The following is a 55917-nucleotide window of genomic DNA, read 5'->3' as shown; positions in this document are numbered from 1 at the left end:
CGGCGTTCTGTTCATGAATCATCAAGGGGCGTCTCGATAACCACGCCGCCAAGCCACCCGGGCCACTCGCAAAGCCGCCCAGGCCCACTACCAACTGGGGATCAAACCGGCGAAGAATGCGCCAGGCCTGCCATACCGCCCGCGTCAGATTGAGCGGTGCCAGCAGCCAGCCCGCCAGGCCGTTGCCGCGCAGACCTGCCACGGCAATCCGATGCAGCGCAATGCCCGCCTCGGGCACCAGGCGATTCTCGATACCACGCGGACTGCCCAGCCACTCGACTTCGACGCCTTGGGCTTCCAACCCTCGGGCGAGCGACAGCGCCGGGATCACATGTCCCCCGGTGCCGCCGGCCATGATCAGCACACGCCGCTGCGTTTGCTTGCTCACTGCGTCATTCCTTCTTGCAGGGCGCGTTTTTGCCGGGGGCGCGGCGGCGTAACATCGCCAACGGCTTGCCTGGGCGCCGCGGAACGCTTGCGCCGCAGTGCCCGACGCGTCTCGATATCCGCCCGCAGCACCAGCGCCATCATAAGCGCACTGACCACCAGGCTCGAGCCGCCGTAGCTGAGCAGTGGCAGCGTCAGCCCCTTGGTCGGCAACATGCCGGTGCTGACGGCGATATTGATGAAGGCCTGGGCGCCGATGATCAGCGCAATGCCGTAGCTCAAGAAGGCGGCGAAAGGCAGGCGCGCCAGTTCGGCACGCCGCCCTACTGCCATTGCCCGCCAGATCAACAACGCAAACAGTCCGATCACCGCAATGGCGCCGAACAGGCCCAATTCTTCGGCGAGCACGGCGAATACGAAATCCGTATGTGCTTCGGGCAGATAGAACAACTTCTGCACACTATTACCGAGCCCCATGCCCAGCCAGTGTCCGCGCCCGTAGGCAATCAATGCCTGGGTCAGTTGATAACCACTGGCGAACTGATCGGCCCACGGATCGGCAAAACTGGTCAATCGTGCCATCCGGTAAGGCTCGGCGATGGCAAGCAGCACGGCCCCCCCGGCGACCAGAACCAGCAGCAGCACGAAGCGCCCCCAGGGCGCGCCGGCCATCAGCAGCATACCCATCACGCAGCCGGTCATGACTACCACGGCGCCATAGTCCGGCTCGAGAATCAACAGCACGGCGATCACGGCCATCACCATCAGCGGCCGCAGGAATGCCCCCCACTGCTGACGCACCTGAGGCAGGAAACGCTCCAGATAGCCGGCCAAGTACGCGATCAGACAGAGCTTGGCCACCTCAGAAGCCTGGAGGTTGAAGGGGATACCGGGAATCGACAGCCAACGCCGGCTACCGTTGACTTCCCGACCGACCAGCAGAACCAGGACCAGCAAGCCGATTCCTACCAGCAGCAGCAAGGGGCCATTGGCCTTCCACCAGGCCAGCGGCACGCGCAGCGCCAGACCCGCCAGGACCACGGCACCGACAAGGAAGATGCCGTGACGAATCGAGAAATAATAGGGATTGCCGGTGAGGCTCGATGCCACCTCGGTAGAGGCCGAGGTGACCATGACCCAGCCGACCAGCATCAGCGACAGGGTCGCCACCAGCAACCAGCCATCGAAGGGCTGATCGGCGGTGGAAAGACGACGGCGCCAGCGTTCCAGTCGGTTCATGGTTGACTCTCTGATGCTAGACGGTGGGCGAAGCGGCGAAACGCCTCGCCCCGCGCCTGATAATTGGCGAACTGGTCGAGACTGGCGCAGGCAGGCGACAGCAGCACGCAGTCTCCCGGCCTGGCGACCTCGACGGCCCGTGCCATGGCCGCTTCCAGATGGTCGACCCGGCTCAGCGGCACTTGCCCGTCGAGAGCCGAGGCAAGCTTCCCGGCGTCTTCGCCGAAGAGTATCGCCTCGCGGCCGAAGCGGGCCAGTGGCTCTGCCAGCGGAGCGAAATCGGCTCCCTTGCCCACTCCCCCAGCGAGCAGGACCAGCCGCCCCTCGAGCGTGGGGCCCAGCCCCTCGATGGCGGCAAGCGTGGCGCCGACATTGGTGCCCTTGGAATCATTGATCCAGCGCACACCATTCACCTCCGCAATCAGCTCTCCCCGATGGGGCAGCCCGGCAAAGCGTCGCAACACCGCGCACATGGCGGCCATCGGCAAACGCAGTCGATGGCCGACGGCCAGCGCCGCCAGGGCGTTGGCCTGGTTGTGGCGTCCGGGCAGGCGTACGTCGGCCGCCGGCATCAGCGGCTTGTCGCCATGCAGCAGCCAATCTCTGTCCTGGTGGCGGCCGATACCCCATTCGTCGCCCTGCGGCGTGCGAGTCGTGAATGCGTCCTGATCGGCAAGGCGCGCGGATGGCCAGGTCATCGGGTCCTCGGCATTGACGACGGCATGGCGAGCTCCGCGGAAGATGGGCAGCTTGGCGGCCCGGTAGCCGGCCATGTTGCCATGGCGATCCAGATGGTCGGCACTTAGGTTGAGAAAGACCGCACTCTCGGCACCCAGCCACGGCGTCATCTCGAGTTGGAAGCTGGAAAGTTCGATCACGTAGAGTTCGGCATCGGGCTCATCGACCAGCAGATCCAGGGCCGGCGTGCCCAGATTTCCGCCCACGGCAACCCGGTGCCCGGCCTCACGGGCCATGTCGCCGATCAGTGTGGTCACGGTCGACTTGGCATTGGAACCGGTAATCGCAACGATGGGCGCCCGGCAGGCACGCACGAAGAGTGCCATCTCGCCCACCAGCCGAGGCTGCCCTGTCGCGGCTCGCGTATCGCCGGCAAGCGGCGCCAGCCCGGCACTTCTAGGGTCTACGCCGGGGCTTAGGATCACTTCCTCAGCCTCGGAAAGGTCCAGCGTCGTCAGTGGGCCGATGTGGATCTCGATATCCGGATGGGCAATGCGAAAGTCCTCCAGGCCGGGAGGGGCAGTTCGGGTGTCCGCGACCATATAGCGGGCACCCTGCCGGCTCAGGTGGCGACAGATCGCGCGACCCGATACTCCCAGCCCGACCACCAGGCTGACGCCCTTGGGCACCTTGGGCATGATGTGCTCCTTGCCGATGGCATGACAGCGTCGCCGCTTTTCAGCGAACCTTCAGGGTGGCCAGGCCGACCAGCACCAACACCACGGTGATGATCCAGAACCGCACGATAACGCGCGGCTCCGGCCAGCCCTTGAGCTCGTAATGATGGTGCAAGGGAGCCATGCGAAAGATGCGGCGCCCGGTGAGCTTGTAGGAGCCAACCTGCAGGATCACCGAGACGGTCTCCATGACGAAGATACCGCCCATGATGAACAGCACGATCTCCTGACGCACGATCACCGCTACCACGCCCAGCGCGGCGCCCAGGGCCAGGGCCCCGACGTCGCCCATGAACACCTGGGCGGGATAGGTATTGAACCAGAGAAAGCCCAGCCCGGCGCCGGCGATGGTGGCGCAGAAGACCGCCAACTCGCCGGCGCCGGGAATCATGGGAATCTGCAGGTAGTCGGCAAACACGACGTTGCCGCTGGCATAAGCGAAGATCGCCAGGCCCATCGCCACCAGCACGGTGGGCATGATCGCCAGACCATCGAGTCCATCGGTGAGATTGACCGCGTTGGAGCTGCCGACGATCACCAGGTACGTCAGCACGATATAGAAGACGCCCAGCGGCATGACGAAATCCTTGAACAACGGCACGATCAGGCTGGTTTCCACCGGGGAAGCGGCGGTGACATAGAGCACGATCGCCGCCGACAGGCCAATGACCGATTGCCAGAAGTATTTCCAGCGTGCCGGCAGGCCCCGCGGGTTCTTCTCCACCACCTTGCGATAGTCATCCACCCAGCCGATGGCCCCGAACCCCAGGGTGACCGCCAAGACGATCCATACATAATGGTTGTCGAGGTCCCCCCACAGCAGGGTACTTACGGCGATCGCCATCAGGATCATCGCACCGCCCATGGTCGGCGTCCCCGCTTTCGAGAGGTGTGACTGGGGTCCATCGTCACGCACGGCCTGGCCGATCTGTCGCTCGACCAGTCGGCGAATCATGACCGGACCGAGCCACAGGCAGAGCACCAGGGCCGTGAGCGTGCCCAGGATCATGCGCAGGGTCAGATAGTTGAACACATTAAAGGCGCTGAAAAATTGCGCCAGAAAATCAGCCAGATAAAGCAGCATGTATCGCGTTCACCTTGGTGCATCCGGGCGCAGGGCGGCAATCACATGTTCCATGCCGGCACTGCGTGATCCCTTGACCAGCACGCTGGCCCCGAATGGCAGATGGTTGAGGACGTGGCGCATCAGCGTCACCCGGTCGTCGAAATGGCACCCGCCTTCACCGAAGGCCTGGCTTGCCGGTCGTGCCGACTCACCCAGCGTGCCTAGGAACTCGACGCCCCGCTCCCGTGCATGTCGCCCGATGTCGGCATGCAGCCGCTCGGACGCCTCCCCCAGTTCGCCCATGGCGCCGAGCAGGCACCAGTGGGGCCCGGGCAGCGTGACCAACAGGTCGAGCGCCGCCTTGACCGCGCCGGGGTTGGCATTATAGGTATCGTCCAAGAGCCGCGTGCCCTTCACGCCCTCGGCAACACTGAGACGCCCCGCCATGGGCGAAACATCTCCCAGTCCAACGAGCACGTCCGCCGGGGCCAGGCCCAGCGCCAGCGCCGCCGCTGTCGCCGCCAGGGCGTTGGACACGTTATGACGCCCCAACAGGCCAAGCTGCACACGGCCCACTTCCTGGCCATCCACGACAAGCGTGAAAGCATAGCGCCCGAAAACATCACAGACCAGCGCCCGTGCATGAACGCGGGCCTGCGGGAGGTCGATGGCGAAGTCGAGCACCTCGCGGGGTGCGGCAAGCGCCGCCCAGGTGGCGAAGTAGTCATCGTCGCGGTTAAGCACCGCGATTCCCTCGGCGGACAAGCCGGCCAGGATCTCCGCCTTGGCCTGGGCGATACGGCCCATGCCGCCGAACTCGCCCACGTGCGCCCCGGTGACATTGGTGATGACGGCGACTTGTGGCTCGGCCAGCGAAGTGGTCCAGGCGATCTCGCCGAGATGGTTGGCCCCCAGTTCGACGACGGCCTGCCGGTGGTGGGGTTCCAGGCCGAGCAGCGTCAACGGCGCGCCAATATCGTTGTTGAGATTGCCCTGGGTGGCAAGCGTCGAGCCGTGGCGGCCCAGCAAGGCGGCGAGCAACTCCTTGACCGTGGTCTTGCCACTGTTGCCGGTCACGGCGACCAAGGGCCCGTCCCAGGCCCGACGCCGCGCCCGCCCCAGCAGCCCGAGCGCCAATCGAGTGTCCGCCACCTGAATCTGCGCTAGCGGATCGGCCACCGGACGTTCGACCAGCGCCGCCACGGCCCCGGCGTCTCGCGCCTTGTCGAGAAAGTCATGGGCATCGAAGCGCTCGCCGCGCAAGGCCACGAACAGGCTACCCGGGACCAGTTGCCGGGAGTCGGTGACGATCGCCGTGACCGCCGCGTCGATGTCCGGGCTCGCTACGCCAAGCGCCGAGGCGATGTCACCGAGGGTCTGCAGCCCCATTGCACTCATCGCCCTGGTCTCCCGCTGCGTGCCGACAGAGCGTTTACAGCCTCGACACGATCCGAGAAGTCGTGACGCACCCCCGCGATCTCCTGACAGGTCTCATGGCCCTTGCCGGCGATGAGCACGACATCCTCGGCCGAGGCATCACCCAGCACGCGGGCAAGCGCATGGCCACGGTCGCCCAGGTTCCAGGCGGCTTCTCGTGCCTCACGCGAAAGCCCCGTGAGAATCTGCTCGCGGATGCTTGCCGGAGCTTCGCTGCGCGGGTTGTCGTCGGTCACCACGATGATATCGGCCTGACGCTCGGCGGCCGCGCCCATCAACGCTCGCTTGCCGGTATCGCGATCGCCGCCGCAGCCGAACACGCACCACAACTGCCCCTCGCCCGGCAGATGCGCGCGCAGCGCCGCCAAGGCGTTGTCCAGCGCGTCCGGCGTATGGGCGTAGTCAATGACCACCGTCGGACACCCAGGCGTTACCAGCGCCTCCATACGACCGGGCACGGACGCAAGGCCGGACGCGGCGGTGAACAGCGCCTCGAGCGGATGGCCGAGACCATAGAGGACGGCGATCGCCAGCAGCACATTGTCGAGCGTGAAGCGGCCCATCAGCGCGAGTTCGATCACCCGCTCGCCCTCGGGCGTCGCGACCAGGGCGCGCTGTCCCTGTGCGTGAGGTACCCAGTCGACCACCCGCAGTGTCGTGGCCTCCTGTTCACCGACCGCCAGCACCCTGACGCCAGGCGCCAGGCCGGCCAGCATCAGCCTCGCCAGAGGGTCGTCACCATTGACCACGGCGAGCTCAAGCTCGGGGCGCCGGAACAATCGTGCCTTGGCCGCGGCGTAGCCTGCCATGCTGCCATGGTAGTCCAGGTGGTCACGGCTGAGATTGGTGAACACGGCGGCACGGATTCGGCAGCCGTCGAGCCGCGCCTGTTCGAGCGCATGCGACGAGACTTCCATCGCGACCCGCGTCATCTTCGCTGCTGCCAGTTCGCCCAGGGCCGCCTGAAGCGACAGCGGCCCGGGCGTGGTCAGGCCGGTATCGTGTAAACTGCCGGCACGCCCCTGTCCCAGGGTGCCGATCAGGCCGGTCGGGACGCCAAGGGCCTCGCTCAACGCCGCCAGATAATGCGTTACCGAGCTCTTGCCATTGGTGCCGGTGACGCCAATGACCTCCAGGTCGTCGGGCACGGCGAAGCATTCTTGACCCAGCGGCCCCAGCGTCTCCTTGAGGCCTGTCAGCCACAGCACCCGCGGGTCAGCATGACGCTGCTGCCCGTCCTGATGGGCCAGCACCAGCGAGGCACCGGAGGCCAGCGCGTCATCGATGAAATGGCGACCGTCGGCCGCGACGCCTGGCACTGCTACGAACACATCGCCACGGGCCAGCCGCCGGCTGTCCACTTGCAGCCGGCATACCTCCGGCAGCGACAATGCCGCCAGCGCCGGGCGACTTTCGGGCCAATGCCTGAACAGGCTGGCTTCAAGCCGAGCGTAGGCTAGCTCCATCCCGTCACCTCGGTCTGACTGACGTTCATGATTCATTCCTCTCGCGCATCGGGCGGCGCGTCGGGTGGCACATCGAGCAGTCGCAAGGCATTGCCGACGATACGCGAGAATGCGGGGGCGGCAACGGCGCCGCCGTAATAATCACCTGCCTGGGGGTGGTCGATCATCACCACGGTGACGATACTCGGGTCCGAGACAGGGGCAACGCCTACGAACAGGCTGCGATACGCATCTTCGGTATAACCGGTTGCCGAGTTCTTGCGCACCGTACCGGTCTTGCCGGCGACGCGATAGCCGGGAACCCCTGCTCGCCGCCCCCCCGTTCCTGGCTGTACTGACTCTTCCATGATGCGCAAAAGATCATGAGCCACGTCGGCATCGATGGCCGGGGTGCCGACGGCCGGCTCAGACAACCTGAGCAGTGAAGGTGGCATCCTGACACCATCGTTGGCGAGAGCGGTAAAGGCGCTGGCCAGCTGAAGCGCCGAGACAGATAGGCCGTAACCGTAGGAAAGCGCCGCCCATTGACTGCTCGACCAGCGCAGCGGAGCGGGCAGACTGCCGTTGGCCTCGCCAGGAAACCCCGTCCCGGGGCTCTCCCCGAAGCCCAGCAGGCGGTATTTCTCGGGCACCAGCGGGTCATCAAGCTCCAGCACCAGCTTCGACATGCCGATATTCGAAGATTTCTCAAGAATACCGGCCATGTCCAGCTCGCCGTAATTGCGCACGTCCTTGATGGTGAAGCGATCGATGCGCATCCAGCCCGGCGAGGTATCAACCACGGTATCGCGGTCGAATTTGCCGCTTTCCATCACCGCCGCCATGGCCAGGGGCTTGACCACCGAGCCCGGCTCGAAGACATCGACAATGGCCTGATTACGCAACCCTCGAGGATCCAGGCCAGCACGATTGTTGGGGTTGTAGGAAGGCTGATTGGCCATGGCCAGCACTTCGCCAGTATCGGCGTCCATCATCACCACCACGCCACCATCGGCCTGATGCTCCTCGACCGCCGTCTTGAGTTCGCGATACGCCATGTACTGTAGACGCTGGTCGATGGAAAGGGTCAGATCACCCCCTGGCCGCGCCTCGCGCAATACAGCCAGGTCGCGGACCAGGCGGCCACGCCGATCCTTCAAGACTCGCCGCTGCCCCGGCGCTCCCGCCAAATGAGACTGATAAGCGAGTTCCAGGCCCTCCTGGCCGGCATCATCGATATTGGTAACCCCGAGGAGCTGGGCCGTTACCTCTCCCGAGGGGTAGTAGCGCTTGTATTCCTGCCGGGAATACACACCCGGTACGCGCAGGTCGAGTACCCGCTGCGCCGCTTTCGGCGTCAGGCGTCGCTGCAGATACATGAATTCGCGCTCACCGTAGCGATCGATGCGCTCATTGAGGGCATCGAGCTCCATCCCCAAACCACGGGCCAGCATCAGCCGCTGGATATCGTCGACAGGCAAATCCTGGGGGTTGGCCCACAGCGATACCACAGGCGTCGAGATTGCCAGCGGCTCGCCGTGACGGTCGCTGATCATGCCCCGGTGGGCCGGAATGGTATCGGTGCGCAGGGTACGCGCATCGCCTTGTCCCTGCAGGAAAGGCCGGTCGATGACATGTAGCGTCACCACGCGTCCGGCGAGCAGTCCCAGACCGATCGCGACCAATACCAACAGCAGGCCATACCTTACGCCGCCCATCGGCTCCATCGGCGGCGGTCGCCGCGGCGTTACCCCGCTTCGGGCATCAAGACTCACGGACGAATCACCTCGACGTCCACCACTTCAGGCAGGCGCATGTCCAATCGCTCCTCGGCCAGGCCCTCGACGCGGGCTGGTGAAGACCAGGCACTGTCCTCGAGAAGCAGCTGCCCCCACTCGGTCTGCAATTGCTGATGTTCGCTCTCCAGGCGTTGAAGGTTTGCATATTGCTCGCGGGTGAGGTGGCTGGCGGTGATCACCGCCAGAGCGCTCCCCAGACAGGCCAGCACAAGCAACACGACAATTAGCAGCCGCAGCCCGGAGAACCGAGCCAGCGGCCAGCCGACATCATTGGGGCCTGTGCGTCCCTTGACCATAGCGTCTCCTCAGCTGCGTTTGCGCGCCACACGCATCACGGCGCTGCGCGCGCGGGGATTGACCGCAAGCTCCGGTGCGCCGGCATGTTGCGCCTTGCCCACCGCGTCCAGACGTTTGGCCAGCTGATCGTCGCGAACCGGCACTCCGCGCGGCAGGTCGGTATCGCCACGCACGTGCCGGCGGATGAAGCGCTTGACGCGGCGATCTTCCAGGGAATGAAAGCTGATCACCACCATATGCCCCCCCGGTGCCAGCGCCTCGAGCGCCGCGTCCAACGCCGCGTCGAGTTGCTCGAGCTCGCCATTGACCTGGATACGCAGCGCCTGGAAGACACGGGTGGCTGGATGCTTGCCCTTCTCCCAGGCGGGATGAGCCGTCTTGACCACCTCGGCAAGATCCGCGGTGCGTTCGAAGGGCCGATCGGCCCGTCGAGAGATGATGGCCCTGACCAGGCGTCGGGCGAAGCGCTCTTCTCCATACTGTTTGAACACCCTGACGATCTCGGCTTCGTCGGCGCGTGCAAGAAACTCGGCGGCACTCTCGCCGCGGGTAGGGTCCATGCGCATGTCCAGGGGGCCATCGCGCAGGAAGCTGAATCCCCGCTCGGGATCGTCAAGCTGGGGGGAAGACACCCCGACATCCAGCAGGATGCCATCGAGGCGGCCGTGCAGACCGCGAGCCGCGGCGATCTCGCCGAGATGGGCAAACTCGCCACGCTCGACGCTGAAGCGGGCATCCTCGATGCTGGCGGCGGCCGCGATCGCCTGGGGGTCGCGGTCAATGGCCAGCAATCGCCCTTCGGGGGCCAGGCGCTCGAGAATCGCGCGGGAATGCCCTCCACGCCCGAAGGTACCGTCCAGATAACTCCCTTGTGGATCATGAATCAAGGCATCGACGGCCCCATCCAGCAGCACGCTGACATGGCGAAAGCCGCTGGCGGCGTGTTCAGAGGCGGATGGTGTCATGCACTTCTCGTTCGAAGGGATGGGAAGAGAATGGACAAGCAAGTGACAGGGGGGAGTCAGCCGATAAGCCGGGTTCTGTCGTGGACAGCCATTCCTCTAGGAGCCGCGTCACCACGGCCCTCAAGCAACCTACCCGAACCCGACGCGGGCCACGTCAATGGGTTCCTATTTGGTCTTGCTCCGAGTGGGGTTTACCTTGCCACGCACTGTTACCAGGCGCGCGGTGCGCTCTTACCGCACCCTTTCACCCTTGCCGGCCTCCCTGAGGAGACGTAGGCGGTCTGCTCTCTGCTGCACTTTCCGTCGGCTCACGCCGCCCAGGCATTACCTGGCACTCTGCCCTGCGGAGCCCGGACTTTCCTCCCCTGCGCCCGATCCGAAAACCCGGCGCAGCGGCGACTGTCTGGCCAACTCCCGCGGCAAGCATACCAGCGCCTCCGATGCCCCTCAATCCCCATCCTTGAGAGTCTGGGTCCGGGCATACCAGCCTTTCTTCGCCCCACCCAGTACCCGAGACGCCACAGCAGCTGCCTGCTTCACGCCGACACCCTCCTCGAGCAGCGCCGACAGCAGGGCATCGGCCTCGAAGGAGACGGCATCCTCCCCGGTGCGCGGTTTAGCGCCAGCCACCATGATCACGAACTCACCACGCGTCTGATCGGGATCGGCGTCCATGCGAGCCAGGAGTCCGGCGGCCGTGCCGTCAAGAAAGGTTTCGAAGGTCTTGGTCAGCTCACGGGCTAACACCAACTGGCGCTCCTGATGAGTACAGGCCAGATCGGCGAGGGTGTCGCGGATACGGTGCGGCGACTCGTAGAACACCAAGGTTTCCTCGCGGTCAACCAAGGCCTCGAGTCGAGCGCGTCGGCCTGCGCTTCTGGCTGGCAGAAAACCCTGGAACAGGAACCGATCCGTCGGCAACCCCGCCGCCGACAATGCCGCAACCAGCGCGCAGGGGCCCGGGATCGGGATGATCCGCCGTCCTCTGGCGCGCAATTCACGCACCAGCACGAACCCCGGGTCGCTGATCAGCGGGGTTCCCGCATCGCTGATCAGGGCGATCGACTCGCCGCCCAGCAGTCGTGCATCGAGCTGCTCGATCCGCGCCGGCTCATTGTGCTCATGGAGCGACAACATCGGCACCGTAAGGCCCAGGTGTCGCAGCAGGCGTGCGCTATGCCGGGTATCTTCCGCGGCGATCAGCGCCACCTCGCCAAGCACTCGGATCGCACGGAAGCTCAGGTCGTCCAGATTCCCAATCGGTGTAGCGACCACGTACAATGCACCGGCAATCGCATCTGACATCTCGGCTCCCTGGGTTGCTCGCGGCTAATGGGGACAAGGAAGGATTCATGAACATCTCGATTCGTGGCCTGTTGGCCGCCGCGCTGATGGCGCTAATACTGGCGGGCTGCGGCTTGCAACCTGGCATCATGGAACGCCGTGCCGCGGATGACCCACAGCGGCTACTTCAGCAGGCCGAGCAGCAGGCACCCGCCCAGGCGGCGCTCACCCGACTGGAAGCGGCTGATATCCTAGCACGTCAGGGCAGCCGCCCCCAGGCACTCGAGGTTGCCAAGGAGATCGATGACCGTCAGCTCGAGGCGTCGGCACGACTGCGCTGGGCACTGTTGCTGTCGGACCTGGGCGAGGCGCTGAACGACCCCTGGGCGGCGATCCAGGCAGGACAGGACATCGAGGCGCTGCAACCGGCCCAGGATCAGTCGGTGCTGCTTCGTGAACGCCTGGGGATAGCGCTCCTCGAGGTCGATGAACCCCTCGCGGCCGCCGAAACCCTGCTCGACGTTCAAGCCGATACCGATCGGGAAGCCTTCAATGACCCCATCTGGCAGGCCCTGACGCGATTGGAGACTCGTCAACTGAACTCGCTCGAGGCCGGGGCAGATTCCCTCACTCGCGGATGGCTCGACCTGACCAAGCTGTTTCGTAGCAGTGGGGGCGATATCCAGCGTCTGTTCGACCGGCTGGATGACTGGCGCAGCCGCCATGCCAATCACCCGGCGGCACGCCGCCTACCTTCCGAGCTATTGGCATTGCGCGAATTACGGGGCCTGGAGGTCAATCACATTGCCGTTTTTCTCCCCGAATCCGGCCCGCTTTCCGAAGTTGCCGCGGCGATTCGCGACGGCATGCGCACTCACCATCTCAACGAAGCCAACCAGGGCAACAGTGCGCAACTGAGCTTCATCGATTCGAGTCATGGCGATCTCGATGCGCTTTACCGCGAAGCCGAGAACCGCGGCGCCCAGGTCGTGGTCGGCCCCTTGGAGAAGCAACTCGTCAGCGAACTGGAACGTCGCGACGAAGTGCCTCTGCCCACGCTCGCCTTGAACTACGGAACGGCCGAGCGCAACCAGACCGATAATCTTTTTCAGTATGGCCTGTCCGCCGAAGATGAAGCTCGCCAGACGGCCCGTCGCGCCTGGCAGGATGGTCATCGTCGTGCCGCGGTGCTGGTGCCCGATAATGACTGGGGCGGCCGGGTCGGCGAAGCCTTCTGGAATGAATGGAGCGACCGCGGCGGCGAAGTGACCAAAGCGGTTCGCTATGACCCCGAGGGCTCGGTGGCCAATGCCGTGAAACCCGCGCTCAACGTGAGCAACGAGCGCGCCCGGCTGGGCAACGTCGATATGCTGTTCCTGCTGGCACTGCCCGAGTTCGCCCGTCAGGTTCCGCCGACCCTGGATTATTTCTATGCCGGCGAACTGCCGGTCTATGCCACTTCACACCTTTACGAAGGACGCCTGCAACCGCGCCTGGACCACGATCTGGATGATGTGAGGTTCATCGATATACCCTGGCAGATTCCCGATGCCGCCGTCGGCGGCGAAGAGGCCCTGCCCTTCTATAACAGCTACCGTGAGCTGCGCGAAGAATCCGACCCGGCGATGTTTCGACTCCTGGCCATGGGAGTGGACGCCTACGAACTGGCCCGACGCCTGCCCCAGTTGCAGGCGTTACCGAACAGCGAAGTCTTCGGCGCCACCGGGACGCTGCGACCCGGAGAGGATGGCCGCATCCTGCGCCAACTGCCCTGGGCGCGATTCGTCAATGGCGTGCCGCAACCGATCTTGATTCCTGGCCTCTTCGACCGTTCGACGAACGATGCCAGGAGCGATCGGCGCGATGACGACGCCTCATGATGCCCGCGCTCGCGGCGAGGCCATCGAGCGAATCGCCGCGAGCTGGCTCACCGAACGCGGCCTGCGGCTGCTGGCCAGCAACCAGCATGCCAAGGGGGGCGAACTCGACCTGGTGATGCAGGACGGTGACACCCTGGTATTTGTCGAGGTCAAGCATCGCACCACGGCGCGCCATGGCCACCCCCTGGAAACGGTGACCGCCGCCAAGCAACGCCGGCTGGTCAAGGCGGCGCTTTTTTATCTCCAGCGCAACCGGCTATCATGTCCCTGTCGCTTCGACGTGTTGGCCGTGACCGGGCAGTCCTCAGCCTTCGAATTTCATTGGGTGCAGGGTGCCTTCGAGGCCTTCTGACTGGCCGCACCCATCCGCCATACGACCAGGAACCCCGCATGGATTTTCAGCAGCGTATTCTCGGCCACTTCAATGCCAGCATCGACACCAAGACTTATGCCAGCGAAGTCCTGCCGCCCTTCATCGAGGTCGCCAGCCAGATGATGGTGCAATGCCTGGTCAGCGAGGGCAAGATACTCGCCTGCGGCAATGGGGGCAGTGCTGGTGATAGTCAGCACTTCTCATCTGAGCTGCTCAACCGTTTCGAACGCGAGCGTCCGAGCCTGCCTGCACTGGCATTAACCACCGACACCTCTACATTGACTTCCATCGCCAATGATTACAGTTACAATGAGGTGTTTTCCAAACAGATTCGTGCCCTAGGCCAGCCTGGGGACGTTCTTCTGGCCATTTCGACCAGTGGCAACTCAGCCAATGTCATTCAGGCGATCCAGGCGGCCCACGACCGCGACATGACAGTAGTCGCCCTGACCGGGCGGGATGGTGGCAACATGGCCTCGTTGCTCAGCCAGGATGACTGCGAGATACGCGTCCCGGCCACCTCAACAGCCCGCATTCAGGAGGTCCACCTACTGGTGATACACTGCTTGTGCGACTTGATCGATGAACAACTCTTTGGTGCCAGCGAATGACTTCCATGACGTACAAGACACTACTTACTGCCCTGCTCCTCGGCCTGACGCTGACCGTTTCCGGTTGTGCAGCTGTCAACTCGGCGGCCACACCCGGCACTCTGGAAGAGAACTATGGAGAGCGCACCGAAGGTGCCAGGGTCGAGGACAACAGCATCGAGACCAAGATCAACCATAATCTCTCCCGTACCGATGCGCGGCTTGGCGATGCCCGCATCAATGTTGATGCCTACAATGGTGTGGTATTGCTGACGGGCCAGGTGCCGAGCGAAGAACTCAAGGAAATGGCAAACGAGATCGCCAACAGTGTCCGCAATGTCCGGGTGGTGCATAATGAGCTTTCGGTTGCCGCCAACCTGCCGGCGAGCCAGCGTGTCGCTGATACCTGGCTCAACACCCGTATCCGCACCAGCCTTGCGGCAAACGAGCAGATCGATACCGGACGCATCCGAGTGGTCACTGAGAATGCCAGTGTCTACCTGATGGGAATCGTGACACGTGGTGAGGCCGAGCGCATCGTCGAGGCGGTGTCTCGGTTAGGCGGCATGGAGCGTATCGTCAAGGTATTCGATTACCTGGACTGACCTGAACTGATGGTCCCATCCCTCAGCGAAACGGCCCTCCCTCCAGCAAACCGGCGGTGCCAACGCAAAACGGCAGACCAGGAGTCTGCCGTTTTGCGTAGTGTCACCCATACTGGCTGACATACCGTGGGGCCTGGCTATCAGGCCGATTCAACGACTCACTTGATGACTCGCAACGAAGGCTTTCCCTTGCGGGGCGCCGCATCCTCATCGGCCTTGCCTTCATCCTTGTCGCTTGCACCATTTTCACTGTTGTCGTCGTTTCCTACACTGCTCAGTGTCGGAGCCTGCTCATCGGTGGACGACGGCTCTTCCCCACCAGCAACCGGCAACTCCGGCTCGTGACCAAACACCATCCCGACGCCATTCTCACGGGCATAAATGGCCACTAGCGCTGCCATTGGCACCATGATCCGCATGGGCTGACCACCGAAGCGAGCGCTGAAGCCGAGCGCCTCGTTCTCCATGAAAAGTTCTCGCACCGCCGTCGGCGCCATATTCAGCACGATCTGGCCGTTCTGCACGAACTGACGAGGCACCTCGACGCCTGGGTATTCGGCATCCACCACGATGTAAGGCGTTAAGTCATTGTCCAGCAGCCATTGGTTAAGGGCTCTGACTAGATAGGGGCGACTCGATTGCATCCGTTGGCCCTCCTGCTTGGGTATAAGTCCGACAGTCCGGCTAAGGGCCGGAATCACAAAATTACTGGCGCATCTCACGCTCGCTTTCACTCAACGCGGCCTTGAAGCCCTCGCGCTCGAAAACACGCTCCATATAGCTGACTAACGGCTTTACTTGCTTGTCGGGAAGTTCAATCCCCAGCACCGGCAAGCGCCAGAGAATAGGTGCCAGGCAACAGTCAACCAAGGTGAAATCTTCGCTCATGAAGTAGGGCATGTCTTCGAAGATCGGCGAGATACCAATCAGGCTTTCGCGAAGCTCCTTGCGAGCCTTATCGGCTTCCTTCTTGCTGCTATCGAGAATCTGCTCGACCAGCGGGCACCACTCGCGTTCGATGCGATGCATCCACAACCGGCTCTGGGCCCGCGCGACGGGATAGACCGGTAACAACGGCGGATGCGGAAAGCGCTCATCGAGATATTCCATCATCACCTTGGATTCATAGAGCACCAGGTCACGATCGAGAAGCGTCGGTACGCTGTTGTAGGGGTTGAGATCGGCGAGTTCCTCAGGGGGATGTTCGTCGGCCACCTCGACAATATCCACGGCCACGCCCTTCTCGGCGAGCACGATGCGCACACGGTGACTGAAGTGATCACTCCCTCCAGAATAGAAGATCATCGACGACCGCTTGGCCACTACACCCATGAAACAATCCTCGCATCAGTTCGGACAGCAATAGTAACACGGCAGCCACCTGCTTGAGGGGCCTTGGCCGGCTGATCATGCTCGTCCAGGTTGAACCATAAAGGGGCGCATGGCCTGCATGACCACGCGCCCCGAGTCTCTCCGCTGAAGACGGATCAGTGAATGTCGCGCCAGTACTCGCGCTTGAGCAGGTAAGCGATAACACCAAAAATAAAGATGAATATCAATACTTTAGGCGCAAGCGCTTGTGCCTGTAGCTTTGAAGGCTCTCCCACATAGGCCAGGAAGTTGGTCAGATCATAGACGGCTTCCTCGAACTCCTCTGGCTCCATCTGGCCGGGCTGTGTCACCTGCAAGGTCTCACAGGACTGATACTTGCCGGAAAGCGTATCGGGCTCGGTACCTTCCACGGGTCGATCCGTCTCGGCGCACACTTTCTCCTGTACACCCTGTAGCGGTTCGAGAACGTTGGGCATCGCTACCAGATCAAACACCGCGTTGTTCACGCCGGTCACCGTATCCGGATCCTTGTAGAAGGTCAGCAGATAGGAATAGACCCAGTCGTTGCCCCTCAAGCGACTCACCAGAGAAAGATCCGGCGGCGCGGCGCCAAACCAGTTGGCCCCATCGTCGCTGCCCATCGCGATATGCATCTGGTCATTGAAGGCCAGATCCGAGGAAAAAATGAGATTTTCCTCTACCAGTTCCTGGGGGATCTCGAGATCCTCCGCGGCACGTGAGAAGCGTTGATGTTCCAGCGAGTGACATCCCATGCAGTAATTGACATAGAGCTTCATGCCATTCTGCAGCGAGGCCTTGTCCTGCAGATCTGGCTCCATGGAGAAAGGCACACCGGCGGCGGGCGCTCCCATCGCCGCGACCGGCAGCATCGCGAACAGCAGTGCGAACAGTTGCTTTTTCATTAGCCAGTCACCCTTTCAGGAACGGGTTTAGTCTTCTCCAGCCGGGTATAGAACGGCATCAGCAGGAAGAAGGCGAAATAGATCGCGGTGCATACTTGAGCCAGTAGCGTACGGCCTCCCGTAGTCGGCAAGACACCAAGCACGCCGAGTATCACGAAGCTGATCGCGAACAGGGTGAGCATCACCTTGGACATCCAACCCTTGTAGCGCATGGAGCGAACCGGACTCCGGTCGAGCCAGGGCAAGACGAAGAGCACCGCGATTGCCCCGCCCATGAACAACACCCCGAGGAACTTGGCATCCAGGCCGAACAACGAGAAGTTAATGGCGCGCAGGATCGCGTAGAACGGCGTGAAGTACCATACCGGCGCGATGTGATCCGGCGTCACCATGGGATTGGCAGGCTCGAAGTTGGGCTTCTCGATGAAGTAGCCGCCGCCTTCGGGGAAGTAGAAGATCACCACACAGAAGACGAACAGAAAGACCGCCACACCGACCAGGTCCTTGACGGTGTAATAAGGGTGGAAGGGGATTCCATCAAGCGGTTTGCCCGTCTCATCCTTCTTGGCCTTGATGTCGATACCGTCGGGATTGTTGGAACCGACCTCATGCAGGGCGATGATGTGTAATACAACCAGTGCCAGGATCACAATGGGCAGCGCCACCACATGCAAGGCAAAGAAGCGATTGAGGGTAATCCCCGAAATCAGGAAGTCACCGCGAATCCACTGGGTCAGGTCGGGACCGATCACCGGAATCGCCGAGAACAGCGAAATGATCACCTGAGCACCCCAGTAGGACATCTGTCCCCAGGGCAGCAGATAACCCATGAAGGCCTCGGCCATCAACGCCAGGTAGATCATCATGCCGAAGATCCAGATCAGCTCACGTGGTGCCTTATAGGAGCCATAAAGTAGACCGCGAAACATGTGCAGATAAACGACAGCGAAGAATGCCGTTGCACCGGTGGAATGCATGTAGCGGATCAGCCAGCCGTACTCGACATCGCGCATGATGTACTCGACGGAAGCGAAGGCTTCTTCGGCGGAGGGGTTATAACTCATGGTCAACCAGACACCGGTGAGAATCTGATTCACCAACACCAATAGCGCCAGCGAGCCGAAGAAATACCAGAAGTTGAAGTTCCTCGGCGCATAGTACTTGGCCATGTGGTCCTGCCACATGCTGGTAGCCGGAAAGCGGTCATCGATCCAGCGCATGACGCCGCGTTCCGCCTTGGCCTTGTTCGGGTTAGCCATCAGGCAGCCTCCTCATCTTCACCGACAATAATGTCGTCGCCTTCGAAGCGGTATGGCGGCACCACAAGATTGGTCGGCGCCGGCACGTTGGTGAACACACGGCCAGCCAGGTCGAAATAGGAGCCATGGCAAGGACAGAAGAACCCCCCCGGCCAGTTTTCAATATCGACGGCATCCGGCTCGGGACGGTAGAGCGGTGAGCAACCGAGGTGCGTACAGATACCGATGAGCACACCGATTTCCGGCCTTACCGAGCGCAGTGGTCCCGACACGTAGGTGGGCTGGTGAAGTTCCTCGGAGTCAGGGTCGGCCAGGCGTGACGCATCGAATTCTCGAGTACGCTCGATCATCTCCTCCGTACGATTGATGACCCATACCGGACGTCCGCGCCACTCCACGGTCATGCGCTGACCGGCTTCGAGCTTGGATATGTCGGCACGCACAGGCGCACCCGCCGCCCTTGCCTTGGCACTAGGCTGCCAGGAAGCCACAAAGGGGACCGCTACCCCGACAGCACCTACCGCCCCTACAACGGAGGTGGCGCCTACGAGGAAACGGCGCCGCCCTTTGTTCACGCCGTTATCTGCCATTTCTTGTATCTCCCATCAGCTTGCCCACCGGCATCACGAACTTAAATGCATCTCGCGACCACGGCTACCAAATGCGGTCTATGTTAAAAAAACGCGCCGCTTCGCACAAGGACAAGTCACCCGACCGAGACGAAAGCGCCATAACAACTGGTTGATGCAGAAATAAAAACGCCCGAGCCAAAGGACCCGGGCGCTGGAATCGAGCAAGCGAACGCTTAACGCTTGGAGAACTGCGGGCGACGACGCGCCTTGCGCAGACCCACTTTCTTGCGTTCGACCTGGCGCGCATCACGGGTGACGTACCCGGCTGCACGCAGCGGCTTGCGAAACTCCTCATTGTAGACCAGCAACGCACGAGTGATCCCGTGACGAATGGCGCCAGCCTGCGACGAACCGCCACCACCCTTGACGGTGACATAGACATCGAACTGATTCAGGGTCTCGGTCAACTCGAGCGGCTGACGAACCACCATGTGGCCGGTTACACGTCCAAAATAGTCGTTCAGAGCACGGTCGTTGACGGTGATCTTGCCGGTACCCGGCTTCAGAAACACGCGAGCGGTGGAGGTCTTGCGGCGCCCGGTTCCGTAATACTGCTGTGTCATGGCGAAGACTCCCTCAGATGTTGAGTTCTTGCGGCTGCTGGGCAGCGTGCGGATGCTCGGTGCCGGCGTAAACCTTCAGCTTGGTATACATGGCACGACCCAGGGGACCCTTCGGCAACATGCCCTTCACGGCAGACTCGATGACGCGCTCGGGTGCGTGAGCAATCATTTTCTCGAAATTCATGGACCGCAGGCCACCGGGATAGCCGGTGTGGCGGTAGTAGGTCTTGGCACTGGCCTTGTTGCCGGTGACTTTCACCTTCTCGGCATTGATCACGACGATATAATCGCCGGTATCCACATGCGGGGTGAACTCGGGCTTGTGCTTGCCGCGCAGACGGCGAGCAATCTCGGTGGCCAGACGACCGAGCGTCTTGTCCTTGGCGTCGACGACATACCAGTCGCGCTGGACGGACTGCGGTTTGGCAGTGTACGTCTTCATGGATGAATCACCAAATCGATGCATTGGGTCCTGCTGCCCGCTTTCGGGCTCGGGACCATCCCTATTTTTCTTGGTTGCGCCGCGCTTGAAAGCGGCGCAACGGTCGAGCGAGCCCGCATTCTACACGACTCTCCCGCCGGGGTTAAGGGGCAATCAGGGTTTATGCGGCAGGGCGAGATACTCGTGCGATTGCATTTCCTGCAACCGTGACAGCGTCCGCTTGAATTCGAACTCCAGACGTCCGCCGCTATACAACCGCTCGGCGGGCGCCTCTGCAGACATCAGCAACTTGACTCCCCGGTCATAGAACACGTCGACCATATTGATGAAGCGCCGGGCCTGGTCATCGGTCTTGCGATTCATGCAGGTCACGTTGGACAGCAGCACGCTGTGGAATTCACGGGCCAGTTCGATGTAATCGTTCTGACTACGTGGTCCATCGCATAACTCACGAAACTCGAACCAGACCACGTCGTCATGCAGGCAACGGGTATGCAGCACACGATGGTTAATTTCGAGAGTCGCGCCCTCCTCCCCCTCGTGACCGGCAATCTCGCGGAAACTTCGCGCAAGCTCGCGCTCCGCCTCGGCGTCGAGCGGGGCATGAAATATCTCGGCACGCGCCAGGGCTCGCAGTCGATAATCGATGCCAGCATCAACGTTGACGATATCGCAGTGCCGCTTGAGCAGCTCGATTGCCGGCAAGAAGCGTGACCGCTGAAGCCCCTCTTGGTAAAGGTCGTCAGGGATGACATTGGAAGTCGCTACCAACACCACGTCATGTTCGAAGAGCGCCTCGAGAAGGTTGGTGAGGATCATTGCATCGGTGATGTCCTTGACGAAAAACTCATCGAAGCAGATTACCCGCGCTTCGGCAGCGAACTTGGCGGCCACCAGCTTGAGGGGATTATGCTCCCCCTTGTAGTGCTCGAGCTCGCTATGCACCCGCTGCATGAAACGATGAAAATGCGTGCGCATTTTTTCGGGAAAAGGCAGCGACTCGTGAAAGCAATCCATCAGGTATGTCTTGCCACGCCCCACTCCCCCCCAGAGATAAAGGCCGTTGATGTCGGGCAAGGCGGGCGTCTGTCGCTCCTCACGGCGCCCGAAAAGCCCCGCCATGCGTGACTTGATCCGCCTGCCGGTCGGGGCCGAGCGCTGCGGCGCGCGCGGCCTTGCCACCAGATCATCATAAAGACGCTGAAGGTGCTGGACCGCTTGTTCCTGAGCGGGATCATGGTGAAAGTCATCCCGCTCGAGATCGGCACGATAGCGCGCCATCGGGGAGGCCGGGCGGGTCGCATCAGGGGACGCTGGCATGGTAGAAGGGTCGCTCATGAAGGGTAAAAGATCCTGCTCGCGGCTTCGACAAGCTCGATTATACGCAACCCCCCTCGGGTTCGCATCGATGCCACCGCGTTGACCCGGACCTCGGCTGCAGCCCTATAATGGGGCGCGAGGGCTACCCCTCGATGGCGGATCCGCCTAGCGCGTCGGGCCGCTTCCATCGCCGCAGGAGATAGACGTGGACGAAAGCAATATCAATTGGATAATCACCATTGCCGTGCTGCTCGCCGGCATCGGAATCGGCGCGATGAGCTATCACTTTCTCAACGCCAGGGCCGGTCAAGTCCGGACGCTGCGTCGAAAGGTCGCCGAGCGTGACCGCGAACTCTCTGTCTTGAAAAGTGGCGTTGATGAGCATTTCACCGAGCTCACCGGGCTTGCCGAAAGCCTGCGCCGCGACAGCGATACGCTGATGCAGCGACTCGAGAAGGGCGCCGAGACGCTCAATAGCCTACCCCACCGCACGAACACGCTGAACGTACCCCCAGCCGAAGTGGAAAGAGACACCACCAACGAACGCCTGGCCACTCCACGAGACTATGCTGACGGCAGCGGCGGGACCCTCTCGGAGGATTTCGGCCTCAAGTCCCGCGATGTCGCGCTACAACCGCCTCGCTACTGAGAGCCTGTATCGTTTCGTGATGAACGGGCTCGCGCCGCCAAGCCGGTAGTGCTCAGTCAGGCCGGATTGTCGATATCCACGAAACGGTGCTCGATGTCGAATTTCTTCCCTAACCACTGGCCCAACGCTTGAACGCCATAGCGTTCGGTGGCGTGATGACCCGCCGCTAGGTAGTAGATGCCCAGCTCTCTGGCAAGGTGGGTGGTTCGCTCGGATATCTCGCCCGAGATAAAGGCATCTGCCCCGGCCTCGAAAGCTGTCGTGATCATGTCCTGTGCCCCACCGGTACACCAGGCAACGCGGCGTATCTCTCCCTTGCCGGGCGCCTCGATCACCAGCGGCCTGCGAGCCAGGCGCTGTTCCAGGAGCCCCGCCAGGGTCTCGGCATCAAGCCCTTTGGGTGGATTGCCCAGCCAGACCAGCCCCTTGCCAAGTTCGCCATCGGCACAGCCGGTCACCTCAAAGTCGAGCAGGCGGGCCAGCTCAGCATTGTTGCCAAGCTCAACATGGGCATCCAGGGGAAGATGGTAAGCGAGCAGGTTGAGATCATTGACTAGAAGGGTATGCAGTCTCCGACGCTTCATCCCGCTGATGGCCACCGGTTCGTTCTTCCAGAAATAACCATGGTGCACCAGCACGAGGTCGGCTTTCCAAGCCACCGCCTCATCGAGTAGCGCCTGGCAAGCTGTTACTCCGCTCATGACTTTCCTGACCTTCGACCGCCCAGCCACTTGCAGTCCATTCAATGTGTAATCTTGAAAAGAGGTAGCGTCGAGTAGCCGGTCGCAGGCGGCAACCAGTCGATCACGTTCCATCGGTCCCTCCGGGCATTGGCAAAATGGCAATGTTACACTGCAGCCATTGTATCGGCCGCACTATCGACTCGCGACCACCCCAAGCAAGGAACCCTCTCGCATGCGACGCTCCCTGTTGCCGTATGTCTGGCCTGCGCTGATCGGCGTGCTGCTGGCCATCGTGCTGCTCAATGCCTTCCCACAACTCATGGGGCGTCACGACCCGTCGCCTGGCTCGTCATCGCCACCTGCTTCTGGCGTCACCTCGACGCCATTCGAAAACGTGAACGAGGATACCTCACGCCCTTCTCCCGAGGTGCGCCAGGCAGAGCCACTCTCCCGTGGCCAGGGGCCCGCCAGTTATGCCGATGCCGTTGAACGTGCCGCGCCGGCTGTCGCCAACATCTACTCCTCACGGGTGGTCGAGCGTGAGGAGCACCCGCTGATGTCGGACCCTTTCTTTCGCCAGTTCTTCGGTGAAGACATGCCGGCCCGGCAACGCATGCTCTCGAGCCTGGGGTCTGGTGTTATCGTCAGCGAAGACGGCTACGTTCTCACCAACCACCACGTCATAAATGGTGCCGACCAGATCCAGGTCGCCCTGCGTGACGGCCGCGAGATTCTCGCCGAGGTCATCGGCACCGACCCGGAGAGCGACCTGGCGGTACTTCGCATCGACCTCGACGACCTTCCCGTCATCGAGCTAGCCGACTCCGGCGACGTGGCTGTGGGCGACGTGTCCCTGGCCATCGGCAACCCATTTGGTGTCGGCCAGACGGTCACCATGGGCATCATCAGCGCTACCGGCCGCAGCCATCTGGGCCTTAACGCCTACGAGGATTTCATCCAGACCGATGCCGCCATTAATCCTGGCAACTCCGGCGGCGCCTTGATCAATGCTGAGGGGTCGCTGGTTGGTATCAATACCGCCATCTTCTCCCGCTCGGGCGGCTCGCAAGGCATAGGTTTCGCAATTCCCGCCAATCTGGCCCGAAGCATCCTCGATGATCTGGTCACCCAGGGCCGTGTCATTCGTGGATGGCTGGGCATCGAAGCCCAGGAACTCAATCAGGACCTGGCAGCCTCGTTCGGCCTCCAGATACCTCGTGGCGTGGTGGTATCAGGCGTCGTGCCGTCGGGGCCCGCCGACGAGGCAGGTCTGAAGACCGGCGATATACTGCTGGAACTCGCTGGCCGGCCCATCCTCGATGCGCGCATTGCCATGAGCGACATCGCCGCGATTGAGCCCGGCCAACAGCTTTCCGTGACCGTGCTGCGTGAGGGAGAGTCGCGGGAATTGACGGTAGAAGTTGGCGAACGCCCACCCCCCGAGTTGCGCCAGACCGAAAGATAAATTGCGCCTTATGACCACCTTGCACCCCTGCCATCACAGGGGTGGTAGTTCAGGCGCATACAGGGTTGAGCGGACAACGTTTCCGGTACCGGAATCCGCCTCAAGATTCGATACGATACTCGGCGGAACGAGCGTGCGCCGTTAGCGCTTCGCCCCTGGCCAGAATGGAAGCCACCCGGCCAAGCTCAGAGGCCCCTTCCGGCGAGCAATGAATAATCGACGAGCGCTTCTGGAAATCGTAAACGCCCAACGGGGAAGAGAAGCGTGCCGTGCCGGAGGTCGGCAGCACGTGGTTGGGTCCGGCGCAGTAGTCGCCCAAAGCCTCCGCGGTATGGCGGCCCATGAAAATGGCGCCGGCGTGGCGGATATCGGGCAACCAGTCATCGGGATTGGACAGCGATAGCTCCAGGTGTTCCGGGGCGATGCGATTGATCAACGCAATCGCTTCGACACGATCGCGACACTGGATCAGCGCGCCACGGCTCGCCAAGGACTCGCGTACGATCGCCTCGCGCTCGAGCGTCGGCAACAGGCGATCGATGGACTCCTGCACGGCCTCCAGATGCGCGGCATCCCAGCTCACCAGAATGGCCTGGGCATCCTCGTCATGCTCGGCCTGGGAGAACAGGTCCATGGCCAGCCAGTCGGGGTTGGTACCACCATCCGAGATCACCAGAATCTCGGAAGGCCCGGCGATCATGTCGATTCCCACCTGACCGAACACCGCCCGCTTGGCTGTGGCCACGTAGATGTTGCCCGGCCCGACGATCTTGTCGACGCGGGGGACCGTCTCGGTGCCATAGGCCAGGGCCGCCACCGCCTGGGCGCCACCCAAGGTAAAGACATGATCGACACCGGCTAGATACGCTGCCGCCAGCACCAGCTCGTTAAGCATCCCATCAGGGGTCGGCACCACCATGATGATTTCGCGAACGCCGGCCACATGGGCGGGAATCGCGTTCATCAGCACCGAGGAAGGATAAGTGGCCTTGCCACCGGGCACATAGATCCCGGCGCGATCCAGTGGCGCGACCTGCTGCCCCAGTACGCTGCCATCCGCTTCGGTATAGCGCCAGGATTCGGGCTTTTGCCGCTCATGATAGAGCCGAATACGCTCGGCCGCCGCTGTCAGGGCGTCACGCTGCTCTGCGGGTAACCCTTGATAGGCTTGCTCGAGGCGAGCCTGGTCGAGGGTCAGCTCGGCCATCGAGGTGACCTGCAAACGATCAAGACGGTTGCTGTAGTCGATCAATGCCGCATCGCCACGCGCCCTCACATCGGCAATGATGGCGTCGACGCGCGCCTTCACCTCGGCATCGGATACGCCTTCCCAGGCCAGCAGGGCCTCGAGGCGGGTATCGAAGTCAGCCTGATTGGTGACGAGCCGGGATATGCCGCCTGGCGTTGAGGTCCGGGACACTGTCGTGGTCATGAATGCGTTACTCCCTGACATGAATAATGCGGGATAGGGCCCACGAGCGTGGCTAGATACATTCGCGCCGCGCCGCCACCGCCTGCTCCAGACGGGCGATCAAGGGCTTGAGCCGTTCATGCTTCATGGTCATGGCTGCCTTGTTGACCACCAGCCGCGTGCTGATCGGCGCGATCAGTTCACGTGGTTCCATACCGTTGGCTCTCAGAGTGTTGCCGGTGTCCACGATGTCGACGATCTCGTCGGCGAGATTCATCAACGGCGCCAGCTCCATGGCGCCATAGAGCTTGATCACCTCGGCCTGGATACCCTGCACTGCATAATAGCGGCGCGCCACATTGACGAACTTGGTAGCCACACGACGCCGTGCCCGGGCCGGTTCGGCGCCGGTGATGCCGGCGGTCATCAGCTTACACGCGGCGATCTCGAGATCCAGCGGCTCATATAGGCCTTCCGCACCATGCTCGAGCAGGACATCCTTGCCCGCCACTCCGATATCGGCCGCGCCCAGTTGAACATAGGTGGGCACGTCGGTGGCACGCAGGATCACCAGCTTGACATCGTCCAGATTGGTATCGAACAACAGCTTGCGGCTGGCGCCCAGATCCTCGCTGGGTGAGATGCCCGCATCAGCCAGCAACGGCAGGGTTTCGTCGAGAATACGCCCCTTGGAAAGGGCCAGAATCAATTGCTTGCTCATGGTCTCGCCTGTATGGGAATGCAGCGCCTTGGCGCTAGCCGGGAATCCGCCGAATGCAGGCACCCAGCAGCTGCAGTTTTTCCTCGATGCACTCATAGCCGCGGTCGATATGGTAGATGCGATCCACCAGGGTTTCGCCATCGGCCATCATTGCGGCGATCACCAGCGAAGCCGACGCCCGGAGATCCGTTGCCATCACCGGCGCGCCGGATAATCGCTCAACGCCTGTTATTACCGCCGTGTTGCCTTCCAGGGCAATGTGCGCGCCCATGCGGTTGAGTTCCTGAACGTGCATGAAGCGGTTCTCGAAGATGGTCTCGACCACTCTGGCGGTTCCCTCGGCCACTGCATTGAGTGCCACGAACTGCGCCTGCATGTCGGTGGGAAACGCCGGGTAGGGTGCGGTGCGAATATTGACCGCTCTGGGGCGACGCCCCTGCATATCCAGCGCTATCCAGTCGTCACCGGTAGTAATCGTGGCGCCAGCCTCTTCCAGCTTGGCCAGCACTGCATCGAGAATGTCGGCCCGCGTACGACGCACCCTGACTTTGCCGCGAGAAAGTGCCGCAGCCACCAGAAACGTGCCGGTCTCGATGCGATCGGGCATGACGTTGTGGTAGGCGCCGTGGAGGCGCTCGACGCCCTCGATGGTGATGGTATCGGTGCCATGGCCGCGGATATCGGCCCCCATGGCGATCAGGCACTCGGCCAGATCGATGACCTCCGGCTCCCGTGCGGCATTTTCCAGCACCGTGGTGCCAGCCGCCAGGGTCGCCGCCATCAGCAGATTCTCGGTGCCCGTCACGGTCACGGTATCGAAGAAGATGGTCGCCCCCTTCAGACGATTCTCGACGCGCGCCCGAATGTAGCCTCCCTCGACACGCACCTCCGCCCCCATGGCTTCAAGGCCACGAATATGCAGGTCCACCGGCCGGGAACCGATCGCACAACCGCCGGGCAAGGAAACGTCGGCATGGCCGAAATGCGCAAGCAAGGGCCCCAGCACTAGAATGGAGGCACGCATCTTCTTGACCAGCTCATAGGGTGCATCGCAATGACGCACCTGTGAGCCATCCAACTGAATGGACATCTTCTCGCCCATCACGGGTTCCAGGCCCAGATGGCCAAGCAGCTCGAGCGTGGTGGTGATGTCCTGCAGGTGCGGCAGATTGCCGATGGTCACCGGCTCATCGGCGAGCAGCGTGGCACAGAGAATCGGTAACGCCGCATTCTTGGCGCCACTGGCCCAGACCTCGCCATCAACGGGGCCATTGCCGGTAATAATCAACTTATCCATGAACGACTGCCGTCAGGCTCCCTGGTTGGCAGCGGCCTGCCATTGCGCCGGCGTATAAGCCTTGATGCTGATGGCGTGCAGGGCGCCGGAAGCGATCTCGTCGGCCAGGGCGCCATAGATCATTTGTTGGCGCTTGACCGCGGACAGCCCCTCGAACAGCTCGCTGATGGCGACCACCTGGAAGTTGCAGCCTTCGCCCTGGATATGAAACTCACAGCCGTCGATGCGCGACTCGAGCAACGTCTTGACGTCGTTGGGTTGCATGGCTCGGCACTCCTAAGATGCAGAAACGTACGACACATAAAAACGATTCCCCGACCACGAGGCAGTCGGTGGAAAAAGGAAAGGCGTCCATGGTAATGAAAAGCGTCGCCCTTGGCGATGCCGGCCGTCCGAAACCGGCCGTCCTCAGGTTGCATCGCTCAAGGGTAGCAGTCGATCGATACCGGCCAGGCGGGTAAGCCGCACCAGAGAGGTCGAGAGGCGTACCGATGCCACGTTAAGCCCCGCCTTCTGTGCCCGGCGTGTCCACTCCAGCAGCACGCTGAGGGCCGCGCTGCTGACGCCGGCGACCCCCGTCAGGTCAAAATCAACGTGGGTCCCGGACGGCAGCGTGGCCAACCACTCGCTTCCCGCTGACGCCAGGGAACTGGCCACATCGAAATCGACCTCGCCTGAAACCGCCAGCCCCTGCGGGCCTGAGTCCAGCGCAAGACCATCGAGCCCGAGAAGCCGGGTCATTCGTTGCCGCCCTCCTCCAACTCCTCGACGGCAAGCTCGGGCGCCCAGCCATCGATCACCGCATCATAGTCACGATTGTTGTCGCGCATGGCCTGATCGAACTGGTTACGGAAGGTAAGACCGAGGTTGATGCCATTGACGATCACATTGACGACTTTCCATTCGCCATCATCCAGGCGCAATGAATAGCTGACCGGATAGACACTCCCGTCTTCGGCGACGACTTCCATGGCTACGCTCGCCTGGTCTTCGTAGCGGGACGCCTGCTGGGTATCGAGTACTCGGATATCGCGATAATCGAAAGTCACCAGGCCCTTGGTATAGGTATCGATCAGTGTCTGTCGGAAAGTATCGACAAACCGCGAACGCTGCTGCGGGCTGGCATTCTGGAAATAACGCCCCATCACGCTGGCTCCGATATAACGGAAATCGGCGACGTCCTCGAGGCTATCATCGACCAGGGCCTCGAGTTCTTCGATGTTCTCGGCGAAGTAATCCTTGCGTCCTTCGATCTTGCCCATCAACTCATCGACACTGCCGCGAATCATATCTTCGGGAGATGTCTCAGGCTGCTGCGACAGGGCCGGCATGGCAAACAACATCAAATAACAGATGACCACGAGTGGGCGTACAAAAGTAGGCAAGAATGACATGAGCGTTTTCCTTACGATAATGCATGGAGCGCCAACCGTTCGGTGGCACTTCAATCGTTGACCATATTGGACACGAATTGCTGGATGAGTTCTTCGAGCACGACCGCCGACTGGGTATCGCGGATGGTGTCGCCATCCGCCAACATTTCGGGATCGCCACCCACCGACAGGCCCACGTACTGCTCACCAAGCAGACCGGCAGTGAGGATGGCCGCCGTGGTATCCCGCGAGAGCTCTCCTTCCAGGTCGGAATCGAGCTCCATTACCACTCGGGCATCGTACCATTCGGTATCGAGCTCAATGGCTGAAATTCGCCCTACCGTGACACCGGCCATGGTGACCCGCGCCCGCGGCTTGAGACTGCCGATATTGGCGAAATTGGCCTCGAGGCGGAAGGTATCGCCCGACGCGTTAAGCGTCATGCCGCTGACCCTGAGGCCCAGAAACACCAACCCCAGGATACCCGCCAGCATGAACAGCCCGACGCCCAGTTCCATTGTCTTGCTGCGCTTCATGCGTTAGCTCCCGCCATCAGGAAAGTCCTCCAAACATTACCGCCGTCAGCACGAAATCAAGGCCGAGAACGGCCAGCGAGGAATACACCACGGTACGGGTCGTGGCCCGCGAGATGCCCTCGGAGGTGGGGATCAGGTCGTAGCCCTGGAAGACCGCAATCCAGGTCACCACCACGGCGAAGACCATGCTCTTGATCATGCCGTTGCCCACATCGTCCAGAAACTCGACGCTGGACTGCATGTTACCCCAGTAGGAACCCTCGAAACCGCCTAGCCACTCGACCCCGACCAGATAGCCGCCCCAGATGCCCACCACACTGAAGCCAACGGTAAGCAGCGGCAGTGCCACGAAGCCGGCCCACAACCGCGGCGCCACGACACGGCGCAAGGGGTCGACACCGATCATCTCCATGCTGGAAAGCTGCTCGGTGGCCTTCATCAGGCCGATCTCGGCAGTCAGCGCCGAACCGGCACGCCCCGCGAACAGCAACGCCGCCACGACCGGCGCCAGCTCCCGCAACAGCGACAGGGCGACCATCTGGCCCAACGCCTGCTCGGCGCCGAATTCGACCAGGATAGTGTAGCCCTGGAGCGCCAGCACCATGCCGATGAACAACCCCGACACCAGCACGATAGCCAGCGACAGGACGCCCACGAAATGCATCTGGCGCACCCACAGTCCAAAGCCTTCGCGGCTGGGCACCGCAAAGGCGGAAAGCAACAGGAAGCCACCGGCGCGCCCCAGCGACTCCAGCGCATTACAACCGAAACGGCCAAGCCGCCTGAGGCTGCCGATCATGAGCGGACTCCCGCGTCGAGGATATCGCTGAAGTAATCCTTCGCCGGATAATGAAAGGGAACCGGCCCATCCGGCTCACCATGAACGAACTGGCGAACGCGAGCATCTTGATTAACGTCGAGGCTCTTGGGTGTGCCATGCGCCATCACCTGTCCATCGGAGATCACGTACACATAATCGACAATGGAGAGTGTCTCCTTGATGTCGTGCGACACCACCACGGACGTGAGCCCCAAGGCCTCGTTGAGCCGCTTGATCAATTGCACCAGCACGCCCATGGAAATGGGGTCCTGGCCGACAAAGGGCTCATCATACAGAATCAGTTGCGGATCCAGCGCAATGGCCCGAGCCAGCGCCACGCGACGCGTCATGCCACCGGAGAGCTCGGCCGGCATCAGGTCTCTTGCACCGCGCAGCCCCACCGCCTCGAGCTTCATTAATACCAGGTCGCGCACCATGGCTTCCGGCAGATCGGTATGCACCCGCAAGGGAAACGCCACATTCTCGAATACGCTCAGGTCGGAAAACAGCGCCCCGCTCTGAAAAAGCATGCCCATGCGCCGGCGCATGGCGAAAAGCGCCTTGCGTGACTGTGCGTGGATATTCTCACCCTCGATCAGCACGCGGCCGGCGTCGGGCTGTAGCTGCCCACCGATCAGCTTGAGCAGGGTGGTCTTGCCGGTGCCGCTTGGGCCCATGATCGCCGTCATCTTGCCACGGGGAATCTGCAGGTCGACGCCGCGGAAAATCTCCGTTTCGCCCCGCGAAAAATGCAATCCTTCCACCACCACGAAGGGCGTGTCGCTCATCGGCTCGTATCCTTCGACATATTATCGAACATCGTATCCTAACCTCCGCGCCTTACGCCACCACCCATCCGCTTGCAGCATTGCGGCGCAGCACGTTTAATGGGCCCCCATCGCCTAGCCTAGACGTCACTTGCCATGCTGCTACCGATAATCACTGTACTGCTGGGCTTCCTTGCCCTGTTGTGGAGTGCTGATCGCTTCATCGGAGCCGCCGCCGCGACGGCCTATCGCGCCGGCATGAGCCCCATGCTAGTCGGCATGACCATCGTGGCACTGGGTACCTCGGCTCCGGAAATCGTCGTCTCGCTGATGGCGTCGCTGGACGGCATCCCCGACCTTGCGACCGGCAATGCGCTTGGCTCCAATATCGCCAACATCGGCCTGGTTCTCGGCGTGACCGCTCTGGTCAGCCCCATCCCGATCCGCTTTTCGATCGTACGCCGTGAACTCCCCCTGCTGCTCGGCGCCACTGGCCTGGCCGGCTATGCGCTGGCCAACGGCATCCTGGGGCGCTTCGATGCCCTGTTCCTGCTGGCACTGCTGGTCTTCAGCCTCTGGTGGCTGTTCCGCGCCGACAGCCCCGACGACGACGCAACCGGCGACATCCCCGACATGACCCTGCAACGCGCCCTGTTATGGCTGGTGGGAACGCTAGCCATCATGGTTGTCGGCTCCCGCGCGCTGGTCTGGGGCGCCAGCGAACTGGCCAGAGGGCTCGGCGTCAGCGAACTGGTCATCGGCCTCACGGTCGTGGCCATTGGCACCAGCCTCCCCGAGCTGGCCGCCTGCGTGGCCAGCGCTCTCAAGCGCCATCACGACATCGCTATCGGCAATGTCATCGGCTCCAACCTCTTCAACCTGCTCGCGGTGCTGCCCTTGCCGGGTCTCATCGCTCCTGGCCTGATCGACTCAGCCGCCGGGGAGCGCGATTATCCGGTCATGCTGGCCTTGACGCTGGCCCTGGCCATGTTGCTGCTCTGGCAGCGGCGCGGCGCGCTGGGCCGGTTACCCGGTGGCCTGCTGGCGCTGAGTTATTTGGCCTATCTGATCTGGCTAGGTACCGGTGGCAGCGGCCTGCCTGCTCATTGAAGCAACTAATCGGGCCGATACACCACCGCCGAATGCCATCTTCGGCTTGAGTGCCATCCGACAACGGATAACAATCATCGTCATGAGTACAGACACCCCTACTGAATCGAATCCTTCGCCCCTTCGCGAGAGCGCTCGCCGCACCCTGCAACTCGAGCATCAGGCCGTCGCGGCGCTCTGCGAGCGCCTCGACGGCGACTTCGATCGCGCCTGTGAGCTTATCCTGGCCTGCCGCGGGCGTGTGATCGTCACCGGCATGGGCAAGTCGGGACACATCGCCGGCAAGATCGCCGCGACGCTTGCCAGCACTGGCACCCCCGCCTTCTTCGTGCATCCCGGCGAGGCCAGCCATGGCGATCTGGGCATGATCACCCGGGGCGATGTGGTGCTGGCGCTGTCGAACTCCGGCGAGACCGCCGAGGTGACCGCGTTGCTGCCGCTGCTCAAGCGCATGGGCACCCCGCTGATCAGTATGACCGGCCGCCCCGGATCGACCCTGGCTCGCCACGCCAATGCCCATCTGAATGCCGGCGTCGAACGTGAGGCCTGCCCGCTGGATCTCGCCCCGACCTCCTCGACTACGGCGTCGCTGGCCCTAGGCGATGCGCTGGCGGTCGCGCTACTCGAGTTTCGAGGCTTCACTGCCGAGGATTTCGCACTCTCCCACCCCGGCGGCAGCCTGGGCAAACGCCTGTTGCTACGGGTCGCCGACCTGATGCATCAAGGGAGCCGACTGCCTTCGGTGCCACTCGGCAGTCCGCTGCGTGATGCCTTGCTGGAAATCACTCGCCAGGGGCTGGGCTTTACCTGTGTGGTTGCCCCCGACGGCCGTCTGGCGGGTGTATATACCGATGGCGACCTGCGGCGGACACTCGATCAGCACAATGACCTCACTGGGCTGGTGGTCGATGAGGTCATGACCACCCCCGGCAAGCGGGTTTCGCCCGATACCCTGGCGGCGGAAGCCGTGCGCATCATGGAGGACAACCGCATCTCTGCCCTCGCCGTGATCGACGATAACGGGCATCCCATCGGTGCCCTGCACATGCACGACCTGCTGGCCAGCGGAGTCATCTAATGCCGTTACCCACGACTATTACCCTACGATATGTATCCTGCGACTGGAGTCCCTATGCCCCTTGATGCCCCACTGAACGACAACGGCCTGATCGACCGGCTGCGCCATATCCGCCTGCTGGCGCTCGACGTCGACGGCGTACTCACCGACGGCCAGCTGTATTTTCAGGCCGACGGGATAGAGATCAAGGGCTTCAATACCCTGGACGGTCACGGTATCAAGCTGCTGCAGCGGGCCGGGCTCACGGTCGCACTGGTCACCGGTCGTGACTCGCCCATGGTCAGCCATCGCGCTGCCTCGCTGGGCATCAAGCACCTTTACCAAGGCGTCGAGAGAAAGCTATCCAAGCTGCGCGACCTTTGTTCACAGCTGGGACTGACACTCGAGCAGGTCGCTTACTGTGGCGACGATATGCCTGACGTCGGGGCCATCAGGCACGCCGGTGTGGGCATCAGCGTTCCCGGCGCACCGGATTACATCCGCCGGCAAGCTGACTGGGTCACACAGCGCGAGGGCGGCCATGGCGCGGTGCGCGAGATCTGTGACACCTTGCTCAAGGCTCAGGGACACTGGGACGCCGTACTCGACACCTATCTTCACGGGGCCCGCTGACACCATGGCGCTGCGACTGCCGCGCCCGTCGTTCAAGGTCTGGCTGTTCTTGCTGCTGCTGGGTCTGGGCGGCCTGCTGGCGTTTCTCGACCAGCGCGATGCCTTGATACCCGGCCCCATTCCTCATGACGAGGCCGGCGAGCCGGATTATTACCTCGAGGGTGTGAGGCTGACCCGCTTCGACAGCGAGGGCCAGGCCCATCAACGGCTCGAGACGCCGCGCCTGGTGCATACCCCGCACGATGACGTGACAAGGCTGGCGACGCCGGACATGCGCCTGATCAGCGAGGCCGGGCGAACCTGGCTGGCCACCAGCGACAGCGGCACGCTCGGCCCCGGCGGCAACCCGCTGACCCTGAGCGGCGACACCCGGCTTCGTGCTCCCGCGGAAAATTGGCAGCTCGACACCGAGATTCTGCATTACGATTCCGAGCAGGGCCGCGCCTGGAGCGAGACCCCGGCTGTCTTTCGCCAGCCACCACAGGAGATGCGTGGGGAGCGCTTCGATGCCTGGATTCATGACAATCGCCTGCGTCTGACCGACAATGTCCGTGGCTATCATCCCCCCGAGACAACGTCATCCACCGACAATGTCCGTGGCTATCATCCCCCCGAGACAACGTCATCCACCGACGAGGAACCCTAGCCATGATGCGACCGCCCTCAGGCTTGCTGACCAAACTGGCGCCACTCGGTCTGGCCATCGCCACCGTTGTCACAACTCCCGCCCTGGCTCTGGAAGGAGATGCCGAAGCCCCTGTCGAGGTCGTCGCCGACCAGTTGGATCTTGACGACAGCGCCGGCACGGCGGTCTACTCCGGCGATGTCGAGATTCAACAAGGCAGCATGCAGCTCACCGGCGATCGCGTCGAGATCCAGCGCAACGCCGAGGGGCAACTGACGCGCGCGACTGCCAACGGCGAGCGCGCCTATATCGAGCAACAGCCAAGCCCCGACGACCCACTGGTGCGCGGCTGGGGGCGTACCGTGATTTACCACGTTGCCGAGCGCCGGGTGGAATTGATCGACCGCGCCGAACTTCACCAGGGCGGCGACACCTTCGACGGGGCCTATCTGGAATATTTTCTCGACCGCCGGGTAGTTCAAGCCCGCTCCGAGTCCGAAGGCATCGAAGATCGCCAGCGCGTGCGCATGACCCTGCAGCCGGAAAACTGAGACCTTAATGAAGACCCTTCGTGCCAGCCATCTGGCCAAGAGCTACAAGAGCCGCCGCGTGGTGCAGGACATCAGTCTGGCCATCGAACAGGGCCGGGTGGTGGGCCTGCTGGGCCCCAACGGCGCGGGCAAGACGACGTCCTTCTACATGATCGTGGGGCTGGTACGTGCCGATGCCGGCGAAGTGCATATCGATGACCGCGACCTGTCGCGCGCCGCCATGCATGAACGCGCTCGCGCCGGGATTGGCTACCTGCCCCAGGAGGCCTCGATCTTTCGCAAGCTCTCGGTGGCCGACAACATCATGGCGATTCTCGAGACGCGCAAGGATCTCGACCGGGCCGGCCGTCAGGCGCGCCTGGAGGAATTGCTCCACGATTTTCACGTCGAGCCGATTCGTCACAACCTCGGCATGAGCCTGTCCGGCGGCGAGCGGCGACGCGTCGAGATCGCCCGCGCCCTGGCGACGGAACCCGCTTTCATCCTGCTCGACGAGCCCTTTGCCGGGGTCGATCCGATCTCGGTAGGCGAAATCAAGGGCATCATCCGCCAGCTCAAGGCGCGACATATCGGCGTACTGATTACCGACCATAATGTCCGCGAAACCCTCGATATCTGCGATTCTGCCTACATCGTCGGCGATGGACGGATTATCGCCGAGGGAGACGCCGCGGCGATCATCGCCAATCAGCAGGTTCGCGACGTCTACCTTGGCGAAGACTTCCGCCTATAACTCATATAACATCGAATTCACCCACCTTACCTACATGATCATCCAGCATTAATTGGTCGGCGGCATGCTAATTGCCATTGGCATAGTTATTGCTATAAAAATGCCAAGAACCAAGTTGCATCCTGTCGATCGGCGGATTAGGGTGATTCTTTTCGACAGACGAGCAAGTCTTTTTCATGGCCATGAAAGCGTCTCTGCAACTGCGCCTCGGCACTCAGCTGACCATGACGCCGCAGCTGCAACAGGCCATCGCCCTGCTGCAGCTCTCCACGCTGGACCTGCGCCAGGAAATCCAGCAGGCGCTGGAATCCAACCCCATGCTCGAACTGGAGGACGAATTCGGCGAGCAGTCCGTCAGCGAAGCGTCAGAGGAGGAGTGGGCCAGCGAAATTCCCGACGAGCTGTCCACCGACAGCGACTGGTCCGACACCTACCAGGATCTCGCCCCGGCCGCCGGGGGCGGCGAAGGGCCTGACTTCGAGCGCCAGGCCGACGGCCAGAGCCTGCAGGGCCATCTCGCCTGGCAACTGGCCATGACCGACCTGGAACCTCGTCAGCGGCTGATCGGCGATACCCTGATCGATGCTGTGGATGGCGCCGGCTATCTGACCCAGCCTCTCGACGAGCTGTGCGAGGGTCTCAGAAGCCAGGGGCTTGCCGGGCTCAAGACCCGTGAGATCGAGCAGGTTCTGTTGCGCTTGCAGCAATTCGAACCGACGGGCATCTTCGCCCGTGACCTGCGGGAATGCCTGATGTTGCAGCTCGCCGGTCTACCTGACGATACGCCCTTGCTGCCCCAGGCTCGTCGGCTGGTTCGCCAGTTCCTCGAAGCCTTGGCCAGCGGCGACCGGCGCCTGCTCAAGCGTCGGCTTGGCCTCGATGACGCCGCCCTCGATGCGGTGATCGCGCTGGTGCGAACGCTCGACCCCCGCCCCGGCAGCCACCTCGGCGAATCCAGCAGCGACTACGTGATTCCCGACCTCGTTGCGCGGCACGACCGCCACGGCTGGCATGTCGAACTCAATGCCCAGGCTCTGCCACGACTGCGGATTCAACCCGATTACGCCTCGCTGATCCGCCGCGCGGACAAGAGCCGTGATAACCAATTCCTCAAGGACCACTTACAGGAAGCGCGCTGGCTGATGAAGAGCCTGTCGAGCCGCAATGACACCCTGCTGCGTGTCGGCCGCGAGATCATGGTGCGTCAGATCGACTTTCTGGAACGCGGCGAAGAGGCGATGAAGCCCTTGATCCTCGCCGATATCGCCCAAATAGTGGAAATGCATGAATCGACCATCTCGCGGGTGACAACCCAGAAATTCATCCATACGCCTCGCGGGGTCTTCGAGCTGAAGTACTTCTTCTCCAGCCAGGTAGGTAATGGAGACGGCGACGCCCATTCCAGCACCGCGATCCGGGCGCGTATCCGCAAACTGGTTCAGGAGGAGCCACCGCGCAAGCCGCTATCCGACAGCAAGCTGGTGGCGATGCTTGAAGAGGCTGGCATCAATGTGGCCCGGCGCACCGTCGCCAAATATCGCGAGGCCTTGGGCATCCCCCCCTCAAGCGAGCGCAAGCGGTTGAAATGAAGCCGTTCGCGGCGCTTTTGAATCCCACCGGCGGCAGGGGTTTGCAAGCCTGGAAAAAGGGTTACAATCGAATCACCATTCGAAGGACGAAGGAGCATGTCATGCAAGTCAACATCACCGGCCATCATGTGGAACTGACTGACGCCCTGCGTGACTATGTGAACGAGAAGCTCACTCGCGTAGAACGCCACTACGACAACATCACCAATGTGCAGGTCACGCTCTCGGTCGAAAAGGAGCGGCAACTGGCCGCCTGCACGCTGCATGCCGCCGGTGCCGATCTGCATGCCGAAGCCCAGGACAACGACATGTACGCCGCCCTGGACGCCCTCGCCGACAAGCTGGATCGTCAGTTGGTCAAGCACAAGGAAAAATCCCAGGCCCGCGCCCAAGGCGCTGGCGCTCGCTGACTTATCATGACACTCGAAACCATCCTGCCCCCCGAGCGCATTCTCTTCAGCGTGCCCGGGGGGAGTAAAAAGCGGGTACTTGAATTCTTCAGTACGTTCATCGCCCAGAACACACCCAGCCTGGACAGCCAGGAAGTCTTCAGCCGTCTGATCGGCCGTGAGCGGCTCGGGAGCACCGGCATCGGCAATGGCGTGGCCATTCCGCATGCCCGAAGCCCTCACTGCAAGACACCGATCGCCGGCTTCCTGAAACTCAGCGAGCCAGTGGATTTCGATGCCATCGACGGCGAGCCGGTAGATCTGGTCTTCGTGTTGCTGGTGCCTGAGGAGGCCGACGACGACCACCTGGCGCTACTTGCCCAGGTAGCGGGGGTGATGAACGATAGCGAAACACGCAGCCAGCTGCGCAAGGCCGCCAGCCAGCGCGAATTGCATGAATACCTTATCGGCGCGATCCGACGACAGGCGAATGCCTGATTTCCTGGGACCGCCCGGCCAGCACCACGACCAGGAGACCCACCATGCAGCTCGTGATCATCAGCGGCCGTTCTGGCTCAGGAAAGTCGATCGCGCTGCAGGCGCTCGAGGATCTTGGTTACTATGCGATCGACAATCTACCGGCGATGCTGCTTGGCCCTCTGGTAGACGAATTGCGCCGAGACCAGGCCCCGCACACCTCGATCGCGGTCAGCATCGACGCGCGCAACCTGCCGCACGCACTAGAGCGATTTCCGCGGCTGCTCGAGGAGGTCAGGCAACGCCAGATCGATTGTCAGGTGGTCTATCTCACGACCGACGCGCGCATCCTGCTCGAGCGCTATTCCGAGACCCGACGCCGTCACCCGCTGACGCGGGGAAGCGACATGACCCTGGCCGAGGCGATCGACTCCGAAGAACAGGCCCTGGCCGAGATTCGTGATCTTTCCGACTTGATCATCGATACCTCGCGTCTGTCGGTCCATGAACTGCGTGGCCGGATCAGTGATCAGGTGGCCAGTCACCGTTCCAACCAGATGACCCTCACCGTGGAATCGTTCGGCTTCAAACGTGGTGTACCGCTGGATGCCGATATCGTCTTCGACGCCCGCTGCCTGCCCAACCCTCACTGGGACCCCAGGCTGCGCGATGCCACCGGCCGCGACCCTGAGATCATCGCCTTTCTCGAGGGCTTCCCCATCGTCGGCGACATGTATCGTGACATTCAGGCCTGGGTGGAGCGGTGGCTGCCTGCCTATCAGGCCAGCCACCGCAGCTACCTGACCGTGGCAATCGGCTGCACCGGAGGCAAGCATCGCTCGGTCTATCTCGTCGAGCGCCTGGCTCGCCAGATGTTGTATCAGTGCCCCAGTGTGCGTTTACGCCACCGTGAACTCGGCATTCACGACACCCTGCCGCATATTCAGCCGTCGCCCCTCATCGAGAATGCAAGCCAAGGAACCTGACGCGTGGTGTATCGCACGTTGACCCTGACCAATCGACGCGGCCTGCATGCACGAGCCGCCACCAAGCTGGTGCAATGCTGCCAGCCCTTCGATGCCCGGATCACGGTGAGCCATGCGGAAAGACAGGCGGACGGCGCCAACATCATGTCGCTACTGATGCTGGCGGCGCCATGCGGGACCGAGTTGCGTATCGATGCCGAGGGCCATGACGCCGAGGCGGCGCTGCAGGCCCTGGAGGCCTTGTTCGAGGCCCGATTCGAGGAAGACGGCTAACCCCCGGCCACGGTCATTTCATCGATCAGCCAGCTGCCGGTGTGAATGCTGCCGCGGGTATCGGTGTCGCTGCCCACGCCCATCAGTCCCCTGAACATGCTTTCGAGATTCCCGGCAATCGTGAACTCCTCGACGGGATACTGAATCTCGCCATTTTCGACCCAGAAGCCCGCGGCACCTCGCGAGTAGTCTCCTGTCACGCCGTTGACGCCCTGCCCCATCAGCTCGGTGACCAGAACTCCGCGTCCCATACGTTCGAGCAAGACCTCCGGCGCCGTCAGTGGCGCGTCAATGCGCAGATTGCGAGCACCACCGGCATTACCGGTACTCTGCATGCCGAGGCGGCGGGCACTGTAGGCCGATAGCATATAGCTGGCCAGGCGTCCCTGGTCGATGAACACATTGTCGCGCGTCTGCACGCCGTCATTGTCGAACGGGCTGCTCGCCATGCCGCCGATCTCCATGGGTCGCTCACCAAGACTGAACCAGTCGGGAAACAGCGGATCTCCCAGACGATCACAGAGGAAAGAGGCCTGGCGATAGAGCGCGCCACCGGCGACCGCCCCCATCAGGTGCCCCACCAGACCGCTGGCCTGCGTTGGGTCGAACAGTACCGGGAAGCGGCCCGTCGCCGGACGACGGCCGCCCAGGCGACGCAGGGTGCGCTTTGCCGCACTCGCGCCGACCACCTCAGGGCTCTGGAGATCACCAGGATGACGCGCGGTCGTATAGTCATAGTCGCGCTGCATACCTGTCTCGTTCTCGGCGATCAGCATGCACGACAGCGAGTGCCGGCTGCCGCGCTGGCTGCCCAGGAAACCGTGACTGTTGGCGTAGACGCGTACCCCTTCGCCGCTTGACAGTGAGGCCCCATCGGAGCTGCGGATGCCGGCCACACCACGCCCGGCCGCCTCGCACGCCAACGCCAGCTCGATGCCGCGGTCGGTGGTCAGCGCCCAGGGATGATGCACGTCGAGGTCCGGAAGCGCCTGTGCCATCAGCTCGGCATCGGCCAGGCCCGAAGCCGGGTCTTCTCCGGTGTGACAAGCGATGGCCATGGCTTTTTCCACCACGGCACGGATCGAGGCTTCGCCGGCATCCGACGATGAAGCGCTGCCCTTGCGCGCCCCGACATACACCGTCACCGCAATACCCTGATCGCGGGAAAGCTCCACTGTCTCCACGTCACCCTCGCGCACGCTGATGCCAATGCCTTGATCGACGCTGGCTCCAACCTCGCAGGCATCGGCGCCCAAGCGGCGCGCAAGGGCCAGGGCGGACTCGGCTCGTGACTCCAGCAAGCGCTGCTGGATGGCGGCATCGAACGCCTGTGTCATGATATGTCTCCTCGCTTGGCCGGCGTCATGGCCAGCCATCTAGATGGTGCATTGTCCAGACCGCGACCGCGGGCTGATATAATGATCGAATACTGACTCTCACGAATGGAACCGGCATGACCCAGGATGATCTTTCTCCGGCCGACGAACGGCCCAGCAAATCCCAGCTCAAACGTGAAATGTCGGCCCTGCAGGCCCTGGGGGAGCGAATCATCGCCATGAGTGACGCCGAACGTGCACGCTTACCCCTCTCGGATGAACTGCTCGCCGCCGTCAAGGAAACCTCACGAATCCGCTCCCACGAAGGCCGTCGTCGGCACATGCAGTACATTGGCAAATTGATGCGCCGCGAAGACCTCGACGCCATCCATGCCGTATTCGAGGAAGTCGAGCAGGAGCAACTACAGCGTGATCACGCCTTTCATCGCCTGGAAGGCTGGCGGGATCGGCTGATCGATCAAGGCGACCCCGCCGTCGAGGCCTTTATCACCGACTTCCCCAATGTCGACCGCCAGGCCTTGCGGCAATTGATCCGCAACGCTCGCCACGAGCGTGACCAGAACAAGTCGCCAACTCATGCCCGCCGCCTCTTTCGCCTGATCCGCGATACTGCCGGCATGTAAGCAACGCTTTAACCAGGCGGCAACTTGCTTATCAGGACTGCGTTCCGCCCACCGTCAGCTCATCGAGTTTCAGCGTCGGCTGGCCGACACCTACCGGCACGCCCTGTCCCTCCTTGCCACAGACCCCGATGCCGGTATCCAGCTCGAGGTCGTGGCCGATCATCGACACGCGCCCCATCGCCTCCGGGCCATTGCCGATCAGGGTCGCGCCCTTGACCGGCACGGTGATGCACCCGTCCTCGATCAGATAGGCTTCGCTTGCCGAAAAGACGAATTTACCGGACGTGATGTCGACCTGGCCGCCACCGAAACTCACCGCATAGATGCCACGTTTCACGCTGCGCAGGATGTCAGCGGGCTCGTCCTGCCCTGCACGCATGTAGGTATTGGTCATGCGCGGCATCGGCAGATGCGCGAATGACTCGCGACGCGCGTTGCCGGTCGGCGCCATTCCCATCAGCCTGGCATTCAACTTGTCCTGCATGTAGCCGGTCAGCACTCCGTCTTCGATCAGGGTGTTGCATTGCCCCGGCGTGCCCTCGTCATCCACGCTCATCGAACCGCGACGATCGGCCAGGGTAGCGTCATCGACCACCGTGACGCCTCGCGAGGCGACCTGCTGACCGATGCGCCCGGCGAACGCCGAACTGCCCTTGCGATTGAAGTCCCCCTCCAGGCCGTGACCCACCGCCTCGTGGAGCAGGATGCCCGGCCAGCCCGGCCCCAGCACCACCGGCATCTGCCCCGCCGGCGCCTCGACCGCGTCCAGATTGACCAGCGCCTGGCGCACGGCCTCCTTGGCATAGCGCTCGGCGACATTCTCGTCGCGCAGTCGCGACATGGGGTAGCGGCCGCCACCCCCAGCGCTGCCACGCTCGCGGCGGCCGTTCTTCACCACGATCACGCTGACGTTGAAACGCACCAGCGGACGAATATCCGCTGCCAGGGTGCCATCGCTGGCCCGCACCAGTACCACTTCATGAACGCCGGTCAACGAGGCACTGACCTGCGACACGAGAGGATCTGCCGCCCGCGCGATACGGTCGGCCTCCTTGAGCATGGCGATCTTGTCCTCGGCGGACAGACCGGTGAGCGGGTCCACGCCGGCATAGCGCGCCTCACCGCCGACCAGGATGCGCGGCGCCGAGGCGAGCCGTTTGCCGCTGCGCACGATACCGGAGGCCGTACGGCCGGTTTCGGCCAACGCCTCGCCGCTGATCTGGTTGGAATAGGCGAAGCCGGTCTTTTCGCCGGCCATCGCACGCACCCCTACGCCGCCGTCGATGTTGTAGCTGGCCTCCTTGACCTCGCCATCCTCCAGCACCCAGCCCTCGTGCCAGCTGCGCTGAAAATACAGGTCGGCATAATCGATGCCGGCGCCCATGGCATGGTCCAGGCCGGCGTCCAGGTCGTCGAGACCGAGCCCGCCAGGAGCGAGCAGGATGTCGGTAGCGTCGTCGAGCAAGAGGTGTTGGCGTGATGTCATTCGGCATTTTCCACGGAGATCTGAGGCGAGGTCCAGGGACCCCGCACGCGATAATGAATTCGGGTCACGCGGTCGATGGCGTCACCGAAGAGCTTGTCGGCAATAAACAGGGCGCCACCGATGACCGGCGCACCAGCGATCACCGCCGCCAGCGGCAGATTGCGACTCACCGGGACTGTGACGCCCAGGCGCTGGTCGAGTTCCCGCCGCTGCAGGTCTACCTGCCCTTCGAGTGTAAAACGCGTGGCGGGCCCCTCGACTTCCACCGGGCCGCGGGTTTCCAGGATTCCACCATACAGGGTCGCCGCCCCGGTGACACGATCGAAGGAGGTGCCCTGTCCGGTGACGTCCGAAAAATCCAGCCGCAGGCGACGCAGCAGGTTGTCGACGTTAAGCAGGCCCACCAGCCGCGCCGAGGGCGATTCGAGGTTCACGAAACGCCCATCGCGCAGGCTCGCCTCGATGCTGCCCCGCGAGCGCTCCAGGGCAAACTGCCAGGGTGCGCCTGGCCAGGCCAGCTGGCTCTCGACGTGGGTCTCGGCGCTGCGTATCGATGCTGGCTGACCGAGCCGCTCCATGGCTGTGCCCAGATCTCGGCCATCGAGGTCGAGTCGTGCGCGACTCAGGCTGTCGGCGGGCCCGGCAGCTTCCCATACCAGCTCGCCACGTGCCGCTATCTCACCCAGAGACAACCCTAGGGGCGCGATCGTGAGCCGATCTCCACTGGCCTGCCAGCGCGCCGTAAACGGCCCGAAACGCCTGCCCTGGCGCTCAATGTCGGCGATGCGCAGGCGTCCATTGGGCAACTCGGCGATCCACGCCGGAAAGGGCTCGGGCGCCGGTGGCGTGGCGATCTCGTCGAACAGATTGCCACTGCTCGTGCCGGCAGGAATCAGGCGGTCCAGGCTCAACCGCTCCAGCGCGATGTCCAGGGGTTCGGCGGCTCCGGGGCGATAGTCGAGCCGGCCCTCACCAAGGCTGCCATCCAGCGACATGCCCCAGCCACCGCCGCCCCGGGGGCTGGCAGTGGCGTCCAGCCAGCCCAGGCAGCGCTCGTTGATCGCCAGGCAATCGGTTTCCAGCTGTACGGTTTGCAATATCCGGGACAAGTCGGCGCCCTCGGCAGCGCCTCCCCCTCCTTGCAGGGAAGCAAGCACATCTCCCCAGGCGTCGAGTTCAATCCGCGGCTGGTACGCCTCGACCCACCAGCCAGGCTCACGCGGCCATCCAGCAGTCGGTGTCCTGCCCAGCCATACCTGGCCCTGGCCGACCGGCGCACCAGTAAGCTCACGCCACCGTAATTGCAGCTGCTCACCAAAACGGCCCTCGATGCGGCCTTCGTCAAGGCCGACATCGACGCGCAGCTGCTTGGGCTCGGCACGGGATTTGCCAAGCGGCGCCGGCAGCACAATCTCGAGCCCTTGAAGATTGCTGTCGAGTCGCAGCGCATTCGCGCCATCCGCGAGCGACAGCCGACCCTGCCAGTCGAACCTGCCGTCGACACGTTCACCAAGGGCTCCACTGCCAAGCATGTCGCCCAGGGCCGCTCCCTCGGCGCTACCGGACAGGTCGAGCCCGCCGGCCGGCGTATCGATATCGGCGCTCACCGGCCCACCCAGCAGGCGACCCGCGACACGCCCCACCAGGCCGCCTTCTTCATCGCGCTGTCGCCAGGTCAGTGGACCTTCGAGGTCACGAAACAACAGGCCCAGCGGGCGATATTCGAGCCAAGGAAAGTCGACCCTCGTGGCGATCTCCAGCGCCAGGGCCTCGGGTTCCTCCAGCGGCAACGACAAGGCAAGCTCACCGCTAGCCTGCCCTTCCCCCCGCCAGCTTTCCACGGCCTCGATGCCTTCGACCGGCATGCTCAGCAGGAAACGTCGTAGCGCCTCGGCCGAGGCATTGAGGGCTCCGTCGATCTCGAGTCGTCCATCGTCCAGCACGACCCGCCCTTCCCGCGCCTCGACGCCGAGACTCTGGGCACGCTCGACGGTGGCCTCCAGCGTCTTGTCCTGCAACCGAAGCTGACCCTCGACGCCTTCCAGAAACGGCCAGCCTTGGGCGATGGGCAGTCGGCCCTCCTCGACCGCCAATGACAGGCCGAAGGTGGGATCGACACGCTCGCCGCCGCCAGCCATCGGCACATGCAAGCGCAGCGAGCCTTCCGGAACACGACCAGAAACACCATTGCCCAGCCAGTCGAGCAGGTTGTCGCTCAGAATGCCGACCGGTAGCCATTGCAACAGCGGCGTGTCGATGGCATCGATGTCGCGAAAATCGAGCGTCAACCCCAGGCCGCCGCGCTGTCCCTTGCCTGCCGACAGCCCGAAGCCACCGGTCACTTCGCTCCCCTGCCACCCGACGGCCAGGTTGCGGCCACTGACGACACTTCGGGGCCCATCGTAGGACCAGACGACTTCGCCGCGGGCATGGTCGAGGGCAATGGGATCAGCATAGATATCGGGGAAGACAAGCCGGCTGTCGGTATCACCGACGAAGCGCACCTTTCCATTCAGGTCGCGCGCCTCGACCCACATGTCCAGGGGCCCTCCACCGGGTGCCCGTTGCCAGGGAGATACCTCGACATCATGCAGCGCAGCGCGGGCCAGCCACTGGTCGTCCTCACGCCCGACCCTCAGACCCGCCACCCTGCCCCGCGGATTGAGGGTGGCGATTGCCCTGTCCAGCGCACCGGGTAGCGGCAGGCGGTCGCGCCAGGCCGCCATGGCATCGAGGGCAAACTCACTGGTATTGAGCCACCAGTCATCGCCTCGACGCCTGATGTGCCAATGGGTCGGCAGCGCCGGACCGCTGGCATCGAAAAGCGCCTCGGGAGCATCCCAGTCAGCACTGCCCGCCTCGCCTTCCAGCCAGGCCTCCCAACCGTCTTCGCGTCTCAGCCACTGGCCCCGGGCGGCCAGCGTCTCGAGCACGATAGTACGTAGTTCGCCACTGCGTGCGTCATGACTCATCGCCAACAAGGGCACCTTCACGTCCAGGCGCACATCTGCCAGTTCACCGCTTTGCCAGCGTCCCCAGAGTTGGGCGTCGCCACTGGCGGTTTCAAGGCGCAAGGGGGCTCCGCGTCCCACTAGCTCGGCCAGGCCCATCAGGCTGCCTAGCCGCATATCGGCCTGCAGGGCAGCATTGAAATCACGCAACCCCGCCTGGCCGGGCTGTATTTCCAGTACGGCTTGTATGGCGGCATCGCGCTCGCCGTTCAGATAGACGATCCCTTCCAGATGGGTGCGTCGGGCATCGCCCGTCATCAATAGCTGCGGCGCCTTCAAGACCGCGCGCTGCTCCTGGCCATGCAATATCAGCTGCACGTCTTCGACCCAGGCACGTTGGCGCAGCAGTGCACCAATCCAGAAATCCAGGCGGTCCAGGTTGAAGGCGGTATCGGGAAACAGGTCACCGGGAAGCTCGGCCGGATCCGGCCAGTGCCAGAGGCCTTCAGCATCCTGATAGACGTGGACGGTGATGCCCCGCAGGCGGGCGTCTTCCACTACCGGCAAGCCATCGCGCAGACTGGCCAGGGTATTCAGGCGCAGATGGCCCTGCTCGACCTCAATGAGAGGAATGGACCCCAGACCGGTTCGCGAGCGAACCGACAGGCCCGCAAGGCTAAGGTGCGGGTCCAGGCGCGACAGACCACCGTCCAGTTCACGGATTTCCACCACGGCTTCGAAGCGTGCCGATAACAGGGCCTCGATGCGCGGCTTGGCCAGATCGGCCAGGCCAAGACCCAGGCGTAGCGACAGCAGCACCAACGCCATCAATGCCAGCAGCAGCGCTGCCAGCGTCAATAGCCATCGCGTCAGTGAGCGGGTCACGGACATGGGCTCACATCAGCACGATGTCGTACTGCTCCTGGGAGTAATGGATCTCGACCTGGAAGCGGATGGTCTTGCCGATGAAGGACTCGAGATCCGCCACCGCCGCCGATTCCTCATCGAGCAACCGATCGACGACTGCCTGGGAGGCCAGGACGGTGTAGGTCTCGGCGCTGTAGGCCCGGTCCTCGCGCAGGATCTCGCGAAAGATCTCGTAACACACGGACTCAGGGGTCTTCAGGGTGCCTCGCCCCTCGCAGGTCGGGCAGGCCTCGCAGAGCGTCTGTTCGAGACTCTCGCGCGTGCGTTTGCGCGTCAGCTGCACCAGGCCGAGCTCGGTGACGCCCGTACACTTGGTCTTGGCATGGTCGCGCTCGAGCGACTTCTCGAGCATGCGCAGCACCTGGCGCTGATGCTCGGTATCCTCCATGTCGATGAAATCGATGATGATGATGCCACCCAGATTGCGCAGCCGAAGCTGGCGGGCAATGGCATTGGCCGCCTCGAGGTTGGTCTTGAAGATCGTTTCCTCGAGATTGCGATGCCCCACGTAGCCGCCGGTATTGACGTCAATGGTGGTCATCGCCTCGGTCGGGTCGATCACCAGATACCCACCTGACTTCAGCTGTACCCGGCGACCCAGCGCCTTCTGGATCTCGTCCTCGACGCTGTAGAGATCAAAGACCGGTCGTTCGCCGGCGTAGTGCTCGATCCGCTCGACGGCGTGAGGCATGAACTCCTGGGCAAACTCGATGAGCTTGACATAGTTTTCGCGCGAATCGATGCGAACCTTCTCGATGTCATCGCGCATCACATCGCGCAGGGTGCGCATGAATAGCGGTAGATCATCGTAGATCACGCTGGGCGCCGGTGCGGTCACCTTGCGCTCACTGACCTTGCGCCACAGGCGCAGCAGGAAGTACATATCGCTGGCGATCTCTTCGCCCAGTGCACCCTCGGCGGCGGTGCGCACGATGAAACCGCCGGTCACCTCCAGGCTCTGCTCGGCCTGGCTGGTTTCCAGCAGCGCCCGCAGGCGCTCGCGCTCGCGGTCATCCTCGATGCGCTGGGAGACGCCGTGGTGCGGCGAATCGGGCATGTATACCAGGTAGCGCGACGGCACCGATAGATGGGTCGTCAGACGCGCCCCCTTGGACCCGATGGGGTCCTTGGTCACCTGAACTACCAGGGCCTGGCCCTCGTGAAGCAGTTGGCCGATGGCGATCTGGTCTTCAGCAGGGGAGCCCGGCGGCATGACCTCCTGGGCATGGATGAAAGCGGCGCGGTCGAGGCCGATATCCACGAAAGCCGCCTGCATGCCGGGCAACACCCGCACCACGCGGCCTTTATAGATGTTGCCGACGATGCCACGGCGGCGCGACCGTTCGATGAAGGCCTCCTGCAGGACACCGTTCTCCACTACGGCAACGCGGGTTTCCATCGGCGTCAGATTGATGAGTACTTCACCGCTCATGCAGAAATCCTTGTCCAGTCAATTCTCTGGGTATTATGCCATAGCGTGGTTCCACACCGGCACGCCCTGGCGTGCCAGCAGCGCCGCGGTCTCGAAGAGCGGCAGGCCCACCACCGCTGAATGACTGCCCTCGATGCGTTTCACGAATACCGCGGCCAGCCCCTGGATGGCGTAGCCGCCGGCCTTGTCGACCGGCTCGCCGGTGGACCAGTAGGCGGCGATCTCGTTATTGCCTATCTCGCGCATCACCACCCGTGTCGCCACGCAGGCCTCGAGCAAGCCGGCCGGCCCGCTCACCGCCACCGCGGTCAGCACCTCGTGATCACGACCGGATAGCGAGCGCAGCATTGCCGCTGCGTGCTCGCGACTTCCCGGCTTGCCGAGAACCACGCCGTCGTGGACCACGGCGGTATCGGCGCCGAGCACCGGCAGGCTGGAAATCCCGGCGCCGGCCCGGGCCTTCTCACGAGCAAGTCGAACGACGTAAGTAGCAGGCGCCTCGTCCCTCTGCGGCGTCTCGTCAATCTCGACCGACCGAACATCGACCGCCACCCCGATCGAGGCCAACAGGTCGCGTCGGCGTGGCGAGGCCGATGCCAGACACAGCACGGGATCGAGGGTCATGGCAGCTCCAGGGCAAGTGGCGGAAAGATCAATCGCGGGCCAGACGGCGCCCCAACGCCTCGAACAGGGTGGTCAGCCATGGCCAGAGCAGCGCCCCGATCAACGAAGGCAGCAGAAACGACAGATGAATGGAAAACGGTCCGAACAGAGTGCGTAACCACTGCTCGATGAGCTGGACGATCCCCAGCAGCACGAAGATCAACACCGCCTGCTGAACCAATGAATAGGCCCGGAAACGGGGGTAGACCAGCGCGCACAGAAAGGCCAGCAGTGACAGGGTAAGCGCGTTCTGCCCAAGCGGCGCTCCCTCGAGCAGATCGAGCAGAATGCCCAGCACGAAACCGTGCAGCACACCGACTCGGTACGGCGCCTTCATGCACCAGTAAATCAGCATCAGCCCGAGCCAGTCGGGGCGCCAGATCTGCCAGCCATCGGCCATTGGCATGACTTGCAGACACAGCGCCATCAGCAGGGTAAACCATATCCACAGCATGCCGGTGGGCGACGATGGCATCATCAACGCTCCTCTTCTTGCAGGGCCCGGTCTTGCAATGCTTGCTCTTGCAATAATCCGCCCTGCGGCGGCAAACCGATCAGCATTCGCGCCGCCTCGATGGCCGACTCGGAAAGCTCGCGATCCCACTCGCCCTCGCCCGGCACCGAAGGCGCCGGGGGTGGAAACAGCAACAGGAAGTGGCGCGAGCGTTGCAGCCTCGCTACCGGGGCGGCCGTGACCCGGGCAAAGGGCTCTCCGGGATCGTGCTCAACACGGATGACACGCGCCACCGGGTAGCCAGCCGGGAAACGCCCGGCCAGCCCGGAGGTCGTCAGCAAGTCGTTTTCGCGGATGTCAGCGGTATCGGGGACATGGCGGACCGTGAGCGCCTCGTAATCCCCCGCCCCCTGGGCGATGAAGCGCAGGCCGTTGCGGTTGACCTGCACCGGCAGCGCATGGCTGGCGTCGGCCAGCAACAGCACGCGGCTGGAATAGGCCGACACGGCAGTGATCTGGCCAACCAGTCCGGAGGCATCCATGACCGGCTGGCCGACATAGACACCATCACGTCGCCCGCGATCGAGGACCATCTGGTGGGTAAAGGGGTCGGGGTCGAGCGAGAGCAGCTCGGCCGTAATGAAAGGAACCTCGTCCTGCTGGGCCGCCGACAGCAGCTCGCGCAGGCGAACATTCTCTGCGGTGAGACTGGCCATGCGCTGGACACGATGCGACAACGTCAGGATCTGCTCGCGCAGGCGGCGATTTTCCTCCACCAGTGCGCGCTGATCCGAAAGCGCCAGCGCCCCCCAGTTGAGAACATCACTGGGCAGGCTGACCCCCCATTGAACGGGTGCTACCAGGGTGGAAAGCTGGGCTCGCACGTCTTCCATTCGGGTAAAACGCGTATCGGCGAACATCAACGCCGCCGCCGCCGCCACACACAATATCAGTCGGTAGCCGGGCAGCGGCCCATGCGAGAACAGCGGTTTGATAGAGATTCCCCCGCGATATTTCGATATCAGTCGCTGGAGAGCAATTCGAAGGTGTGCTTGTCGATCATCTCCAGGGCCTTGCCGCCACCCCGGGCCACACAAGTCAGCGGATCCTCGGCAACGATGACCGGCAGCCCGGTCTCCTCGGCAATCAGCGTATCCAGGTCGCGCAGCAGCGCACCCCCCCCGGTCAACACCAGGCCACGCTCGGCGATATCCGAGGCAAGTTCAGGTGGCGACTGCTCGAGCGCACTTTTCACGGCCGAGACGATGGAGCTCAGCGATTCCTGGAGCGCATCGAGAATCTCATGGGAATTCAGCGTGAAACTGCGTGGTATGCCCTCCGCCAGATTGCGGCCACGAACGTCGATCTCGCGCAGCTCACCGCCCGGATAGGCACAGGCAATTTCTTCCTTGATGCGCTCAGCGGTCGCCTCACCGATCAGGCTGCCATAATGGCGGCGAACATAGGCGATGATCGCCTCGTCGAAGCGGTCACCACCGACACGAATCGACTCGGAGTAGACCACGCCGTTGAGCGAGATGATGGCGATCTCGGTGGTCCCGCCACCAATATCCACCACCATCGATCCCTGGGCGTCGTCCACCGGCAGACCGGCACCGATGGCAGCGGCCATGGGTTCTTCCATCAGGAAGACTTCACGGGCCCCGGCGCCTTCGGCGGATTCCTTGATGGCGCGCCGCTCGACCTGGGTTGACATGCAAGGCACGCAGACCAGCACCCGTGGGCTCGGCGTCAGGAAGGTGCTCTGGTGCACCTTGCGGATGAAATGCTGGAGCATCTGCTCGGTGACGGTGAAGTCGGCGATCACGCCATCCTTCATCGGCCGAATGGCCGTGATGTTCCCGGGCGTGCGACCGAGCATCCGCTTGGCGTCAGAGCCGACCGCTGCCACGCTGCGCATGTTGCCGGACTGGCGAATCGCCACCACGGATGGCTCATCAAGCACGATGCCGCGACCGCGCACATAAATCAGTGTATTGGCCGTACCCAGGTCGATCGACAGATCGCTGGAGAACAGCCCCCTCAAACGTTTGAACATGGAAGTCGTTACCTAGTGCAGTCCGGAAACCCTGTGCGGAGGCAAACGGTATCACCGCGCCCCCCCTGCAGCAAGCGAAAGCCTCTCCACGGCGGTGACTTGCGGCCCTGCCAGCAGAACGTCGGATGTGGTACCTTCTGCGTTTATTTTCGTGAACCCGCTTGCAATCACTAACCCTTCGAGGACAACCGATCATGGCGATCGACAAAACCGACGTTCTCAGGGCCGCCCATCTGGCCCGGCTCGGCCTGAGCGACGAAGAAGCCAGCCATTATCAGGACGATCTGGGTCGCATCCTGGCAATGGTCGACCAGCTCCAGGGCCTGGATACCCACGGGGTCGCCCCGCTGGCTCACCCCCTCGACGCCACCCAGCGTCTGCGCGCCGACGAAGTGACCGAACCCGACCGACGCGAGCAGTTCCAGCGCTGTGCACCGGCGGTGGAAGAAGGCCTCTATCTGGTGCCCCGGGTGGTCGAGTGACCTGTCTCCCCCCGTGTTACCGGCAAGCCTCAACGGAGCCCAAGGCCCATGCATGACAAGACCCTGACGGAACTCGCCGCCGGCCTCCAGGCTGGTGAGTTTTCCAGTCGCGAGCTGACCCAGGCCCTGCTCGCACGTATCAAGCGCCTGGACGGTGAGCTCAACAGCCTGATCACCGTTACCCCCGAGCAAGCGCTCGAGTCCGCCGACAATGCCGACGCGGCCCGCGCCAGGGGCGACGCCGCCCGGCTCAACGGCCTGCCGCTGGCCATCAAGGACCTCTTCTGTACCGAGGGCGTCAAGACCAGTGCCGGCTCAAGGATGCTCGACAACTTCATCGCGCCCTTTGATGCCACCGTGGTCGAGAAGCTCAAGGCCGCCGGTACCGTGAGCCTGGGCAAGACCAATCTGGACGAGTTCGCCATGGGCTCCTCCAACGAGAACAGCTTCTACGGCCCCGTGAAGAACCCCTGGGACACCGGCGCCGTACCGGGCGGCAGCTCCGGCGGCAGCGCCGCCGCGGTGGCCGCGGGCCTGGTGCCGGCCGCCATGGGCACCGACACCGGCGGCTCGATCCGCCAGCCGGCCGCCTTCTGCGGCATCACCGGGCTCAAGCCCACCTACGGGCGCGTCTCGCGTTACGGGATCATCGCCTACGCCTCGAGCCTCGACCAGGCCGGCCCCATGGCCCGTACCGCCGAGGACTGCGCGCACCTGCTTGGCGCCATCGCCGGCCACGACCTGCGCGACTCCACCAGCGTGGCGCGTGGCGTGCCCGACTATACCGCGGAGCTCGGCGCGCCGCTGACCGGGCTCAAGATCGGCCTGCCGAAGGAGTACTTCGGTGACGGCCTGGACCCCGAGGTCGAGAGCGCGGTGCGTGAGGCAGTGAAGGTTTATGAGTCGCTGGGCGCCACGGTCCGCGAGGTCAGCCTGCCGCACACTCATTATGCGATACCGGCTTATTACGTCATCGCCCCGGCCGAGGCGTCGTCCAATCTCTCGCGCTACGATGGCGTGCGATTCGGTCATCGCTGCGACAACCCCGCCGACCTCATCGACCTCTACAAGCGCTCGCGCGCCGAAGGCTTCGGTGAGGAAGTCAAGCGACGCATCCTGATCGGCACTCATACGCTGTCGGAAGGCTTCTTTGACGCCTACTACAAGAAGGCCCAGCAGGTTCGCCGGTTGATTCGCCAGGATTTCCTCGATGCCTTCGAGGAGGTCGACGTATTGATGGGGCCGACCTCGCCGACACCGGCCTTCGACCTCGGCGCCAACAAGGATCCGGTCTCGATGTATCTGCAGGATATCTACACCATCGCCGTCAACCTCGCCGGTATCCCGGGTATCAGCGTGCCGGCGGGCTTCGTGGGCAAGCGCCCCGCGGAGGGCCGCCCCATAGGCTTACAGATACTCGGCACGCACTTCGCCGAGTCGCGCCTGCTCAATGTCGCCCACCAGTTCCAGCAGGCTACCGACTGGCATCGCCGCCGCCCCGCCATCGCCGAGGAGGCCCGCTGATGCAATGGGAAACCGTGATCGGGCTGGAAGTGCACGTCCAGCTGGCGACCCGCTCCAAGATATTTTCCGGCGCCTCCACCGCCTTCGGCGCTGCGCCCAATTCGCAGGCCTGCGCCGTGGACCTGGGAATGCCCGGGGTGTTGCCAGTCCTCAACGAGACGGCCGTGGCCATGGCCGTGCAGTTCGGCCTGGGCATCCACGCCGAGATTCCCGAGGTCTCGGTGTTCGACCGCAAGAATTACTTTTACCCGGACCTGCCCAAGGGCTACCAGACCAGCCAGATGTATCACCCCATCGTCGGTCCCGGCGAGGTGGAGATCACCCTGGAGGATGGCACCATCAAGCGCATCCGCGTGCATCATGCCCATCTGGAAGAGGATGCCGGCAAGTCATTGCACGAAGATTTTCACGGCATGACCGGCGTCGACCTCAACCGCGCCGGCACCCCGTTGCTGGAGATCGTCTCCGAGCCCGACATGCGTTCGGCCAAGGAGGCCGCCGCCTACCTCAAGGCGATCCACTCGATCGTCACCTACCTGGGCATCAGCGACGGCAACATGGCCGAGGGGTCGATGCGCTGCGACGTCAACGTCTCGGTGCGCCCCGTCGGCCAGGAAACCTACGGCACCCGCGCCGAGATCAAGAACGTCAACTCCTTCCGCTTCGTGGAGCGCGCCATCGCCTTCGAGGTTGAGCGCCAGATCGAGCTCCTCGAGGACGGCGGCAAGGTAGTGCAGGAAACGCGCCTCTTCGACCCGGAACGCGACGAGACCCGCAGCATGCGCACCAAGGAAGAAGCCAACGACTATCGCTACTTCCCCTGTCCCGATCTGCTGCCCGTGGTACTGGACCAAGCCTACGTCGATCACCTTCGCGACAACCTGCCGGAGCTGCCCGCCGACAAGCGGGCCCGCTTCGAGGCTGACTTTGGGCTTTCCGCCTACGATGCCGGCGTGCTCTCGGCGAGCCGTGAGATGGCCGAGTATTTCGAGCGCGTCAAGAACGCCTGTGGCGATGCCAAGCAGGCCGCCAACTGGGTGCAGGGCGAGCTCTCCGGCGCACTCAACCGCGAAGGCCGGCGAATCCAGGACAGCCCCGTGGCTGCCGAAACGCTTGGCGAGCTCATCCGCCGGGTCATGGACGACACCATCAACGGCAAGGCGGCCAAGCAGGTCTTCCAGGCGCTGTGGAACGGTGAGGGCGAGAGTGCCGACGCGGTGATCGAAGCCAAGGGGCTCAAGCAGGTCACCGACACCGGCGCCATCGAGGCGATGATCGATCAGGTCATTGCCGACAGTCCCGCCCAGGTGGCCCAGTATCGCGACGCCGAACCCGACAAGCGCGGCAAGATGATCGGCTATTTCGTCGGCCAGGTGATGAAGGCCTCGCGCGGTACCGCCAACCCCCAGCAGGTCAACAAGGTGCTGAAAGACAAGCTCGACGCCCTCTGCTGAGGCGCTCGACGGCTCGGGTCGGACGCGGGGCTCATGGCATGATCCAGTAAGGCCCCGCCCGACCCATTGACGGCTGCTGGCGGATAACCACAAAAACCGTTGCCGAGGAGATCAGGATGTCGGATGAGGTCGGCCCCCGCCTGCGCGCGCTACGGACCCTGCGCGGCATTTCACAGCGTGAGCTCGCCAAGCGATGCGGGGTGACGCATTCCAGCCTCTCGCTGATCGAGCAGGGCAAGGTCAGCCCCTCGGTCAGCTCGTTGAAAAAGATCCTGGATGCCATCCCCATGAGTGTCGGCGACTTCTTCACCATGGACCTGGAAAGCGGCCGGCAAGTGTTCTACAGCGCCGAGGAGCTGGCCGACGTGGGCAGCGGCGATGTCATCTACAAGCTGGTCGGTGCAGACCGTCGTGACCGCGCGCTGTCGTTCATGATCGAGACCTACCCTGCCGGCGCCGACACGGGTCGCGAGATGATCACCCACCAGGGCGAGGAAGCCGGCGTGGTGCTGGAGGGCAGGATCGAGATTACCATCGGTACCGGCATGCGAGTACTGGGCCCCGGCGAGGCCTACTACTTCGAAACCAATATTCCCCACCGCTTTCGCAATCCCGGCGACACCGCCTGCCGCCTGGTCAGCTGCGCCACGCCAGCCCGGGCATTTTAGAGCAGTTTTACTCTGACCAGTTAGGGAAACGCTGAACAATTCGATCCTGCGCGATGCAAGCGCCAAGTTGGCCCTCTTACCGCCTCAGCGGTCATTGTCTGATCACTTCAGGTGGCCTGTTTTCCCTGGCAGCCGGGCTTTCCGGCTGCCAGACCAGACTCAAGGCACACTGGCCCCATCAACTTGGCCCTCGCATCGTGTCGCCAGCACCAGGTTGGCCAGCCCGAACAGGCTGAAGAGTTGCGCCTGGTTCTTGGCCAGCCCCTTGTAGCGCACCTTCCGGTAGCTGAAGAGGTTCTTAATGACATGAAACGGATGCTCGACCTTGGCACGGATGCTGGCCTTGGCCTTCTCGATGCCCAGCAGCAGCATTTTCATCGGGCTGTCGTCCAGCTTCTTGATGGCGCCGCGCTTGGCGGCGACGCAGCACCGAGAATCCGGGGCGTCCTTTTCTTCGTC

Annotated in this window: 59 protein-coding genes and 1 other RNA gene (1 of these 60 only partly in view); 22 read left to right on the top strand and 38 right to left on the bottom strand. The window is 63.1% G+C overall.

Going from position 1 to position 55917, the window contains the following annotated elements; genetic code table 11:
• From murG to rsmI, 11 genes are all read right to left on the bottom strand, one after another.
• Positions 1-355: the 5' end (the start) of an undecaprenyldiphospho-muramoylpentapeptide beta-N-acetylglucosaminyltransferase gene (gene murG / locus BM341_RS15755; RefSeq protein WP_425432006.1), read on the bottom strand. Its footprint begins 701 nt before the window's first position; only the first 355 of its 1056 coding nucleotides appear in the window; its start codon is at positions 353-355; the stop codon falls past the left edge of the window.
• Positions 356-384: 29 nt separating this feature from the next.
• Positions 385-1626 carry a putative lipid II flippase FtsW gene (ftsW, locus tag BM341_RS15750; protein WP_089797021.1) on the bottom strand — a complete coding sequence of 414 codons (1242 nt, stop codon included), beginning with the start codon at positions 1624-1626 and terminating at the stop codon, positions 385-387.
• Positions 1623-3002, bottom strand: a complete 1380-nt coding sequence (gene murD / locus BM341_RS15745) for a UDP-N-acetylmuramoyl-L-alanine--D-glutamate ligase (protein WP_089797020.1) — start codon at positions 3000-3002, stop codon at positions 1623-1625. Before murD ends, ftsW begins: the two co-directional genes overlap by 4 nt.
• Before the next feature lie 40 nt (positions 3003-3042).
• Positions 3043-4125, bottom strand: coding sequence for a phospho-N-acetylmuramoyl-pentapeptide-transferase (gene mraY / locus BM341_RS15740; protein ID WP_089797019.1), 1083 nt, complete (start codon positions 4123-4125; stop codon positions 3043-3045).
• A gap of 9 nt (positions 4126-4134) precedes the next feature.
• Positions 4135-5505: a UDP-N-acetylmuramoyl-tripeptide--D-alanyl-D-alanine ligase gene (locus tag BM341_RS15735; protein ID WP_089797018.1), complete on the bottom strand. Its 1371-nt coding sequence runs from the start codon at positions 5503-5505 to the stop codon at positions 4135-4137.
• Complete coding sequence (locus BM341_RS15730) at positions 5502-7010, bottom strand: UDP-N-acetylmuramoyl-L-alanyl-D-glutamate--2,6-diaminopimelate ligase (RefSeq protein ID WP_089797017.1); 1509 nt, start codon at positions 7008-7010, stop codon at positions 5502-5504. Before BM341_RS15730 ends, BM341_RS15735 begins: the two co-directional genes overlap by 4 nt.
• A gap of 32 nt (positions 7011-7042) precedes the next feature.
• Positions 7043-8707 (bottom strand): peptidoglycan D,D-transpeptidase FtsI family protein, encoded by a 1665-nt coding sequence (locus BM341_RS15725; protein WP_089797016.1) that lies wholly within the window; start codon positions 8705-8707, stop codon positions 7043-7045.
• A gap of 53 nt (positions 8708-8760) precedes the next feature.
• Positions 8761-9084: a cell division protein FtsL gene (ftsL, locus tag BM341_RS15720; protein WP_089797015.1), complete on the bottom strand. Its 324-nt coding sequence runs from the start codon at positions 9082-9084 to the stop codon at positions 8761-8763.
• Positions 9085-9093: 9 nt separating this feature from the next.
• Positions 9094-10050 (bottom strand): 16S rRNA (cytosine(1402)-N(4))-methyltransferase RsmH, encoded by a 957-nt coding sequence (gene rsmH, locus BM341_RS15715; RefSeq protein WP_089797014.1) that lies wholly within the window; start codon positions 10048-10050, stop codon positions 9094-9096.
• 48 nt (positions 10051-10098) lie between these two features.
• Positions 10099-10465: RNase P RNA component class A (gene rnpB / locus BM341_RS15710), an RNA gene on the bottom strand.
• Positions 10466-10497: 32 nt separating this feature from the next.
• On the bottom strand, positions 10498-11355 hold the full coding sequence (gene rsmI, locus BM341_RS15705) for a 16S rRNA (cytidine(1402)-2'-O)-methyltransferase (protein WP_089797013.1): 858 nt from the start codon (positions 11353-11355) through the stop codon (positions 10498-10500).
• Positions 11356-11402: 47 nt separating this feature from the next.
• Between rsmI and BM341_RS15700 the strand changes: the two genes are divergently transcribed.
• The 4 genes from BM341_RS15700 to BM341_RS15685 are packed head-to-tail and all read left to right on the top strand — an operon-like array spanning position 11403 to position 14782.
• Positions 11403-13214, top strand: a complete 1812-nt coding sequence (locus BM341_RS15700) for a penicillin-binding protein activator (protein WP_089797012.1) — start codon at positions 11403-11405, stop codon at positions 13212-13214.
• A complete protein-coding gene (locus BM341_RS15695) occupies positions 13198-13566 on the top strand; it encodes a YraN family protein (RefSeq protein WP_089797011.1) in 369 nt (122 codons plus the stop codon). Before BM341_RS15700 ends, BM341_RS15695 begins: the two co-directional genes overlap by 17 nt.
• A 38-nt stretch (positions 13567-13604) precedes the next feature.
• Positions 13605-14198 (top strand): phosphoheptose isomerase, encoded by a 594-nt coding sequence (locus BM341_RS15690; protein WP_089797010.1) that lies wholly within the window; start codon positions 13605-13607, stop codon positions 14196-14198.
• Between the two features lie 5 nt (positions 14199-14203).
• Positions 14204-14782 carry a BON domain-containing protein gene (locus tag BM341_RS15685; protein WP_089797009.1) on the top strand — a complete coding sequence of 193 codons (579 nt, stop codon included), beginning with the start codon at positions 14204-14206 and terminating at the stop codon, positions 14780-14782.
• Positions 14783-14940: 158 nt separating this feature from the next.
• On the opposite strand, the gene BM341_RS15680 is transcribed toward BM341_RS15685, so the two are convergent.
• From BM341_RS15680 to zapE, 8 genes are all read right to left on the bottom strand, one after another.
• A complete protein-coding gene (locus BM341_RS15680) occupies positions 14941-15426 on the bottom strand; it encodes a ClpXP protease specificity-enhancing factor (RefSeq protein ID WP_089797008.1) in 486 nt (161 codons plus the stop codon).
• A 61-nt stretch (positions 15427-15487) separates the two neighbouring features.
• Positions 15488-16114 (bottom strand): stringent starvation protein SspA, encoded by a 627-nt coding sequence (gene sspA, locus BM341_RS15675; protein WP_089797007.1) that lies wholly within the window; start codon positions 16112-16114, stop codon positions 15488-15490.
• Between the two features lie 155 nt (positions 16115-16269).
• On the bottom strand, positions 16270-17037 hold the full coding sequence (locus BM341_RS15670; RefSeq protein WP_089797006.1) for a cytochrome c1: 768 nt from the start codon (positions 17035-17037) through the stop codon (positions 16270-16272).
• Positions 17037-18296 (bottom strand): cytochrome b, encoded by a 1260-nt coding sequence (locus BM341_RS15665; protein WP_089797005.1) that lies wholly within the window; start codon positions 18294-18296, stop codon positions 17037-17039. The genes BM341_RS15670 and BM341_RS15665 overlap by 1 nt, the downstream gene beginning before the upstream one ends.
• On the bottom strand, positions 18296-18886 hold the full coding sequence (gene petA / locus BM341_RS15660; RefSeq protein WP_089797004.1) for a ubiquinol-cytochrome c reductase iron-sulfur subunit: 591 nt from the start codon (positions 18884-18886) through the stop codon (positions 18296-18298). The genes BM341_RS15665 and petA overlap by 1 nt, the downstream gene beginning before the upstream one ends.
• Positions 18887-19101: 215 nt before the next feature.
• Entirely contained in the window at positions 19102-19491 is a 390-nt protein-coding gene (gene rpsI / locus BM341_RS15655; RefSeq protein ID WP_089797003.1) for a 30S ribosomal protein S9, read from the bottom strand.
• A 13-nt stretch (positions 19492-19504) separates the two neighbouring features.
• Positions 19505-19933, bottom strand: coding sequence for a 50S ribosomal protein L13 (gene rplM, locus BM341_RS15650; protein ID WP_089797002.1), 429 nt, complete (start codon positions 19931-19933; stop codon positions 19505-19507).
• 153 nt (positions 19934-20086) lie between these two features.
• Entirely contained in the window at positions 20087-21271 is a 1185-nt protein-coding gene (gene zapE, locus BM341_RS15645) for a cell division protein ZapE (protein ID WP_089797001.1), read from the bottom strand.
• Positions 21272-21458: 187 nt separating this feature from the next.
• Between zapE and BM341_RS15640 the strand changes: the two genes are divergently transcribed.
• Positions 21459-21902, top strand: a complete 444-nt coding sequence (locus BM341_RS15640) for a Z-ring associated ZapG family protein (RefSeq protein ID WP_089797000.1) — start codon at positions 21459-21461, stop codon at positions 21900-21902.
• A gap of 56 nt (positions 21903-21958) precedes the next feature.
• Here BM341_RS15640 and BM341_RS15635 read toward each other — a convergent pair whose 3' ends face one another.
• The gene (locus BM341_RS15635) at positions 21959-22717 is read right to left on the bottom strand and encodes a Nif3-like dinuclear metal center hexameric protein (protein WP_089796999.1); all 759 of its coding nucleotides are present in this window, start codon (positions 22715-22717) and stop codon (positions 21959-21961) included.
• Positions 22718-22817: 100 nt separating this feature from the next.
• Here BM341_RS15635 and BM341_RS15630 point away from each other — a divergent pair, with 100 nt between their 5' ends.
• The gene (locus BM341_RS15630; protein ID WP_089796998.1) at positions 22818-24050 is read left to right on the top strand and encodes a Do family serine endopeptidase; all 1233 of its coding nucleotides are present in this window, start codon (positions 22818-22820) and stop codon (positions 24048-24050) included.
• A gap of 100 nt (positions 24051-24150) precedes the next feature.
• On the opposite strand, the gene hisD is transcribed toward BM341_RS15630, so the two are convergent.
• From hisD to BM341_RS15585, 9 genes are all read right to left on the bottom strand, one after another.
• The gene (gene hisD, locus BM341_RS15625; protein ID WP_089796997.1) at positions 24151-25482 is read right to left on the bottom strand and encodes a histidinol dehydrogenase; all 1332 of its coding nucleotides are present in this window, start codon (positions 25480-25482) and stop codon (positions 24151-24153) included.
• A gap of 52 nt (positions 25483-25534) precedes the next feature.
• On the bottom strand, positions 25535-26182 hold the full coding sequence (hisG, locus tag BM341_RS15620; RefSeq protein WP_089796996.1) for an ATP phosphoribosyltransferase: 648 nt from the start codon (positions 26180-26182) through the stop codon (positions 25535-25537).
• 34 nt (positions 26183-26216) lie between these two features.
• A complete protein-coding gene (gene murA / locus BM341_RS15615; RefSeq protein ID WP_089796995.1) occupies positions 26217-27479 on the bottom strand; it encodes a UDP-N-acetylglucosamine 1-carboxyvinyltransferase in 1263 nt (420 codons plus the stop codon).
• Between the two features lie 12 nt (positions 27480-27491).
• Positions 27492-27743 carry a BolA family protein gene (locus BM341_RS15610; RefSeq protein ID WP_089796994.1) on the bottom strand — a complete coding sequence of 84 codons (252 nt, stop codon included), beginning with the start codon at positions 27741-27743 and terminating at the stop codon, positions 27492-27494.
• 144 nt (positions 27744-27887) lie between these two features.
• Positions 27888-28220 carry an STAS domain-containing protein gene (locus tag BM341_RS15605; RefSeq protein WP_089796993.1) on the bottom strand — a complete coding sequence of 111 codons (333 nt, stop codon included), beginning with the start codon at positions 28218-28220 and terminating at the stop codon, positions 27888-27890.
• Positions 28217-28873 carry an MlaC/ttg2D family ABC transporter substrate-binding protein gene (locus BM341_RS15600; protein WP_089796992.1) on the bottom strand — a complete coding sequence of 219 codons (657 nt, stop codon included), beginning with the start codon at positions 28871-28873 and terminating at the stop codon, positions 28217-28219. Before BM341_RS15600 ends, BM341_RS15605 begins: the two co-directional genes overlap by 4 nt.
• A 50-nt stretch (positions 28874-28923) precedes the next feature.
• Positions 28924-29388: an outer membrane lipid asymmetry maintenance protein MlaD gene (gene mlaD, locus BM341_RS15595; RefSeq protein WP_089796991.1), complete on the bottom strand. Its 465-nt coding sequence runs from the start codon at positions 29386-29388 to the stop codon at positions 28924-28926.
• Between the two features lie 16 nt (positions 29389-29404).
• Positions 29405-30187: a lipid asymmetry maintenance ABC transporter permease subunit MlaE gene (gene mlaE, locus BM341_RS15590; RefSeq protein WP_089796990.1), complete on the bottom strand. Its 783-nt coding sequence runs from the start codon at positions 30185-30187 to the stop codon at positions 29405-29407.
• On the bottom strand, positions 30184-30996 hold the full coding sequence (locus BM341_RS15585; RefSeq protein WP_089796989.1) for an ATP-binding cassette domain-containing protein: 813 nt from the start codon (positions 30994-30996) through the stop codon (positions 30184-30186). Before BM341_RS15585 ends, mlaE begins: the two co-directional genes overlap by 4 nt.
• Positions 30997-31131: 135 nt before the next feature.
• Between BM341_RS15585 and BM341_RS15580 the strand changes: the two genes are divergently transcribed.
• From BM341_RS15580 to BM341_RS15530, 11 genes are all read left to right on the top strand, one after another.
• Complete coding sequence (locus BM341_RS15580) at positions 31132-32085, top strand: calcium/sodium antiporter (protein ID WP_089796988.1); 954 nt, start codon at positions 31132-31134, stop codon at positions 32083-32085.
• A gap of 82 nt (positions 32086-32167) precedes the next feature.
• Positions 32168-33163 (top strand): KpsF/GutQ family sugar-phosphate isomerase, encoded by a 996-nt coding sequence (locus BM341_RS15575; RefSeq protein ID WP_089796987.1) that lies wholly within the window; start codon positions 32168-32170, stop codon positions 33161-33163.
• A 54-nt stretch (positions 33164-33217) separates the two neighbouring features.
• Positions 33218-33775, top strand: coding sequence for a KdsC family phosphatase (locus tag BM341_RS15570; protein WP_089796986.1), 558 nt, complete (start codon positions 33218-33220; stop codon positions 33773-33775).
• Positions 33776-33779: 4 nt separating this feature from the next.
• Positions 33780-34421, top strand: coding sequence for an LPS export ABC transporter periplasmic protein LptC (gene lptC / locus BM341_RS15565; protein ID WP_089796985.1), 642 nt, complete (start codon positions 33780-33782; stop codon positions 34419-34421).
• Between the two features lie 2 nt (positions 34422-34423).
• A complete protein-coding gene (lptA, locus tag BM341_RS15560) occupies positions 34424-34951 on the top strand; it encodes a lipopolysaccharide transport periplasmic protein LptA (RefSeq protein ID WP_245784303.1) in 528 nt (175 codons plus the stop codon).
• 7 nt (positions 34952-34958) lie between these two features.
• A complete protein-coding gene (gene lptB / locus BM341_RS15555; RefSeq protein ID WP_089796984.1) occupies positions 34959-35684 on the top strand; it encodes an LPS export ABC transporter ATP-binding protein in 726 nt (241 codons plus the stop codon).
• Between the two features lie 176 nt (positions 35685-35860).
• The gene (locus tag BM341_RS15550) at positions 35861-37273 is read left to right on the top strand and encodes an RNA polymerase factor sigma-54 (protein WP_089796983.1); all 1413 of its coding nucleotides are present in this window, start codon (positions 35861-35863) and stop codon (positions 37271-37273) included.
• A 101-nt stretch (positions 37274-37374) separates the two neighbouring features.
• Entirely contained in the window at positions 37375-37683 is a 309-nt protein-coding gene (hpf, locus tag BM341_RS15545) for a ribosome hibernation-promoting factor, HPF/YfiA family (RefSeq protein ID WP_089796982.1), read from the top strand.
• Between the two features lie 6 nt (positions 37684-37689).
• Positions 37690-38160 carry a PTS IIA-like nitrogen regulatory protein PtsN gene (ptsN, locus tag BM341_RS15540; RefSeq protein ID WP_089796981.1) on the top strand — a complete coding sequence of 157 codons (471 nt, stop codon included), beginning with the start codon at positions 37690-37692 and terminating at the stop codon, positions 38158-38160.
• A gap of 44 nt (positions 38161-38204) precedes the next feature.
• Complete coding sequence (rapZ, locus tag BM341_RS15535; RefSeq protein ID WP_089796980.1) at positions 38205-39125, top strand: RNase adapter RapZ; 921 nt, start codon at positions 38205-38207, stop codon at positions 39123-39125.
• 3 nt (positions 39126-39128) lie between these two features.
• Positions 39129-39398, top strand: a complete 270-nt coding sequence (locus BM341_RS15530; protein ID WP_089796979.1) for an HPr family phosphocarrier protein — start codon at positions 39129-39131, stop codon at positions 39396-39398.
• Here the strand turns inward: BM341_RS15530 and pmbA are convergent.
• The gene (pmbA, locus tag BM341_RS15525; RefSeq protein WP_089796978.1) at positions 39395-40735 is read right to left on the bottom strand and encodes a metalloprotease PmbA; all 1341 of its coding nucleotides are present in this window, start codon (positions 40733-40735) and stop codon (positions 39395-39397) included. The genes BM341_RS15530 and pmbA overlap by 4 nt on opposite strands.
• Before the next feature lie 116 nt (positions 40736-40851).
• On the opposite strand from pmbA, the gene yjgA reads away from it, so the two are divergent.
• Positions 40852-41358, top strand: coding sequence for a ribosome biogenesis factor YjgA (gene yjgA / locus BM341_RS15520; RefSeq protein WP_089796977.1), 507 nt, complete (start codon positions 40852-40854; stop codon positions 41356-41358).
• 31 nt (positions 41359-41389) lie between these two features.
• On the opposite strand, the gene tldD is transcribed toward yjgA, so the two are convergent.
• From tldD to BM341_RS15485, 7 genes are read right to left on the bottom strand one after another with little or no spacing between them, the layout of a single operon-like run.
• A complete protein-coding gene (tldD, locus tag BM341_RS15515; protein WP_089796976.1) occupies positions 41390-42844 on the bottom strand; it encodes a metalloprotease TldD in 1455 nt (484 codons plus the stop codon).
• Entirely contained in the window at positions 42841-46686 is a 3846-nt protein-coding gene (locus BM341_RS15510) for a YhdP family phospholipid transporter (RefSeq protein ID WP_089796975.1), read from the bottom strand. Before BM341_RS15510 ends, tldD begins: the two co-directional genes overlap by 4 nt.
• A 4-nt stretch (positions 46687-46690) precedes the next feature.
• Complete coding sequence (gene rng / locus BM341_RS15505) at positions 46691-48154, bottom strand: ribonuclease G (RefSeq protein WP_089796974.1); 1464 nt, start codon at positions 48152-48154, stop codon at positions 46691-46693.
• A gap of 33 nt (positions 48155-48187) precedes the next feature.
• Positions 48188-48778, bottom strand: coding sequence for a Maf family protein (locus BM341_RS15500; protein WP_089796973.1), 591 nt, complete (start codon positions 48776-48778; stop codon positions 48188-48190).
• Positions 48779-48806: 28 nt separating this feature from the next.
• Complete coding sequence (gene mreD / locus BM341_RS15495; RefSeq protein ID WP_089796972.1) at positions 48807-49295, bottom strand: rod shape-determining protein MreD; 489 nt, start codon at positions 49293-49295, stop codon at positions 48807-48809.
• Positions 49295-50272, bottom strand: a complete 978-nt coding sequence (gene mreC, locus BM341_RS15490; RefSeq protein ID WP_089797067.1) for a rod shape-determining protein MreC — start codon at positions 50270-50272, stop codon at positions 49295-49297. Before mreC ends, mreD begins: the two co-directional genes overlap by 1 nt.
• 20 nt (positions 50273-50292) lie before the next feature.
• Entirely contained in the window at positions 50293-51330 is a 1038-nt protein-coding gene (locus BM341_RS15485) for a rod shape-determining protein (RefSeq protein WP_089796971.1), read from the bottom strand.
• A gap of 194 nt (positions 51331-51524) precedes the next feature.
• Between BM341_RS15485 and gatC the strand changes: the two genes are divergently transcribed.
• From gatC to BM341_RS15465, 4 genes are all read left to right on the top strand, one after another.
• A complete protein-coding gene (gene gatC / locus BM341_RS15480) occupies positions 51525-51812 on the top strand; it encodes an Asp-tRNA(Asn)/Glu-tRNA(Gln) amidotransferase subunit GatC (RefSeq protein WP_089796970.1) in 288 nt (95 codons plus the stop codon).
• Between the two features lie 48 nt (positions 51813-51860).
• On the top strand, positions 51861-53336 hold the full coding sequence (gene gatA / locus BM341_RS15475) for an Asp-tRNA(Asn)/Glu-tRNA(Gln) amidotransferase subunit GatA (protein ID WP_089796969.1): 1476 nt from the start codon (positions 51861-51863) through the stop codon (positions 53334-53336).
• On the top strand, positions 53336-54790 hold the full coding sequence (gene gatB, locus BM341_RS15470) for an Asp-tRNA(Asn)/Glu-tRNA(Gln) amidotransferase subunit GatB (RefSeq protein WP_089796968.1): 1455 nt from the start codon (positions 53336-53338) through the stop codon (positions 54788-54790). The genes gatA and gatB overlap by 1 nt, the downstream gene beginning before the upstream one ends.
• Before the next feature lie 116 nt (positions 54791-54906).
• A complete protein-coding gene (locus BM341_RS15465) occupies positions 54907-55458 on the top strand; it encodes a cupin domain-containing protein (protein ID WP_089796967.1) in 552 nt (183 codons plus the stop codon).
• Between the two features lie 159 nt (positions 55459-55617).
• On the opposite strand, the gene BM341_RS15460 is transcribed toward BM341_RS15465, so the two are convergent.
• Positions 55618-55917 (bottom strand): transposase (locus tag BM341_RS15460; protein WP_175507888.1); only part of this gene is annotated, 300 nt, incomplete at its 5' end.

Origin of the sequence: Halomonas korlensis (genome assembly GCF_900116705.1) — a bacterium.
Taxonomy (GTDB): Bacteria; Pseudomonadota; Gammaproteobacteria; order Pseudomonadales; family Halomonadaceae; genus Halomonas; species Halomonas korlensis.
Note: the sequence above shows the minus strand (reverse complement) of the source record. Positions and strands in the feature narration are given on the sequence as shown.

Excerpts from the sequence above, each read along its gene's own strand:
- yjgA (WP_089796977.1), top strand. The coding sequence starts at position 40,852 with ATGACCCAGGATGATCTTTCTCCGGCCGACGAACGGCCCAGCAAATCC.
- BM341_RS15605 (WP_089796993.1), bottom strand. The coding sequence starts at position 28,220 with ATGACCCGGCTTCTCGGGCTCGATGGTCTTGCGCTGGACTCAGGCCCG.
- gatB (WP_089796968.1), top strand. The coding sequence starts at position 53,336 with ATGCAATGGGAAACCGTGATCGGGCTGGAAGTGCACGTCCAGCTGGCG.
- gatA (WP_089796969.1), top strand. The coding sequence starts at position 51,861 with ATGCATGACAAGACCCTGACGGAACTCGCCGCCGGCCTCCAGGCTGGT.
- BM341_RS15730 (WP_089797017.1), bottom strand. The coding sequence starts at position 7,010 with ATGGAGCTAGCCTACGCTCGGCTTGAAGCCAGCCTGTTCAGGCATTGG.
- ftsL (WP_089797015.1), bottom strand. The coding sequence starts at position 9,084 with ATGGTCAAGGGACGCACAGGCCCCAATGATGTCGGCTGGCCGCTGGCT.
- hisD (WP_089796997.1), bottom strand. The coding sequence starts at position 25,482 with ATGACCACGACAGTGTCCCGGACCTCAACGCCAGGCGGCATATCCCGG.
- tldD (WP_089796976.1), bottom strand. The coding sequence starts at position 42,844 with ATGACATCACGCCAACACCTCTTGCTCGACGACGCTACCGACATCCTG.
- lptB (WP_089796984.1), top strand. The coding sequence starts at position 34,959 with ATGAAGACCCTTCGTGCCAGCCATCTGGCCAAGAGCTACAAGAGCCGC.
- pmbA (WP_089796978.1), bottom strand. The coding sequence starts at position 40,735 with ATGACACAGGCGTTCGATGCCGCCATCCAGCAGCGCTTGCTGGAGTCA.
- ptsN (WP_089796981.1), top strand. The coding sequence starts at position 37,690 with ATGACACTCGAAACCATCCTGCCCCCCGAGCGCATTCTCTTCAGCGTG.
- lptA (WP_245784303.1), top strand. The coding sequence starts at position 34,424 with ATGATGCGACCGCCCTCAGGCTTGCTGACCAAACTGGCGCCACTCGGT.
- BM341_RS15585 (WP_089796989.1), bottom strand. The coding sequence starts at position 30,996 with ATGAGCGACACGCCCTTCGTGGTGGTGGAAGGATTGCATTTTTCGCGG.
- BM341_RS15550 (WP_089796983.1), top strand. The coding sequence starts at position 35,861 with ATGGCCATGAAAGCGTCTCTGCAACTGCGCCTCGGCACTCAGCTGACC.
- lptC (WP_089796985.1), top strand. The coding sequence starts at position 33,780 with ATGGCGCTGCGACTGCCGCGCCCGTCGTTCAAGGTCTGGCTGTTCTTG.
- hisG (WP_089796996.1), bottom strand. The coding sequence starts at position 26,182 with ATGAGCAAGCAATTGATTCTGGCCCTTTCCAAGGGGCGTATTCTCGAC.
- mreD (WP_089796972.1), bottom strand. The coding sequence starts at position 49,295 with ATGATGCCATCGTCGCCCACCGGCATGCTGTGGATATGGTTTACCCTG.
- BM341_RS15465 (WP_089796967.1), top strand. The coding sequence starts at position 54,907 with ATGTCGGATGAGGTCGGCCCCCGCCTGCGCGCGCTACGGACCCTGCGC.
- BM341_RS15725 (WP_089797016.1), bottom strand. The coding sequence starts at position 8,707 with ATGGGCGGCGTAAGGTATGGCCTGCTGTTGGTATTGGTCGCGATCGGT.
- rng (WP_089796974.1), bottom strand. The coding sequence starts at position 48,154 with ATGAGCGGTGAAGTACTCATCAATCTGACGCCGATGGAAACCCGCGTT.
- BM341_RS15685 (WP_089797009.1), top strand. The coding sequence starts at position 14,204 with ATGACGTACAAGACACTACTTACTGCCCTGCTCCTCGGCCTGACGCTG.
- BM341_RS15630 (WP_089796998.1), top strand. The coding sequence starts at position 22,818 with ATGCGACGCTCCCTGTTGCCGTATGTCTGGCCTGCGCTGATCGGCGTG.
- BM341_RS15670 (WP_089797006.1), bottom strand. The coding sequence starts at position 17,037 with ATGAAAAAGCAACTGTTCGCACTGCTGTTCGCGATGCTGCCGGTCGCG.
- petA (WP_089797004.1), bottom strand. The coding sequence starts at position 18,886 with ATGGCAGATAACGGCGTGAACAAAGGGCGGCGCCGTTTCCTCGTAGGC.
- ftsW (WP_089797021.1), bottom strand. The coding sequence starts at position 1,626 with ATGAACCGACTGGAACGCTGGCGCCGTCGTCTTTCCACCGCCGATCAG.
- sspA (WP_089797007.1), bottom strand. The coding sequence starts at position 16,114 with ATGGGTGTAGTGGCCAAGCGGTCGTCGATGATCTTCTATTCTGGAGGG.
- BM341_RS15680 (WP_089797008.1), bottom strand. The coding sequence starts at position 15,426 with ATGCAATCGAGTCGCCCCTATCTAGTCAGAGCCCTTAACCAATGGCTG.
- zapE (WP_089797001.1), bottom strand. The coding sequence starts at position 21,271 with ATGAGCGACCCTTCTACCATGCCAGCGTCCCCTGATGCGACCCGCCCG.
- rsmI (WP_089797013.1), bottom strand. The coding sequence starts at position 11,355 with ATGTCAGATGCGATTGCCGGTGCATTGTACGTGGTCGCTACACCGATT.
- BM341_RS15600 (WP_089796992.1), bottom strand. The coding sequence starts at position 28,873 with ATGTCATTCTTGCCTACTTTTGTACGCCCACTCGTGGTCATCTGTTAT.
- BM341_RS15570 (WP_089796986.1), top strand. The coding sequence starts at position 33,218 with ATGCCCCTTGATGCCCCACTGAACGACAACGGCCTGATCGACCGGCTG.
- BM341_RS15575 (WP_089796987.1), top strand. The coding sequence starts at position 32,168 with ATGAGTACAGACACCCCTACTGAATCGAATCCTTCGCCCCTTCGCGAG.
- gatC (WP_089796970.1), top strand. The coding sequence starts at position 51,525 with ATGGCGATCGACAAAACCGACGTTCTCAGGGCCGCCCATCTGGCCCGG.
- BM341_RS15695 (WP_089797011.1), top strand. The coding sequence starts at position 13,198 with ATGACGACGCCTCATGATGCCCGCGCTCGCGGCGAGGCCATCGAGCGA.
- BM341_RS15610 (WP_089796994.1), bottom strand. The coding sequence starts at position 27,743 with ATGCAACCCAACGACGTCAAGACGTTGCTCGAGTCGCGCATCGACGGC.
- hpf (WP_089796982.1), top strand. The coding sequence starts at position 37,375 with ATGCAAGTCAACATCACCGGCCATCATGTGGAACTGACTGACGCCCTG.
- murD (WP_089797020.1), bottom strand. The coding sequence starts at position 3,002 with ATGCCCAAGGTGCCCAAGGGCGTCAGCCTGGTGGTCGGGCTGGGAGTA.
- BM341_RS15635 (WP_089796999.1), bottom strand. The coding sequence starts at position 22,717 with ATGGAACGTGATCGACTGGTTGCCGCCTGCGACCGGCTACTCGACGCT.
- BM341_RS15580 (WP_089796988.1), top strand. The coding sequence starts at position 31,132 with ATGCTGCTACCGATAATCACTGTACTGCTGGGCTTCCTTGCCCTGTTG.
- rapZ (WP_089796980.1), top strand. The coding sequence starts at position 38,205 with ATGCAGCTCGTGATCATCAGCGGCCGTTCTGGCTCAGGAAAGTCGATC.
- BM341_RS15665 (WP_089797005.1), bottom strand. The coding sequence starts at position 18,296 with ATGGCTAACCCGAACAAGGCCAAGGCGGAACGCGGCGTCATGCGCTGG.
- BM341_RS15690 (WP_089797010.1), top strand. The coding sequence starts at position 13,605 with ATGGATTTTCAGCAGCGTATTCTCGGCCACTTCAATGCCAGCATCGAC.
- BM341_RS15700 (WP_089797012.1), top strand. The coding sequence starts at position 11,403 with ATGAACATCTCGATTCGTGGCCTGTTGGCCGCCGCGCTGATGGCGCTA.
- rsmH (WP_089797014.1), bottom strand. The coding sequence starts at position 10,050 with ATGACACCATCCGCCTCTGAACACGCCGCCAGCGGCTTTCGCCATGTC.
- murA (WP_089796995.1), bottom strand. The coding sequence starts at position 27,479 with ATGGATAAGTTGATTATTACCGGCAATGGCCCCGTTGATGGCGAGGTC.
- BM341_RS15510 (WP_089796975.1), bottom strand. The coding sequence starts at position 46,686 with ATGTCCGTGACCCGCTCACTGACGCGATGGCTATTGACGCTGGCAGCG.
- mraY (WP_089797019.1), bottom strand. The coding sequence starts at position 4,125 with ATGCTGCTTTATCTGGCTGATTTTCTGGCGCAATTTTTCAGCGCCTTT.
- BM341_RS15500 (WP_089796973.1), bottom strand. The coding sequence starts at position 48,778 with ATGACCCTCGATCCCGTGCTGTGTCTGGCATCGGCCTCGCCACGCCGA.
- BM341_RS15485 (WP_089796971.1), bottom strand. The coding sequence starts at position 51,330 with ATGTTCAAACGTTTGAGGGGGCTGTTCTCCAGCGATCTGTCGATCGAC.
- mlaD (WP_089796991.1), bottom strand. The coding sequence starts at position 29,388 with ATGAAGCGCAGCAAGACAATGGAACTGGGCGTCGGGCTGTTCATGCTG.
- rpsI (WP_089797003.1), bottom strand. The coding sequence starts at position 19,491 with ATGACACAGCAGTATTACGGAACCGGGCGCCGCAAGACCTCCACCGCT.
- BM341_RS15735 (WP_089797018.1), bottom strand. The coding sequence starts at position 5,505 with ATGAGTGCAATGGGGCTGCAGACCCTCGGTGACATCGCCTCGGCGCTT.
- rplM (WP_089797002.1), bottom strand. The coding sequence starts at position 19,933 with ATGAAGACGTACACTGCCAAACCGCAGTCCGTCCAGCGCGACTGGTAT.
- mlaE (WP_089796990.1), bottom strand. The coding sequence starts at position 30,187 with ATGATCGGCAGCCTCAGGCGGCTTGGCCGTTTCGGTTGTAATGCGCTG.